The sequence below is a fragment of the Natronomonas amylolytica genome, from assembly GCF_037031205.1.
Taxonomy (GTDB): Archaea; Halobacteriota; Halobacteria; order Halobacteriales; family Haloarculaceae; genus Natronomonas; species Natronomonas amylolytica.
Genome location: NZ_JAYEZM010000003.1, coordinates 1 through 52,742, shown reverse-complemented (window position 1 = coordinate 52,742; position 52,742 = coordinate 1). Strand labels below are relative to the sequence as shown.

At 66.1% G+C, this 52,742-nt stretch carries 67 protein-coding genes and 1 tRNA gene (1 of these 68 running past the window's edge); 25 read left to right on the top strand and 43 right to left on the bottom strand.

All coding sequences use genetic code 11. The features are described from left to right. The 4 genes in view from U5914_RS05355 to U5914_RS05340 are tightly spaced (at most 22 nt apart) and all read left to right on the top strand, a layout consistent with a single transcriptional unit that may run on beyond the window. Positions 1-40, top strand: partial view of an HVO_0476 family zinc finger protein gene (locus tag U5914_RS05355; protein WP_336134729.1) — the final stretch only. Its footprint begins 611 nt before the window's first position; only the last 40 of its 651 coding nucleotides appear in the window; its start codon lies beyond the left edge, outside the window; the stop codon is at positions 38-40. A 4-nt stretch (positions 41-44) separates the two neighbouring features. Beyond that, positions 45-695, top strand: coding sequence for a protein-L-isoaspartate(D-aspartate) O-methyltransferase (locus U5914_RS05350; protein WP_336134728.1), 651 nt, complete (start codon positions 45-47; stop codon positions 693-695). Positions 696-698: 3 nt separating this feature from the next. Then, positions 699-1,613, top strand: coding sequence for a methyltransferase domain-containing protein (locus U5914_RS05345; RefSeq protein ID WP_336134727.1), 915 nt, complete (start codon positions 699-701; stop codon positions 1,611-1,613). Between the two features lie 22 nt (positions 1,614-1,635). Further along, the gene (locus U5914_RS05340) at positions 1,636-2,382 is read left to right on the top strand and encodes a protein-L-isoaspartate O-methyltransferase family protein (protein ID WP_336134726.1); all 747 of its coding nucleotides are present in this window, start codon (positions 1,636-1,638) and stop codon (positions 2,380-2,382) included. 671 nt (positions 2,383-3,053) lie between these two features. Here the strand turns inward: U5914_RS05340 and U5914_RS05335 are convergent. Further along, on the bottom strand, positions 3,054-3,503 hold the full coding sequence (locus U5914_RS05335) for a DUF7382 domain-containing protein (protein ID WP_336134725.1): 450 nt from the start codon (positions 3,501-3,503) through the stop codon (positions 3,054-3,056). Positions 3,504-3,613: 110 nt separating this feature from the next. Here U5914_RS05335 and U5914_RS05330 point away from each other — a divergent pair, with 110 nt between their 5' ends. The 4 genes from U5914_RS05330 to U5914_RS05315 are packed head-to-tail and all read left to right on the top strand — an operon-like array spanning position 3,614 to position 6,118. Beyond that, entirely contained in the window at positions 3,614-3,973 is a 360-nt protein-coding gene (locus tag U5914_RS05330; RefSeq protein ID WP_336134724.1) for a fluoride efflux transporter FluC, read from the top strand. Next, positions 3,961-4,311, top strand: a complete 351-nt coding sequence (locus U5914_RS05325; RefSeq protein ID WP_336134723.1) for a fluoride efflux transporter FluC — start codon at positions 3,961-3,963, stop codon at positions 4,309-4,311. Before U5914_RS05330 ends, U5914_RS05325 begins: the two co-directional genes overlap by 13 nt. A gap of 50 nt (positions 4,312-4,361) precedes the next feature. Further along, the gene (locus U5914_RS05320; protein ID WP_336134722.1) at positions 4,362-5,159 is read left to right on the top strand and encodes a cyclase family protein; all 798 of its coding nucleotides are present in this window, start codon (positions 4,362-4,364) and stop codon (positions 5,157-5,159) included. Further along, positions 5,156-6,118: a fumarylacetoacetate hydrolase family protein gene (locus tag U5914_RS05315; protein ID WP_336134721.1), complete on the top strand. Its 963-nt coding sequence runs from the start codon at positions 5,156-5,158 to the stop codon at positions 6,116-6,118. Before U5914_RS05320 ends, U5914_RS05315 begins: the two co-directional genes overlap by 4 nt. Here the strand turns inward: U5914_RS05315 and U5914_RS05310 are convergent. Further along, positions 6,115-6,690 (bottom strand): HalX domain-containing protein, encoded by a 576-nt coding sequence (locus tag U5914_RS05310; protein WP_336134720.1) that lies wholly within the window; start codon positions 6,688-6,690, stop codon positions 6,115-6,117. The two genes, U5914_RS05315 and U5914_RS05310, sit on opposite strands and share 4 nt — an antisense overlap. 244 nt (positions 6,691-6,934) lie before the next feature. Here U5914_RS05310 and U5914_RS05305 point away from each other — a divergent pair, with 244 nt between their 5' ends. Further along, positions 6,935-7,522: a DUF8121 family protein gene (locus U5914_RS05305; RefSeq protein ID WP_336134719.1), complete on the top strand. Its 588-nt coding sequence runs from the start codon at positions 6,935-6,937 to the stop codon at positions 7,520-7,522. A 93-nt stretch (positions 7,523-7,615) separates the two neighbouring features. On the opposite strand, the gene U5914_RS05300 is transcribed toward U5914_RS05305, so the two are convergent. Continuing rightward, positions 7,616-8,206, bottom strand: coding sequence for a hypothetical protein (locus U5914_RS05300; RefSeq protein WP_336134718.1), 591 nt, complete (start codon positions 8,204-8,206; stop codon positions 7,616-7,618). A gap of 239 nt (positions 8,207-8,445) precedes the next feature. After that, a tRNA-Arg gene (locus U5914_RS05295) sits at positions 8,446-8,518 on the bottom strand. A gap of 84 nt (positions 8,519-8,602) precedes the next feature. On the opposite strand from U5914_RS05295, the gene U5914_RS05290 reads away from it, so the two are divergent. After that, a complete protein-coding gene (locus U5914_RS05290) occupies positions 8,603-8,839 on the top strand; it encodes a DUF8015 family protein (protein ID WP_336134717.1) in 237 nt (78 codons plus the stop codon). Between the two features lie 49 nt (positions 8,840-8,888). On the opposite strand, the gene U5914_RS05285 is transcribed toward U5914_RS05290, so the two are convergent. Together U5914_RS05285 and U5914_RS05280 are read right to left on the bottom strand one after the other, a co-directional pair. Then, positions 8,889-9,470 carry a 2Fe-2S iron-sulfur cluster-binding protein gene (locus U5914_RS05285; RefSeq protein WP_336134716.1) on the bottom strand — a complete coding sequence of 194 codons (582 nt, stop codon included), beginning with the start codon at positions 9,468-9,470 and terminating at the stop codon, positions 8,889-8,891. Positions 9,471-9,542: 72 nt separating this feature from the next. Further along, positions 9,543-10,253: an Sjogren's syndrome/scleroderma autoantigen 1 family protein gene (locus U5914_RS05280; RefSeq protein ID WP_336134715.1), complete on the bottom strand. Its 711-nt coding sequence runs from the start codon at positions 10,251-10,253 to the stop codon at positions 9,543-9,545. A 93-nt stretch (positions 10,254-10,346) separates the two neighbouring features. Here U5914_RS05280 and U5914_RS05275 point away from each other — a divergent pair, with 93 nt between their 5' ends. Beyond that, positions 10,347-11,084, top strand: a complete 738-nt coding sequence (locus U5914_RS05275) for an HpcH/HpaI aldolase family protein (protein ID WP_336134714.1) — start codon at positions 10,347-10,349, stop codon at positions 11,082-11,084. Between the two features lie 3 nt (positions 11,085-11,087). Here the strand turns inward: U5914_RS05275 and U5914_RS05270 are convergent, their stop codons facing one another. Beyond that, on the bottom strand, positions 11,088-11,666 hold the full coding sequence (locus tag U5914_RS05270; protein ID WP_336134712.1) for a DUF7090 family protein: 579 nt from the start codon (positions 11,664-11,666) through the stop codon (positions 11,088-11,090). A 41-nt stretch (positions 11,667-11,707) separates the two neighbouring features. Continuing rightward, entirely contained in the window at positions 11,708-12,142 is a 435-nt protein-coding gene (locus U5914_RS05265; RefSeq protein WP_336134710.1) for a DUF2391 family protein, read from the bottom strand. Positions 12,143-12,252: 110 nt separating this feature from the next. Here U5914_RS05265 and U5914_RS05260 point away from each other — a divergent pair, with 110 nt between their 5' ends. The 7 genes from U5914_RS05260 (at position 12,253) to U5914_RS05230 (ending at position 16,346) form a co-directional block, all read left to right on the top strand. Beyond that, positions 12,253-12,933 (top strand): class I SAM-dependent methyltransferase, encoded by a 681-nt coding sequence (locus U5914_RS05260; RefSeq protein WP_336134709.1) that lies wholly within the window; start codon positions 12,253-12,255, stop codon positions 12,931-12,933. A 76-nt stretch (positions 12,934-13,009) separates the two neighbouring features. After that, the gene (locus tag U5914_RS05255; RefSeq protein ID WP_336134708.1) at positions 13,010-13,609 is read left to right on the top strand and encodes a helix-turn-helix transcriptional regulator; all 600 of its coding nucleotides are present in this window, start codon (positions 13,010-13,012) and stop codon (positions 13,607-13,609) included. A gap of 201 nt (positions 13,610-13,810) precedes the next feature. Next, positions 13,811-14,125: a hypothetical protein gene (locus U5914_RS05250; protein ID WP_336134706.1), complete on the top strand. Its 315-nt coding sequence runs from the start codon at positions 13,811-13,813 to the stop codon at positions 14,123-14,125. Positions 14,126-14,185: 60 nt separating this feature from the next. Beyond that, complete coding sequence (locus U5914_RS05245) at positions 14,186-14,536, top strand: SHOCT domain-containing protein (protein WP_336134705.1); 351 nt, start codon at positions 14,186-14,188, stop codon at positions 14,534-14,536. A gap of 91 nt (positions 14,537-14,627) precedes the next feature. Continuing rightward, positions 14,628-15,044 (top strand): DUF302 domain-containing protein, encoded by a 417-nt coding sequence (locus U5914_RS05240; protein ID WP_336134704.1) that lies wholly within the window; start codon positions 14,628-14,630, stop codon positions 15,042-15,044. A 215-nt stretch (positions 15,045-15,259) separates the two neighbouring features. After that, complete coding sequence (locus U5914_RS05235) at positions 15,260-15,568, top strand: thioredoxin family protein (RefSeq protein WP_336134702.1); 309 nt, start codon at positions 15,260-15,262, stop codon at positions 15,566-15,568. Between the two features lie 25 nt (positions 15,569-15,593). Next, entirely contained in the window at positions 15,594-16,346 is a 753-nt protein-coding gene (locus U5914_RS05230) for a plastocyanin/azurin family copper-binding protein (protein WP_336134700.1), read from the top strand. A 51-nt stretch (positions 16,347-16,397) separates the two neighbouring features. Here U5914_RS05230 and U5914_RS05225 read toward each other — a convergent pair whose 3' ends face one another. The 9 genes from U5914_RS05225 to U5914_RS05185 all read right to left on the bottom strand — a co-directional run bounded on the left by U5914_RS05225 (position 16,398) and on the right by U5914_RS05185 (position 24,990). After that, positions 16,398-17,066 carry a DUF7546 family protein gene (locus U5914_RS05225; RefSeq protein WP_336134698.1) on the bottom strand — a complete coding sequence of 223 codons (669 nt, stop codon included), beginning with the start codon at positions 17,064-17,066 and terminating at the stop codon, positions 16,398-16,400. After that, positions 17,063-18,508 (bottom strand): heme o synthase, encoded by a 1,446-nt coding sequence (locus U5914_RS05220; protein WP_336134696.1) that lies wholly within the window; start codon positions 18,506-18,508, stop codon positions 17,063-17,065. The genes U5914_RS05225 and U5914_RS05220 overlap by 4 nt, the downstream gene beginning before the upstream one ends. Beyond that, positions 18,509-19,339 carry a cytochrome c oxidase subunit 3 gene (locus U5914_RS05215; protein WP_336134695.1) on the bottom strand — a complete coding sequence of 277 codons (831 nt, stop codon included), beginning with the start codon at positions 19,337-19,339 and terminating at the stop codon, positions 18,509-18,511. Positions 19,340-19,417: 78 nt separating this feature from the next. Next, positions 19,418-20,296, bottom strand: a complete 879-nt coding sequence (locus U5914_RS05210) for a cytochrome c oxidase subunit II (protein ID WP_336134693.1) — start codon at positions 20,294-20,296, stop codon at positions 19,418-19,420. Continuing rightward, positions 20,293-22,059: a cytochrome c oxidase subunit I gene (locus tag U5914_RS05205; protein WP_336134692.1), complete on the bottom strand. Its 1,767-nt coding sequence runs from the start codon at positions 22,057-22,059 to the stop codon at positions 20,293-20,295. The genes U5914_RS05210 and U5914_RS05205 overlap by 4 nt, the downstream gene beginning before the upstream one ends. Before the next feature lies 1 nt (position 22,060). Continuing rightward, entirely contained in the window at positions 22,061-22,756 is a 696-nt protein-coding gene (locus U5914_RS05200) for a plastocyanin/azurin family copper-binding protein (protein ID WP_336134691.1), read from the bottom strand. A 220-nt stretch (positions 22,757-22,976) separates the two neighbouring features. Next, complete coding sequence (locus U5914_RS05195) at positions 22,977-23,558, bottom strand: hypothetical protein (protein ID WP_336134690.1); 582 nt, start codon at positions 23,556-23,558, stop codon at positions 22,977-22,979. After that, complete coding sequence (locus tag U5914_RS05190; RefSeq protein ID WP_336134688.1) at positions 23,558-23,869, bottom strand: hypothetical protein; 312 nt, start codon at positions 23,867-23,869, stop codon at positions 23,558-23,560. The genes U5914_RS05195 and U5914_RS05190 overlap by 1 nt, the downstream gene beginning before the upstream one ends. A 461-nt stretch (positions 23,870-24,330) precedes the next feature. Continuing rightward, positions 24,331-24,990, bottom strand: a complete 660-nt coding sequence (locus U5914_RS05185; RefSeq protein WP_336134687.1) for a cupredoxin domain-containing protein — start codon at positions 24,988-24,990, stop codon at positions 24,331-24,333. 128 nt (positions 24,991-25,118) lie between these two features. Between U5914_RS05185 and U5914_RS05180 the strand changes: the two genes are divergently transcribed. From U5914_RS05180 to U5914_RS05165, 4 genes are all read left to right on the top strand, one after another. Continuing rightward, positions 25,119-25,469, top strand: a complete 351-nt coding sequence (locus tag U5914_RS05180; RefSeq protein WP_336134686.1) for an ArsR/SmtB family transcription factor — start codon at positions 25,119-25,121, stop codon at positions 25,467-25,469. Between the two features lie 2 nt (positions 25,470-25,471). Next, positions 25,472-25,771, top strand: a complete 300-nt coding sequence (locus tag U5914_RS05175) for a DUF7521 family protein (protein WP_336134685.1) — start codon at positions 25,472-25,474, stop codon at positions 25,769-25,771. Continuing rightward, complete coding sequence (locus U5914_RS05170; RefSeq protein ID WP_336134684.1) at positions 25,768-26,043, top strand: DUF7521 family protein; 276 nt, start codon at positions 25,768-25,770, stop codon at positions 26,041-26,043. The genes U5914_RS05175 and U5914_RS05170 overlap by 4 nt, the downstream gene beginning before the upstream one ends. A gap of 179 nt (positions 26,044-26,222) precedes the next feature. Then, the gene (locus U5914_RS05165) at positions 26,223-28,226 is read left to right on the top strand and encodes a copper-translocating P-type ATPase (RefSeq protein WP_418766746.1); all 2,004 of its coding nucleotides are present in this window, start codon (positions 26,223-26,225) and stop codon (positions 28,224-28,226) included. Positions 28,227-28,301: 75 nt separating this feature from the next. Here the strand turns inward: U5914_RS05165 and U5914_RS05160 are convergent, their stop codons facing one another. Further along, a complete protein-coding gene (locus tag U5914_RS05160; RefSeq protein WP_336134681.1) occupies positions 28,302-28,733 on the bottom strand; it encodes a DUF6653 family protein in 432 nt (143 codons plus the stop codon). A gap of 29 nt (positions 28,734-28,762) precedes the next feature. Continuing rightward, positions 28,763-29,386: a DUF1684 domain-containing protein gene (locus U5914_RS05155; protein WP_336134680.1), complete on the bottom strand. Its 624-nt coding sequence runs from the start codon at positions 29,384-29,386 to the stop codon at positions 28,763-28,765. Positions 29,387-29,503: 117 nt separating this feature from the next. Here U5914_RS05155 and U5914_RS05150 point away from each other — a divergent pair, with 117 nt between their 5' ends. Continuing rightward, a complete protein-coding gene (locus U5914_RS05150) occupies positions 29,504-31,360 on the top strand; it encodes a DUF2070 family protein (protein WP_336134679.1) in 1,857 nt (618 codons plus the stop codon). Here the strand turns inward: U5914_RS05150 and U5914_RS05145 are convergent. The 24 genes from U5914_RS05145 to U5914_RS05030 form a co-directional block, all read right to left on the bottom strand. Beyond that, positions 31,357-31,893, bottom strand: a complete 537-nt coding sequence (locus U5914_RS05145) for a PIN domain-containing protein (RefSeq protein WP_336134677.1) — start codon at positions 31,891-31,893, stop codon at positions 31,357-31,359. The genes U5914_RS05150 and U5914_RS05145 overlap by 4 nt on opposite strands. Further along, positions 31,894-32,196 (bottom strand): UPF0175 family protein, encoded by a 303-nt coding sequence (locus U5914_RS05140; RefSeq protein ID WP_336134676.1) that lies wholly within the window; start codon positions 32,194-32,196, stop codon positions 31,894-31,896. It abuts the gene before it with no gap. A gap of 101 nt (positions 32,197-32,297) precedes the next feature. Continuing rightward, positions 32,298-32,543, bottom strand: coding sequence for a DUF3194 domain-containing protein (locus U5914_RS05135; RefSeq protein ID WP_336134675.1), 246 nt, complete (start codon positions 32,541-32,543; stop codon positions 32,298-32,300). A gap of 3 nt (positions 32,544-32,546) precedes the next feature. Next, positions 32,547-32,942 (bottom strand): prefoldin subunit beta, encoded by a 396-nt coding sequence (locus U5914_RS05130; protein WP_336134673.1) that lies wholly within the window; start codon positions 32,940-32,942, stop codon positions 32,547-32,549. Between the two features lie 62 nt (positions 32,943-33,004). Beyond that, positions 33,005-33,256 (bottom strand): KEOPS complex subunit Pcc1, encoded by a 252-nt coding sequence (locus tag U5914_RS05125; RefSeq protein ID WP_336134672.1) that lies wholly within the window; start codon positions 33,254-33,256, stop codon positions 33,005-33,007. Between the two features lies 1 nt (position 33,257). After that, positions 33,258-33,392 carry a DNA-directed RNA polymerase subunit P gene (locus U5914_RS05120; RefSeq protein ID WP_015408900.1) on the bottom strand — a complete coding sequence of 45 codons (135 nt, stop codon included), beginning with the start codon at positions 33,390-33,392 and terminating at the stop codon, positions 33,258-33,260. Between the two features lie 9 nt (positions 33,393-33,401). Further along, positions 33,402-33,665, bottom strand: coding sequence for a 50S ribosomal protein L37ae (locus tag U5914_RS05115; RefSeq protein WP_336134671.1), 264 nt, complete (start codon positions 33,663-33,665; stop codon positions 33,402-33,404). 84 nt (positions 33,666-33,749) lie between these two features. Next, complete coding sequence (locus U5914_RS05110) at positions 33,750-34,349, bottom strand: NUDIX hydrolase (RefSeq protein WP_336134669.1); 600 nt, start codon at positions 34,347-34,349, stop codon at positions 33,750-33,752. Between the two features lie 25 nt (positions 34,350-34,374). After that, positions 34,375-34,839 (bottom strand): DUF7109 family protein, encoded by a 465-nt coding sequence (locus tag U5914_RS05105; protein ID WP_336134668.1) that lies wholly within the window; start codon positions 34,837-34,839, stop codon positions 34,375-34,377. 25 nt (positions 34,840-34,864) lie between these two features. Continuing rightward, positions 34,865-36,082, bottom strand: coding sequence for an MFS transporter (locus U5914_RS05100; RefSeq protein WP_418766745.1), 1,218 nt, complete (start codon positions 36,080-36,082; stop codon positions 34,865-34,867). A gap of 99 nt (positions 36,083-36,181) precedes the next feature. Further along, positions 36,182-36,637 (bottom strand): DUF8159 domain-containing protein, encoded by a 456-nt coding sequence (locus U5914_RS05095; protein ID WP_336134667.1) that lies wholly within the window; start codon positions 36,635-36,637, stop codon positions 36,182-36,184. 31 nt (positions 36,638-36,668) lie between these two features. Beyond that, on the bottom strand, positions 36,669-37,760 hold the full coding sequence (locus U5914_RS05090; RefSeq protein ID WP_336134666.1) for an aldo/keto reductase: 1,092 nt from the start codon (positions 37,758-37,760) through the stop codon (positions 36,669-36,671). A gap of 66 nt (positions 37,761-37,826) precedes the next feature. After that, positions 37,827-38,975 carry a DHH family phosphoesterase gene (locus U5914_RS05085; protein WP_336134665.1) on the bottom strand — a complete coding sequence of 383 codons (1,149 nt, stop codon included), beginning with the start codon at positions 38,973-38,975 and terminating at the stop codon, positions 37,827-37,829. 50 nt (positions 38,976-39,025) lie between these two features. Beyond that, positions 39,026-39,907, bottom strand: coding sequence for an SDR family oxidoreductase (locus tag U5914_RS05080; protein WP_336134664.1), 882 nt, complete (start codon positions 39,905-39,907; stop codon positions 39,026-39,028). After that, complete coding sequence (locus U5914_RS05075) at positions 39,904-40,332, bottom strand: DUF5791 family protein (RefSeq protein ID WP_336134662.1); 429 nt, start codon at positions 40,330-40,332, stop codon at positions 39,904-39,906. Before U5914_RS05075 ends, U5914_RS05080 begins: the two co-directional genes overlap by 4 nt. A gap of 45 nt (positions 40,333-40,377) precedes the next feature. Continuing rightward, positions 40,378-41,889: a stage II sporulation protein M gene (locus U5914_RS05070; protein WP_336134661.1), complete on the bottom strand. Its 1,512-nt coding sequence runs from the start codon at positions 41,887-41,889 to the stop codon at positions 40,378-40,380. Positions 41,890-41,928: 39 nt separating this feature from the next. Continuing rightward, on the bottom strand, positions 41,929-44,823 hold the full coding sequence (locus U5914_RS05065) for a DUF7286 family protein (RefSeq protein WP_336134660.1): 2,895 nt from the start codon (positions 44,821-44,823) through the stop codon (positions 41,929-41,931). Beyond that, positions 44,820-45,620 carry a DUF7284 family protein gene (locus U5914_RS05060; RefSeq protein ID WP_336134658.1) on the bottom strand — a complete coding sequence of 267 codons (801 nt, stop codon included), beginning with the start codon at positions 45,618-45,620 and terminating at the stop codon, positions 44,820-44,822. Before U5914_RS05060 ends, U5914_RS05065 begins: the two co-directional genes overlap by 4 nt. Continuing rightward, complete coding sequence (locus U5914_RS05055; RefSeq protein ID WP_336134656.1) at positions 45,605-46,024, bottom strand: DUF7285 family protein; 420 nt, start codon at positions 46,022-46,024, stop codon at positions 45,605-45,607. Before U5914_RS05055 ends, U5914_RS05060 begins: the two co-directional genes overlap by 16 nt. Then, complete coding sequence (locus U5914_RS05050; RefSeq protein WP_336134654.1) at positions 46,005-46,472, bottom strand: DUF7283 family protein; 468 nt, start codon at positions 46,470-46,472, stop codon at positions 46,005-46,007. Before U5914_RS05050 ends, U5914_RS05055 begins: the two co-directional genes overlap by 20 nt. Before the next feature lie 23 nt (positions 46,473-46,495). Next, positions 46,496-48,184, bottom strand: a complete 1,689-nt coding sequence (locus U5914_RS05045; RefSeq protein WP_336134653.1) for a type II secretion system protein — start codon at positions 48,182-48,184, stop codon at positions 46,496-46,498. Then, on the bottom strand, positions 48,175-49,956 hold the full coding sequence (locus U5914_RS05040) for an ATPase, T2SS/T4P/T4SS family (protein WP_336134652.1): 1,782 nt from the start codon (positions 49,954-49,956) through the stop codon (positions 48,175-48,177). The genes U5914_RS05045 and U5914_RS05040 overlap by 10 nt, the downstream gene beginning before the upstream one ends. Beyond that, positions 49,928-50,404 carry a DUF7311 family protein gene (locus U5914_RS05035; protein ID WP_336134650.1) on the bottom strand — a complete coding sequence of 159 codons (477 nt, stop codon included), beginning with the start codon at positions 50,402-50,404 and terminating at the stop codon, positions 49,928-49,930. Before U5914_RS05035 ends, U5914_RS05040 begins: the two co-directional genes overlap by 29 nt. Next, the gene (locus U5914_RS05030) at positions 50,401-50,745 is read right to left on the bottom strand and encodes a DUF7310 family coiled-coil domain-containing protein (protein WP_336134648.1); all 345 of its coding nucleotides are present in this window, start codon (positions 50,743-50,745) and stop codon (positions 50,401-50,403) included. Before U5914_RS05030 ends, U5914_RS05035 begins: the two co-directional genes overlap by 4 nt. Before the next feature lie 136 nt (positions 50,746-50,881). Here U5914_RS05030 and U5914_RS05025 point away from each other — a divergent pair, with 136 nt between their 5' ends. Together U5914_RS05025 and truD are read left to right on the top strand one after the other, a co-directional pair. Next, on the top strand, positions 50,882-51,019 hold the full coding sequence (locus U5914_RS05025) for a hypothetical protein (RefSeq protein ID WP_336134646.1): 138 nt from the start codon (positions 50,882-50,884) through the stop codon (positions 51,017-51,019). Positions 51,020-51,065: 46 nt separating this feature from the next. After that, the gene (gene truD / locus U5914_RS05020) at positions 51,066-52,394 is read left to right on the top strand and encodes a tRNA pseudouridine(13) synthase TruD (protein ID WP_336134644.1); all 1,329 of its coding nucleotides are present in this window, start codon (positions 51,066-51,068) and stop codon (positions 52,392-52,394) included. Positions 52,395-52,742: the final 348 nt, after the last annotated feature.

The following is a 52,742-nucleotide window of genomic DNA, read 5'->3' as shown; positions in this document are numbered from 1 at the left end:
CAACGAGAACTCCCGTCAGCGGGCGTGGTCCGGCTGGTAGGCCCATGTTCCGCGGCACCCCCGACGGCGACGACTTCGACGAACAGCGCAAGAACATGGTCGACGCCCTCGTCGAGACCGGTCGCATCGAGGACGAGACGACCATCGAGGCGCTGAAGGCGGTCCCCCGCCACGAGTTCGTTCCCGAAGCGAACCGCGACCGCGCCTACGTCGACCGCCCCCTTCCCATCGGGTCGGACCAGACCGTCTCGGCGCCCCACATCGTCGGCATCATGTCCGAATTGCTGGAGTTAGAGGAAGGCGACGCCGTCCTCGAAATCGGTACCGGCTGTGGCTATCACGCCGCCGTCACCGCCGAAATCGTCGGCGACGGGAACGTCTACAGCGTTGAATACGTCGACGAGTTGGCCGAGGACGCAAGCGAGACCCTCTCGGACCTCGGCTACGATATCGAGATTCGCGTCGGCGACGGCCACGAGGGCTGGCCCGAACACACCCCCTACGACGCGGCCTATCTCACCTGCGCCGCCGCCGAGATACCCGACCCTCTCGTCGACCAGTTGCGCGAGGGCGGCGTTCTCGTCGCTCCCCTCGGCACGACCGAACAGCGCCTCGTCAAGGCGACCAAGACCGAGGAGGGACTGGACCGCGAGGACCACGGCGGCGTCCGGTTCGTCCGGATGCAGGGGGACTGACCCGTGCCGACAGGGGACCGTGCGGCCGTCGAATGGCGCGAACTCGCCCTGCTGTGGGCGGGCCGTCGCTGTGGCGCCCTCAACGCGCTGGCGACCACGGCTGGAACGGCCGACGCCGTCGCCGACGAGGCCGACATCGACCCCCAATCCGCCGAACGACTCGTCGCTGCACTCGAAGCACGGGGCTTTCTGGCCCACGTCGACGGCGAATACGAACCGACCAACCGTCTGCTCGGCTTCCTCACGAAGACCGACCTCCGGTCTATCGGCCGCCTGCCCGCCGAACTCGACGCATTCGACCGCTGGGTCGCCCTCCCCGAGACACTGGCCGGCGCTGACCCGCCCGAACCCGCCGACGCGCTCCGCAACGAACTCGGCCGCGAGCGCGCCGCCGACGCCGCCCGCGTCCGTTCCGAGGTGACGACGGCCGTCCACGCCGCCCCCGACGGCGACCGCGTCGTCGTACTGGGCGACGGGGGCGGCTCCCGGGCCGTTGAGTTCGCCGACCGCGGCTGGTCCGTCACCCTCTACGACACGTCGGAGCGTATCGAGGCCGTCGAGCCGCTGCTTTCTCACGAATCGGTCGGTCTGCAAGCGGGCGACCCCACGGACGCCGACCTGCCACCGTGTGACCTCGTCGTCGGTATCGGTGTCCTCCAGCGATACGACGACAAGGACGCCCGGGACATCGTCGCCGCCGCAAGCGACGCCGCCCCGGCGGCCGTCTTCATCGACGCCTTCCAAGGCGTGACCGACGACGCGTCGCTGAAGGATATCGACCGCCTCGCCGCGGGCCGCGGTGCCGCCCACGACGCGGGCGCCGTCCGGTCGTGGCTCGCCGACGGCTACGGCGACGTCCGAATCGAGGCCGTCCCGTCGAGTCCCCACGCGGCGGCCGTCGGGCGCGTAGTTGAATAGGCTCCGGCACCGAGGCGTCGATATGGACCCCGCCGTGCTCCGGGACGATATGGTCGACAGCCTCGAACACGAGGCCAAGGCCGTCGTGAGCTCCGAGCACGTCAGCGTTGCAATGCGGGAGGTGCCCCGCGAGCCGTTCGTCGACGACGACTCGGCCGCCTACGCCGACCGCTCCTTCGAGCGATTCGGCACGCGCGTCCTCTCGCCGAGCGCGGCCGGCCGCCTGCTGGAGGCCCTCGACGTCCAACCGGACCACGACGTGCTCGTGGTCGGCTCGGGCGTCGGCTACACCGCGGCAGTCATCGCCGAAATCGTCGGCGAAGCCTCCGTCCACGCCATCGACATCACGCGCCGACTCGTCTACGACGCCCGCTCGAACCTCGCCAGCGCGGGCTATCCCGGCGTCCTCGTCGACTGCCGGGACGGCGCCCGCGGCCTGCCGGATTACGCACCCTACGACCGGATTCTGCTGGAAGCCGCCGCGGCCAACCCACCGCGGGCGCTGCTGGACCAACTGGCCGACGAGGGGCGACTCGTCATGCCGCTCGGCGTCGGCGCACAGGAACTCGTCGCCGTCGAGGGCGACGACGAGGAACCGGCCGCCGAGTTCGGCACCGTCGCCTTCCAGCCGATGCTCGTTGAGGGCGAGCAGGCCGACACCATCGAGCGCAACCGGACCCGCCGCGAGGACCGCGAACACGCCCGTCGCGCCGCCGAGCGCCGGAAGGGCTGGGAGCAGACGTGGATCAACTGGGACGAGCAGTTCTAGGAATCCCTCTGTCTGCTGGTTCTGCTTGTATTCATTTATAAACCGAGCGTGGCGACTTCTTGACCGCTAACCGCCGGAAAGCCCTCGGCCCACTGGCGGTCGCTACGCGGGATATCCTCCCTCCGGTCGGATAGTGCCCGCGTAGCGACTATATAAACGCCAGCGATCCTCGCCCTTTCATTCCACCAAGGACCGCGACCGCACAGCACCGCGCCTGCCCTCCCCCGGGTCGCGCGGCGGCCCGAGGGGCCGCACGCGCTCCCGGCCAGATGACTCTTATAAATGGCGCGCGCTGGCCGACCGCGGTGAGCGAAGCCGAACCGCGGTCCGGCCGGCCAGCGCGCGAGGGACGACCGAGCGCAGCGAGGGAGTTGGTTGGGGAGGTGTGTGGCTGCGGTTCGCGGTGCGGCCCTGGTAGGACTCGAAGGGCGAAGCCGGCTGGCGTTCATTTTAGTCGTCTGAGTGACCGCTATCCGAGCGAGCAGAGCGAGCGAGGATATGTCGCTCAGCGACCGCATGCGAGGGTCGGAGCGACCGCAGGGAGCGAGATCCTCGGAGCGCGAACGGCGACCGAAGGGAGACGTGAGCGCCAGCCGGCTGAGGGCTTCGCAGGCCGCGTGGTTGAGCAAGCCGCCGCGCTCGCCCCATTTATAAGAAGGGTTATGTACACCTCATTCCTCGACCACCAACAGCGCCGTGTTCTCCCGTTCGTCGGCGTACTCGCTTCCAGCCGGCGGCTTGACGTCGAACTCGACGGTTCCGTCGCGCTGGTTCGGCCCGAGTTCGGGCGATAGCTGAAGCTCGGCAGTGCCGTTTTCGTCCGTTTTCGCCGTTTCGACGCCATCCAACCGTGCAGATCCGCCGCGAGCGATGACCGTCGCGTCGCTCACTCCGGTACCGTCGGGGTCGACGACCCGCACCTCGACCGTCTCGTTGCCGGGCACGACCACCTCCGGTTCCGGTTGCGTGTCGAGTTCGGTGACCGAGAGTCCCGAGATGCCCGACAGCATGCTCATCATGACCGAGAGGCTGGCGACGCCGACGACCATCGCGATGACGAGTCGGACGGGCAACCCCTCGATGCCACGTTCGTCGGCGAGAAGTCCGTCGCTGTGTCGCATGGGGTCGGTGGCCGCGGATTCGTATATAAATCCTCGTCGAGGATGGACCCCAAGATGGCCAGGACATCGTTACGACAACCAGTAAGTATCCGCCCCGTGGACTCCTCCGCATGCGACCTCGGGACGCCGCACTCGTCGCGGCCGGCGGCTTCGCTGGCGCCGTGAGCCGTCACGCCGTCGCCGTGGCGTTGCCCGAGGCGTTTCCGTGGGGGACGCTGGCGGCCAACATCGCCGGCGCGTTCCTGCTGGGACTGGTCGTCTACGAGACGGCCAAAAGCGGCCGGATTCCCGACGCCGCGCGACTCCTGCTGTCGACGGGCTTTCTCTCGTCGTTTACCACCTACAGCACCTTCGCCTCCGAGACGGTGGCGCTGGCGCCGCGACTGGCGGCGCTGAACGTCGTCGCCAACTATGCGCTCGGCTTTCTCGCGGTCCTGCTCGCCCGGGAGGTGGTCGGATGGCGCTCGTGAGCGCGCTCGCGGTCGGCCTCGGCGGGGCGGCGGGCGCGCTGGCCCGCTACGCCGTCGGGCAGGCCATCGAGGGCCGGGGAGTCGATACACTCGCGGTCAACGTCCTCGGGAGTTTCGCCATCGGCGTTCTGCTGGCGGCCGGTCTCGGCGAGACAGCGCTGCTGGCCGGTGCCGTCGGCTTCTGTGGGGCCTTCACGACCTTCTCCTCGTTCGCCGTCGAGACGGTTCGGTTGGCCGAGGACGGCGAGACGGGTACCGCGGCGGCCAACGCGGCCGGAACCCTGCTGTTGGCCCTCCTCGCAGTATTGGTCGGGACGGCCGTCGGCGGGTTCCTGTAGCGACTTCCGACGGGCGAAGTTATAGGTCGCTTCCCGTTCCGTAGGATGGTATGTTCACGGATGCCACGCTAATCGACCTCTCGGTCGGCATCGAGGACGGCGCCGCGAGCGAACCGGACCCCGCGGAGATAGACCGGATGGACCACCGCGAGGGCGCCGAATGGCTCGCTCAGAACCTCCAGGCCATGGGCAAGGACGTCGAAGCCGACGACTTCCCCGACGGCACGGCGCTGGCGTGGGAGGAAATAACCGCCATCACCCACACCGCGACCCACATGGACGCGCCGTACCACTACGGCGCCGAAAGCGAGGGCGAGCCGGCCCGCACCATCGACGAGGTGCCGCTGGAGTGGGGCCTCGGCGAGGCCGTCGTCCTCGATATGCGCCATCTCGATTCGGGCGCCGAAATCGGCGTCGACAACCTGCAAGAGGCGCTCAACGAGTTGGACCACGACCTCTCGGCGGGCGAGATCGTCCTCATCCAGACTGGCGCCGACGAGTTGTGGGGCGAGGCGGCGTATCTGACCGATTTCCCCGGGATGGGCGCCGACGCGACCACGTGGCTCGTCGAACAGGGCATCAAGGTCATCGGCACCGACGCCTACGGATTCGACAAGCCGTTCCTCGAGATGGGTTCGCGCTTCGAGGAGACGGGCGACAGCGAGGAACTGTGGCCGTCCCATCTCGCCGGCCGAGAGAAGGAGTACTGCCAGATCGAGAAGATGGCCAATCTCGACGAACTGCCGCGGAAGACGAACGTGCCGCTGGTGGCGTTTCCAATCGTCGTGGAGGACGGCAGCGCCGGGTGGGTTCGACCCGTCGCCGTCATCGAGGAGGACGAAGCATGAAGCTCGCCACCTTCGAGGTCGAGACGCCAGTCGGCCCGAAGCGCCGGGTCGGCGTCGAGGACGAACACGGCGCGTTGGTGGACGTAACGACGGCCTACGCGGCAATGCTGGAGTCGAACGGCGAGGCCGACCCGGTGCCGGTCGCCGAGGCCCACGCCCCGCCCGAGATGAACGCCTTCCTCTCGCGTGGCGAGCGAGCGATGAACGCGGCGAAAGACGCACTGGAGTACGCCCGCCGAAGCGACGCCGAGCGCGGGCCGACCGGCGGCCGTCTCCGCTTCGAGCGCGAGGAGGTCCGTCTGCGAGCGCCGGTGCCGCGGCCCAACTCCCTGCGGGATTTCATGGCCTTCGAGGAACACGTCCGCAACAGCCTCGGCGGCGACCCGCCGGACGTCTGGTACGAGATGCCCGTCTACTACAAGGGCAACGCCGACACCGTCGTCGGCCCCGGTGACGAAGTACCGTGGCCCGACTACTCCGAGCAGGCCGACTACGAACTCGAAATCGCGGCCGTCATCGGCAAGGGCGGCGAGAACATCGACGCCGAGGAGGCCGACGAGTACATCGCCGGCTACACGATACTCGACGATTTCAGCGCCCGCGACATCCAGTTAGAGGAGATGGCAGGCCGCCTCGGCCCCGCCAAGGGCAAGGACTTCGCGTCTGCGTTAGGGCCGTATCTCGTCACGCCCGACGAGTTCGACCCCGAAACCGCCGAGATGACCGCCGAGGTCAACGGCGAGACGTGGTCGGAGGGCGTCGCGGGCGAGATGTACCACTCCTTCGCGGACATCATCGAACACGTCTCGCAGGACGAACCCCTCCATCCGGGCGACGTGCTGGGCAGCGGCACCGTCGGCGAGGGCTGTGGGCTGGAGTTGGGACGGTTCCTCGATGCGGGAGACACCGTCCGTCTGACCGTCGAGGGCCTCGGGACGCTGGAGAATACGATTCGCTAGGAGCTATCGGCGCTCAACCGCCGGAGTTCGACCTCGAAATCCCGCTCGGAGAGCTGTTCGGTCGTTCGGTTCAGTTCCGAACGCAACTCCTCGATTTCCGCCGTGAGTTGGGTGTAGGCATCGTTGGTGGCCAACTCGTGGGCGTTCTTCTGTGTCTGGAGGGCGGCACGCTTCGAGGCCAGCGCGAAGAACTCCTGCAACTGGCGGTCGTACTCGGAGCGGGACAGCAGCGTGTCGACGGCATCGAGCAGTTCGTCCCGTCGAATCGGCTTGACGATGTACTCGTCGAAGCCGAGTTCGATGATGTCGAAATCGGGTTCGACGGCGGTCACCATCGAGACCTGACAGCCGTACCCCTCCGTGCGGATGTGGTCGAGCACCTCGTCCCCCGAAACCCGCGGCATCAGTCGGTCGATGAGGGCGACGTCGACCGCCCCCGAGAGGACGCTGATCGCCTCCTCACCACCGTACGCCGTCCGAACCTCGTACTGTTCGGACAGCCACGCCGAATACAGGTCCGCGAGGTCCCGCTCGTCGTCGACGACCAGCACGGTCGGTGTCTCGTCCGTCATATGCGTCCCCTTGAGTCGTATGGCCGCTGGACTCCAATAGTATTCCGGCCGTTTTCGGAACCTGAAAAAAGCGACTGATATTTGAGGGTAGAGACGGTGACTATCCTCTCGTCCGCCAACTCGAGTGGGTCGGCCACCCCGCCGAAGGTTCGTTGCTCCCCTCTCGGAGCATCGGGCATGGCCAGCGGCCGAGGGCGGTACCAGCACTCAACGTTTTTTGATGCTGCCAGCAAAGTCGACATCTATGCGCCGTCGCGCGTTCCTCGCATCCGCCCTGACTGTCGCCGCCACCACTGCGGGGTGTAGTGCCTTCGAATCACGGACCGAACACACGACCCCGACGGTAAAGACCGACGACGACCCCCGGGATAACGCGAAGTATCTCGAATTTCGCGGGGACGGCACGACTCTCGCTACCGTGGGCGTCGACCCCACGTTTTCCCCCTTGCCGGACCATTTTTTCACGTCGATTTCACACCCCGAGGATACCGAACTGCAGTCGCTCACACAGCGGTTCGTGGCACTGGGTGGCGATGGCACTCCGCCACGGCTCGCGCTCCAAGGCCCGTTTATGGGAGACCACGAACCCCACCCGTCCGTCTCACTGTTCCGAGAGGGAACGGCTGCAGTCGTCGAAGTCCACCGGTTCGGCGAAATCGCCGACGAGACCGCCTTTATCGAACTTCCGGTCACCCGCTGGCCCGAGTCGGCCCGTCGGCTCGTCGTTGAGAACACGGTCGAACTCGTCGAACCGGGGCTAACCGACCAAAGACACGTCCTCGACGGGCAACTCGAATTCGAGTTGTCAACTGGGACCGAGGCCGGCGAATGAACGCCCGACACGCCGGATTCGCGAGACATAGCTATTGAAAAGCAGGGTTTTTCAGGCGGCCCCGATGACTCGGGGGCTGGCGTCGGCCGTCGCTTACTCCCCTGCCGACAGCGGCCCGAATCGAACGAGGCCGACCAGAACAACCACCGAAAGGAGCAGCCCGGCAATCGACTGCAGCCACGTGTGAGCGCCGGCGAGTGGCCGGGCGACCACCATCCCGACCGCGACGACGGCGACCGGCGCGAACCGCGCGTTCACGACCAACAGGTAGCCCGCCGGCACCACCGCGTAGATGACGTGACTCGAGACGTCCCAGACCGGCGTAATCAGGAGATGCGGAACGGTGACAGCCACGAGAAGCAGCGAGAACGCCGGAACGTGGTCCCCCCACTCTCGGCGCCGCCAGACGAACCATATCAGGAGGATGCCGACACCCAAGCCGGCACTCCCCGTGAAATCCGGCCCCCATTCCGGGAGTTCCCCGACCATCCGTGGCACACCCTGATAGATGGCGAACGCGACGACCCACCCGAACCCGAGAACACCCACACGACCACCGAGGCCCGCGAGTGAACGCCCCGACTCCGCTCGCCATTCGTAACTGATGACCAGCAGACTACAGAGGAGGACGAAGAACTCGGGTGCGAACACCTCGGAATACGTCCGTGCAACGTCGGTCAGCATACAGCGAATCGCCCGCACGTCTCCCTTGTCCCGGTTTCGGTTTTTTGCGGGTCGACAGAACACGACCCACAGGAGCCACGAGCAGGGTCATTCCCCGATGTCGAAGACGTCGAACCGCGCGCCGCCGTCGATACCATCCCGTACCCGAATCTACCCCCGTTCTTCGAGAGAATCGTCTATCTCACTGCAACTCATCTTCATCGTCGGTATTGGTCGTTGGTGACAAGTGAGGAACGAAACGAGCCCGACGGGATTTGAACCCGCGACATCTTGGTCCGGAACCAAGCACTCTGTCCACTGAGCTACGGGCTCTTATCAGTCGATAGCTCCGACGGCGGTTTAACCGTTGCGACACGCACCCCCGAATTAATCCGGCCGGGTCACGTAATTGGCGGCATGTATACGGTCCAATATTACGACCTCGTGCTGGCTGGCATCATTCTCTCGCTGGCCACTGGCGGCGCTATCGGCGCGCTGACGAGCGTCTCGATGCCGCTGGCCATCGCTGTACTCGGAGCGGTTTCGATAGCACTCATGGGTCATGCGATGTTCGTCAGAGGTCCGGTCGACGACTTCGAGGACCTGACCGACGAAGTGGATATCGAAGACGCGTCGGTGCCGCTCGTCGACTAAACGTCGAAAAGAAAGCGTAGAACGGCGGGGGGACGAAAGGCGGTGTTCGTTACGGCGATTCGCCGGTTTCCAGCGAGAACTCGGCGGTCGGATAGGCGACGCAGGTCAGCGTGTAGCCCTCGTCGAGTTCGGGTTCGCCGAGCATCTGGTTGGTGTGGTGCTCGACGTAGTCCTCGCTGTTGCCGCCGTCAGCGATGTGACCGGCACAGGAGATACACTGGCCTTCACGACAGGCGTAGGGCAAATCGAAGCCCTCGTCCTCGCCGGCCTCCAGCAGCGTCTCGTTTTCCTGGACCTCGATGGTCTCGCCTTCCTTCACGTACTCGATCTCGTAGGTTTCGGCCTCGTCGTCGGGGATGGCCGCCGGACCGGCATCCTCCTCTTCCTCGCCGAGTTCGCCCTCGGCCTCACCCTCGCCGGCACCGACGGCCGCGGCGGCAGCGCCGCCACCGCCGACGGTGCGGTTGCTGGGTTCGGGGAACTCCGTCTCGGGGACCGTCTCGGCCCGCGTTTCGAGGACCTCCTGTGAGATGTCCTCGCGGGGCTGCCACTCCGAGCCCTTCGAGAAATGCAGGACGACCGCGATGAGCGTCAGCGCCGCCCCGCCAACGATACCCACTGTCGTAACCATATGCGTGCGTTGGTCAAGGCCCTTCAATAGCGTTGTGATTCCGCGCCTTTTCGGCGGGGCGAAGGCCGGCAGTCAGAGCCGACGGACCGTCTGGAGGGTTTCGGCCGCCTCGCGAGCGGCCGCAAAGAGGTCTCGCTTGCGTCCGACATCCCGCGTCTCCTCGGCCTGCCGGGAAAGCGCCGCAATCTCGCGGGCGAGCGCGGCCTCGGCCGCCCCGAGGTCGCCAGCGGCACTCTCGCCGGCGGCCTCACCGTCGGCGTCCGCCTCCCGCCGAGCAGGTGGGTCGACGCGTGCGGGCCGACGCTCGCGGGCGGGCGCCGGACGGGTCTCGGTCGGTACCTCGTCCTGTATCTGCTCGTCGGCCGGTTCCGCGGCCGCTTCGACGGTAGGCTCCGACGGGTCGGCGCGGGACTGCGGTTCGGTCCCCGCGGTCGACTCGCCGGGCGAGGGCTGGCCCTCCGCGGCCGTCGTCTCGGCTGGTTCGGGCTCGGGGGCGGGCTGCTGGCCGTTCGCGGCGGCTTCGGCCGACGCCGCGCCATCTTCCTCTGCTGCCGGGCCGACGAAGTTGCCGTTCTCGTCGACGACCTGCTGGCAGGTGGGACAGAACTCGTCGCCCTCGTAGCGGAACACGGGCGAGTGACACTCCTTGCAGTGGCGGTTGGTCATCGTCGCACCCTGCAGGAGGAGTTCGCTCATCCGCTCGGAGGCCTGTCGCTTCTCCTTGTCTTCCTCGTACTTCTCGCGAAGCTTCTCGCGTTCGGCTTCGCGGTCGAAATCGCTCATACACGAATCCACGCGTTTCCGCGGCAAAAGGACTGCGCTCGGGGGCCCCGCCGATTCCACACGGTTTTGTCGCTGGGCGACGCCGGCCTCGATATGGACGACCTCTTCGGAACCGTCGGAACGTGGACCTCGCTTTCGGACCCCGCCGTCGCGGAAATCGCCGCGGGCGGCGGCTTCGATTTCGTCGTCGTGGACACCGAACACACGCCGCTTGGCCTCGAATCGGTCGCCGACTGCGTCCGGGGCGTCGCGGCCGCCGACGGCACCGCCGTCGTCCGGGTGCCGTCGAACGACCCGGTGCGCATCAAGCGCCTGCTCGATATCGGCGCCGACGGCCTGCTCGTGCCGATGGTCGACACCGCTGAGGAGGCCCGCGCCGCCGTCGATGCGACCCGGTATCCGCCGGCCGGCGTTCGTGGCGTCGCCGCCGCCCGCGCCGCCGACTACGGCCGCACCTTCGAGGACTACGTCCGGGAGGGCCACCGCGACCTCTCGCTTATCGTCCAGATAGAATCGGGCGAGGCCGTCGACAACGCCGCCGACATCGCGGCGGTCGACGGCGTCGACGCCCTCTTCGTCGGGCCGGCGGACCTCTCGGCCTCGCTCGACCGCTTCGCCGAGTGGACCGACGCGGAGTTCCTCGCGGCCGTCGAGAAGACCACCGAGGCCGCCGAGGCGGCGGGCGTTCCCGTCGGCACGCTCGGGACGACGGCCGAGCAGATCGAGGCGCTCGGCTCGCTCGGCTTCGATTACATGGTCGCGGGCGCGGATTTCACACACCTCGTCGAGGGGCAAAAACGGGCGCTCGATGCCGCCGAAGACGTCCTCTGAGAGTTAAAAGTCGGCCTCGACGGTGCCGTCCTCGTCGAGGTAGATGACGGCGTCGAACAGGTCCGTGAACTGCTCGACGACGGCGGCGTCGTGGACCTCCTCCGAGAGGTGGAAGAGGCCGACGGCGTCGTGGCTCTCCAGCAGTTCCAGCAGTTCCGCGACCGCTTCGAGGGCGCGGTCGTCGTCCGCGTAGTAGGCCATCTCGGTCACCGAATCGAGGCTGATGCGGCGCTTGCCCTCGTTTTCGGTGAGGAACTCGCGGGTGATGTCGACGACGCCCGCCAGGTCGTCGGGCGAGGAGACGTAGTGGACGTGGTCCGACGAGCGTCGCGAGTAGCCCCGCTCTACCGAGAGGGTATCGAGGATGTCCGCCTTCGTCTCGTCGACGCCGTAATACTCCAGTTTCTGCTGGACCTCGCGGGCGGTCGTCCGCGTCGAGATGACGAGGAAGCGGTCGGTATCGGTGTTCAGAAACTCCGTATCGATGCGGTCGGTCTCGCCGGTGCTCGGATGAATCAGCAGGATACCGGTGCCGCCGGGAACCGAATCGGGCGCGTTCTCGATGGCGAGTTCGTAGTCCATGCCGGGATACGGGGCCGGGGCCGTCTTAAATTGTGGCGGGGTCAGAACACCGAGTCGGCGGTCGCGGCGCCGACGACGCTGAACACCGCGCCGACGCCGACCGCCCGCGCCGTGACGAAGGCGATCTCGGGCCACGGCGTCCCCTTCAGAAACGTGTCGGGCGCGCCGAACGCGAGCGCGAGGACCAGCACCGACCCGTAGGAGACGACCATCAGCGAGGCAAAGCGCGTCGGAATCCCGACCGCGATATCCGATTCGTCGTCCGGATTCCGGCCGGCCGCCTTATAAAGCGCGGCGTAGCCGATGGCGAAGACGATGCCGGCCGTCGCCAGCGACTGGAGGAGGGTCATGTCCTCGGCGAGGACCCACACCTCCTCGGTGACGACGAACGGGCCCGCAAGCAGGAACCCGCCGACGACCTGCTGTGCGGAGTCGGCCAACCGAAAGTTCGTTTTCGGGCGGCGAAGCCGTGCCATATTCGACCCTGACGCCCGTCGAATATAAACGGCGCCGTCCGAGACGCGACCGCGACGTCCACACGGCCCCAAGCCGTGGCGGTTTTGGTCGGCGCGCTCCCACCCCCGGTATGAGTGTTCGCGCCGAATTCGATTCGTGGGCCGCCGACGGCCGCGACAAGGGAATGGAGGAACGCCACTGGCACACCGCCAAACACGCGCTGGGGCGGATGCCCGTCGAGGAAGGCGACACCGTCCTCGATCTGGGCTGTGGCAGCGGCTACGCCGCCCGTGCGCTCCGGGAGGCCAAGAACGCCGGCCGCGCCTACGGCCTCGACGGCGCCCCCGAGATGGTTCGCAACGCCCGCACCTACACCGACGACCCCAACGTGGGCTACGTCCTCGGCGACTTCCAGTCGCTGCCCTTCGACGACGACAGCATCGACCACGCCTTCTCGATGGAGGCCTTCTACTACGCGCCCGACCCCGTCGGCGCTCTCGAAGAACTGCGACGGGTCCTCCGATCCGGCGGCACCTTCTACTGTGCGGTCAACTTCTTCGAGGAGAACGTCCACACCCACGAGTGGCAGGACACCATCTCCATCGACATGACGCGATGGAGTTACGAACAGTATCGCGAGGCCTTCCGCGAGGCCGGCTTCCACGTCGCCGAACAGGACACCATCCCCGACCGCGAAACCGAGATTCCGCCCGCCGAGGCGTTCCCGACCGAGGATTGGGAGACCCGGGAGGCGATGGTCGAGCGGTATCGGGAATACGGAACGCTGCTGACCGTCGGCGTCGTGCCGTGACGGACCACAATTGGTTCGCCGGTCGCGCTCGAAAGGGACCCATGAGCAGTCAGATCGCTCGATCAGGGACGAGCACATGAATCGACGCCGAGCGGATACCGTCGTTGGATTCCTCGTTGCGTCCGTCCTCTTTGGTGGCGGAATCCTCAGCTGGCAGGCCTATCAGCAGCGCCGTGCCCTCGATCAGTCGATGGGGTCGATGATGGATACATCGATGGGAGCGATGCACGGCCCGAATCCACTGTGGTACGTGTTCGGAACGCTTCTCATCGCGGCTGTTATCGGCGGGGGATATCTCCTGATTCGTGAAGAGATCGCAGTTCCGGACGGGAACAACCATACAGAAAGTATCGACCTCAGTTCGACGTCGGCGGAACAGGCCCAACCGACGGATGATGAGGACCAGATAGCTGGCTCGCCAAATCCAGAGGCACGTCCCAACGCGCGTGTCCTCGATCTGTTACCTGACGACGAGCGACGGATCCTCAGGCCCGTACTCGAATCGCCCGGTATCACGCAGATCGAACTGCGCGATCGATCTGATTTCTCGAAAAGCAAGGTGAGCCAAACGGTGAGTGCTCTCGAGGAGCGCGGCTTGTTGTACCGGGAACGGCAAGGGAGAACCTATCGCGTCTACCCAAGCGAAGACCTTCAGCAGCAACAGTCTAGCTTCTAAAAAGTATCTCAGCACCGAGTACGCGACTCATCGTGCTACGCTAGCAGCAACTGTATCCCCCGAATTCGGAGGGTATGAACGATAATAAGGGAGAGAAACAGTTAGAAGACGTTATAGACGTTCTCGAACGTTCTCCTGTGTGTGTTCACACCCACGGAGATAACCTCTGACCCCCCGTAGGACGACTTGAGGCGACGGATAATGACCAACAGAAAACTCGGAGGTTGGCTGCTCGTGGCGCTCGCGATCGTCGGACTCGCGTTCGCAGCCCCAGTAGTCAGCGCACACGGTGACGAACCGACACAGGGGAACGAAACGGTAGCTGGCGAGATGGCCGAAAGCGACACAGCGGGCTGGGCGGCTTGGATGGAAGGCCGCATGACCGACCACATGGGGCCGGGTGCCGTCGAGGAGATGGAATCGCACACGGGCATGACCGTCGATGAGATGGCCCAAGAGATGGCTGATGACAACCACCCCCACCGCGGGATGAACGGTCAGGCAAACGGCTGCTAAGGCTCTGACCAGTTCCGCTCGTCTGCCAGACTACCACGACTCACCGAACACACGACACAGATGACACAACTCACCAACTCCCTCGGACGTACGACTCGTCGAATAGCGATCCTCGCCATCCCGCTGCTCGTTGCAGCAACAGGCACGGTTGCTGCCCACAGTGGCGAAAGCTACGGCGGCATGATGGGTGGCGGCTGGAGCCTCTTCGGCGGGGCGATGGGCCTCTGGGGGCTCCTCTGGATGGGGCTCCTCATCGCCGCCCCGGTCTACATCGCCTATTCGCTCCTCGACCGAGAATCCAGTGGGGACGATGAGCGGTCGCTGTCGGTTCTCCGTGAGCGCTACGCCCGCGGTGAAATCTCGGACGACGAGTTCGATCGACGGCGAGAACAGCTCGAACGTACCGGATGACCGGAACAACTGTTCCAACCGGTACCACTCCCACCCGATGGCCGCCGTGGCAGCCCCGAACCGTTAACCCCGTGGACGGGGTATGTAATTCATGGACTATACAATACAAACGTCCGTGACCGGCGATTTCGACGACGTCGTCGATACGACGATCACTGCGCTTGAAGACGAGGGATTCGGCGTTCTCTGTGACATCGACATACAGGCGACACTCGACGAAAAACTCGGCGAAGAATTCCGCCAGTACCGTATCCTCGGGGCATGCAATCCCCCTCTGGCATACGAGGGGTTGACCGAAGAGATCGAACTCGGCGCGCTCCTCCCCTGTAACGTCATCGTCTACGAGTCAGATGACGGCGATGTCGTGGTAAGTGCAGTCGATGCACATCGATTGGTCGGCATCACCGACAACGATGCGCTCGATTCCATCGGAACTGAGGTCACTGAACGATTCGAGCGTGTGCTGGCGGCCGTTACAGAGGAACTCGGCTCTGCATCGGAGGCCTGACTTCGAAGTCTTCATCGAAGCCACGACCATACTACCCCTATACTTTGCAGTGCTCGTCTCCCTCCTCGTGCATACGCCTCCTTTAAAATCGGCCTCGCACGTTGCGTTCCCCATCATCGAAGCGGGGACTTGCTTTCGAATCGAAGAGACAGGTCCTCTTCACCTTATGATTATGAGTAGAAATGTGGTTAAGCCACAAGACCGTAGTAACCAACGTGACCAAGGTCATCCTCTTCACCCAAGAAACGTGCGGGGCGTGCGAAACACAGCGGGAGAAAAACGACGGCCTCGAAAACGAGTATCCGGACGTCGAGTTCCGGGAGGTCGACATCCGGGCCGACCTCGAAACGGCCGAGGAGTACGGGGTCCGGAAGACGCCGACGACACTCGTTTACGCGAACGACGAACGCATCGCCGAGTTCATCGGCATCGTCGAGCGGAACGAACTAGAGGCGGCCATCGAGCGCGCGACCCAGCAGTCGTCCGGACTCGCTCAGCGCATCGTCGGTGCCGTTCGCAGATGACGACCAACGGAACGACTCAACTCATATGACACAGTACAATCGACGACAGTTCTTGGGAGTAGTCGGTGCCGGCGCAGTCGCCAGCACGGGCCTCTCCCAGCCAGCGAGCGCACAGGAGACACCCGTCGTGAAGATGGGCAACAACTACTTCGACCCGATCGGCCTGCACATCGAGCCGGGAACGACCGTCCGGTTCGAACTCGCGGCCGGCGCGCACTCGGCGACGGCCTACTCGGACCGGATCCCCGACGATGCCACCGCCTTCGATAGCAGGACCATCTCGGAAGGAAGCTTCGAGCACACCTTCGAGGAGCCGGGAACGTACGATTACTACTGCATCCCCCACAAATCGGTCGGGATGGTCGGTCGGATCGTCGTCGGTAGCCCGAGTGGTCCAGCCGAGGAGAGTTCGATTCCCGACGGCGAGGTCCCGACGAGCGAATCGATCGTCGAGCAGGGGGCAGTCGCCTACGGGTCCGGCAGCGATGATGACGGGAACACCGGTGGGGGAATGATGGGGCGAGGTGGTCCTGGAATGATGAGCGGCCGGAGAGGAGGCTGGACCGGTGGCGTTCCATTCGTTGGGGGAGCACTCGGAATGCTGGGTATTCTTGGTGGGGCGCTCTACTTGCTGGCAAATCAAGACACCGCTCCCCCGAAAAACGACTCGGCGAGAGAGACCCTTCAGAACCGCTATGAACGAGGTGAGATCGACGAGGAGGAGTTCAGAAAACGTCGGAAACGGTTAGCAGATGGCGAGGAGGACTCGTTCGAGTAACGTTCGTCGTCCCTATTTGGACCGGAAGTCTATCGCGGTCCTGACACGGGTTCATCGCCTGTTCCTCCGATGGCTCCAGTAGAGCAATCCTACCGTGAGGAGAAAAACGAGAGTGCCGATATCGTAGGACCATTTGTATGCTGTCGTGGTAAGGCTCGTTGCTGGCCCACCAAGTACACCGATAAGCGGGGCAAGAATCGGGGCCGTACACCCGATACAGGTGACGAGTCCGAACACGCCCGAAAAGACGCCACGAGTCACGTCGAGGACGTTCACATAGAGGAGGTACGCCAAGGACGCATAGCCGACTACCTCGAAGGGGAGGAGGAACAGTCGAAGCCACGGGCTGGTGAACGCGAGCATGGGACCCCAGCCGGGGGCATACATCTCGACGCGGAGATCGACCGGTGCTCCAGCAACCCCGAGGCCAACGTTGCCGGGGAGGTACAGTATCGTGAGGAGGTAGACCCCCGCGATATAGACCGCGACTAATCGATGCGGCCAACTCCCGGGGTTCGCATTCGACCGGAACACGGCCCAAAGACCGGCATTGATCCAGATGAATGGGTAAACCAGATAGCGTATCTCGTCGGTCCGCTGAGCGGACGTGACTGCGAAGTACGCGAACAGCAGGGTTGCTTCGACGAGAACCACAGCTACCCAGACCCGAGTCGTCCGCCCCTCGGTCGACCACAGACGGTCGTACGTATGCAGGTTCATACGAGGAGTGCGTCGACGAATATCGCGAGCAGCAAACAGCCGAGATACGCGTTCGACGCGTGGAACGTCCGGAACGCTGCCTGTTCGGTCTGCTCGCGGAACAGTCGCAGAACCGTCCAGAGGAACATGCCGCCGACCAAGACGATAGTCATGGCGTACAGCCAGTCGAGTTGGGTCGTGATCCCGAGTACGACCGAACTGAGCAACGTCGCCCCGAGGTAGAGCAGGATATGTCGTCGAGTCGTTCCTTCACCGCGCACCACTGGAAGCATCGGAAAGCCGGCCCGTGCGTAGTCGTCCTTGTAAGCGAGCGCGAGGTTATAGAAGTGTGCGGGCGTCCACAGAAAGATCACGCCCCCGAGGAGGACGGCAGGCATACCGACTGTGTTTTCGACGGCAGCCCAGCCGATCAACGCGGGAAACGCGCCGACTGCGCCACCGAGAACGATATTCTGTTGGGTGTGGGGCTTGAGTACGAGCGTGTACACGACACTATAGAACAGGATCGCGAGCAAAGCCAGCAGGGCAGACAGAACGTTTACGAAGGAGACAAACACGCCGACGGACAGCCCAGTTAAAAGAAAGCCGAAGGTGACGGCCCGGTAAACAGGGATTCGTCCCTCTACGAGCGGTCGGTCAGCTGTCCGATCCATCTCTTGGTCGACGTCGCGTTCGAGAACGTTGTTGAACGTCCCGCTCGCACCAACAGCAAGTACACCACCAGTAACAGTCGTGACGGCCGTTTTCACCGGTAAGTCAGGACCAGCGGCCAACGTCATGGCTGCCACAGCGACGAGACAGAGAAGCCACATCAAACGAGGCTTCATTAGCTCGACGTACGCGGAGACCTGATTCCGTAGGATGGAGAACTTCCCAGTCGGCTTCGTGGACGGGTCAGGCCCCGCGATATCGCCAGTTGGGGCTGATTCGGGTTCTTGGTAGGTTATTTCGTTCGCCGAATCGGCCGTGACTGGCGAGTTCGTATTCACGCTCTCTAGGTGTAACAGGAGCGCGAGAATCGTGAGCGCGAAGATGCCCACACCCAAGACGAGGTGAACGTCGGACAGAGCGGCCGTATCCCGTGTGACAGCCAGCGCGCCGACACCAACCTGAAACGGATACAGAAGTACTGCGAGCGAAAGGATGGCGCTGACACGACCGCTCCGGTAACGCCACGCGAGTAGCAGCGTCACCGCGAGCAGCAGGCCGATCATCAGCGCCGCGATTCGGTGCCCGACGGCCACGAGCACGGCCGGATCACTCAGGTTATCGATCGCTCCGGGGCCGCACGTCGGCCACCCTGAGCAGGCTGTACCGCCGTCGAGCAAGGTGGTGACGCCGCCGACCGCCAACAGTAGGTACGTACCCATCGTACTCGCCCAGACGAGTATAGTGAGGCGAGTTTCAGCCGGGGTGACGTGGGGGGAATTGTCGTCGAACATCTAGTTGGTTGGTAGATAGACGAACGCGAAGACGAGAACTGACACCAGCGTGAGGAAGTGCCAGTACACCTCCGTCGTCTTCGGCATCAGGTTCCGGTTGCTGCTGAAGTGGTCACGGATCCACGCTCTGGCGAGGACGATGTCGACCATCACAAGCCCGGCTCCAACGTGAAGCGCGTGTAGTCCCGTCAGCGCGTAATACGTCGCCCCATAGGGCCCGCTTGTCCAGTCGAGGCCGGCCGCGAGCAACGACCCCCATTCGAGTCCCACCAGCGCGAGGAAGATGACGCCGAGAAGGAACGTCAGGGAGAACCCGGTGACGAATCGGCTCCGGTTGTCCCTCTCGATGCTCCGACGACCGAGATGAATCGCCAGACTCCCGAGAACCAGAGAGATCGTCATCGCGGCCCCAAACGCGAGACTCGGCGCCGGAAGATCTGCTATCGGTGGGAAGCTCCCGCCCCGTTCGGCCCCCAGATAGAACCACGAGACGAACAGGGCGAGGAAGATGAGTATCTCGCCAAGGACCACGATGTACATCGATAGGAGCCCCGTCTCGATGCCGAGCCGTTGTCGTTTCTGTTCCGGAACGACGCCCTGCTCGAACTCGTCTATCGTGTATTCCCACGTCCAGCCAGCGATCCCGTAGATCATGACCGGGATACCGACGATGAGGACCGGCACCCACACCAGTCCGAGAGCAGTAAAGAACATCCCCACTCCGACGAAGAAGGGATATTTGCTGCCGTGAGGGAACCCTTCGGCACCTGTCCCCTGACGAACCGGTTCACCTGGACGTTCGTCACCAGTAGTCGCTTCTGTATCGCTCATTGTGTGTTCTTCCTGTCAATTCCGTCAGCCGTCTCGTCACTCCGTTCTTTCGCGCGATTCACGGCGATCTCTCGCACATCAGTGCTCGTCTTCATCGCCGTGCTCACCTCCGTTCTCCTCGGTCTGGAACGATTCCGGAACCTCTCCACCGTTCTCCTCGGCCCAGTGCTCGTAGTCTTCCGGACTGACAACGTATACTGTCGCTAACATTTTTGAATGGCCTTTCCCACACAGCTCCGCACACGTAACGGTGTACGTGTCGGCAGCAAGCTGTTCGTCGCCGGCCTCGATGGTCGTCTCACCGTCCACCTCCTCGACGTAGAACCAGGCATCGTTAACCTGCCCCGGCAAGGCGTCTTTCTTCACGCCGAGTTCCTGAATCGCGAAGCTATGGATGACGTCGGCGGACGTGATTTCCAGATTTACGACCGTCCCAGCCGGCACGACGACCCGTTCACCCTGCGTATCGGACATGCCGTCGACGTCGAACCGCCAGAACCACTGACTCGCCGTGACGCGTACGTCGAGTTGTCGGTCGACGTCGAGTTGCGCCGCAGCCGTGTCAGCGGACGCTTCGTCCGTTTGAACGAGCGTCGACGCTCCGACGAACATCGTCGTCACCATGAGGAACGTCATCCCGATGGCGAACACCGCGAGCATGAACCGGCCCCGCTGTACGTCCGGCATGAACGCACGGCTCCGTCGACCGGCACCGTAGGTGAATATCGCATAGGCGATGAGCGCGACCGTAATCCCACCGCCAAGGATGGCGATCAGGAACATCGTCTGCTGGAAGCTGTGGATGATCTCGATCGGCTGTGCTGCAGGAACGTCGCTCAGTACCACACGGAGGAAGTCGTACAGGAAGGCAGCAAGCCCGACGAGGATCACAACCGACCAGAAGACGGCCTCGCGGGCACTCCCGCTTTCGTCCGGAACCGTGTCGTCGGCGCTCATCGGCTTTCACCTCCGCTTTCATCGCTACGATCACTGTCTGCAGTTGCCTCCTCCGGCTTGCCTCCGTCGGAGGCTGTTTGTACGTCCTCGTCCGTCGTGCCACCGTCAGCGGTCGCATCTCGGTGCGATGTTACGACGGCCGGCGTCGGAGGCCGGTAGGGGAATCCGTCCCACTCCGGCGACGACATACCTCGTTCACCGAACAGTTCCTCCCAGGGGTGTTCGACTCGATCGCCGGCACGGAGACTCCAGAGAAGGTTGATCAGGAACGCCGCCTGACCGATCGCGACGACGAACGCCAAAACGGTAGCGAGGATATGGAGTTGCTGGAGCCCCGGTGCGTAGGTGTAGGTCGCATAGCGGCGCATCATCGGGACTTCCTGCTCGCCGAGGATCCCGATTGCGAAGAACAGCAACGGGACACCTCCAATCGTCGTCGCCGCGTGGAACTTCGCGAGCGTGCTGTTGTACATCCGGCCGGTCATCTTCGGATACCAGTAGTAGATGCCGGCGATGAGCCCGAACACGCCGACCATGAACAGCGTGAAGTGGAAGTGAGCCACGACGAAGTAGGTGCTGTGGAGTTCGAGGTCCATTACCGGTTGGCCGAGCATGATTCCCTCCATTCCGGAGTATACCAACCCGACGAGGACGCCGATGGAGAACAGCATCGGCGTCGTCAGGTGAATCCGGCCGCGCCACATCGTCGCTATCGTCGCGAACAGGTAGATGCCGAAGGCAACGGCGATTCCCATCGAGAACACCATGAACGCGTAGCGGCTGGCCGCGATACCACTAGCGAACATGTGATGGGCCCAGACACCGACGGATAGCACCGTTAGCGCGATGAACGAACCCAGAATGGCCTTGTACCCGAAAATAGGCCGTTCGGAGAATCGTGAGATGACTTCGACGGCGATCCCCATGCCAGGGAGCACGAGAACGTACACTTCTGGGTGACCGAACGTCCAGAAGACCCACTGGTACAACAGCGGGTCACCGCCAGCCCGCGCGGTGAAGAAGACCATCCCGAGGTTGCGTTCGAGGAAGGTCATCCCCCACGCGCTGAGTAGCCACGGGAGCGAGTACAGGGCCAGAATCGAAGTGAACACACCGATCGCCCAGATAAATATCGGGATGTCGAACCAGCCCATATCGTTCCGTCGCTCGTTCAACACGGTCACGAGGAAGTTGATGGCACTTCCCGTCGAAGTAATGCCGAACACGGCGACACCCAGAATAGCGAGGTCAGTCCCGACGGTATTGAGCATCGAATTCAGTGGGGGGTACTGGAACCAGCCTGCATTCGTCGGGAGGCCCGTGAGTCCGAGCGCGTTCGTCAGGAACGGCAACCAGACGAGAAGACCGCCCGCGCCGATACCCCACGCACCGAGCGCGTTCATTCGTGGGTATGCCATCTCGTCGGCCCCCACCATCAGCGGGATGAGGTAATTGGCAAACGCGCCGGAAAGCGGGAGAATGACGAAGAAGATCATCGTGATTGCGTGCACACTAATCAGCGAATTGTAGCCGGCAGGGTTCAGGAAGACGCTGTCCGGACCCATCGCAAGGTCCGTTCGGAATATCAACGCGAGGGTGCCCCCGAGTGCGAAGAAAAACAGAGCGTGCCAGAGATAGATGATTCCGATTACCTTGTGGTCTGTCGTGTAGAGCCAATATCGCCAGCCGGTCGGTCCGTGGTCGTCGTGACCGCTGTCGTTCTCGGCATGTGCATCCTCGACTGAGACGTCGTGTTCTGCCATTTTAGTGCCCTCCCTCTTCCATATCGCCGCCGGAATGGATCATCTCCCGCAGTTCGTGGACCTGGTCGAGAAGTGCCTCACCGTGCAGCGGGTCCAGCTCGGGGATTCGATCCGTATCGGCGGTCATTGCTGGACTCCACCCGCTCGGGTCCGATACCGATTCAGTACCGCCATCGCCCCAGAGTTCTCCGACCACGACCGCACCTGCCATTTTAAATTGGTGGTGCGGTTGGCAGTAGTAGAAGTAGACTCCCTCCTCCTCGAACTGGTGAGAGAAGCCCCCCTCCTGCCCGATCTGCTCGGCCATCTCCCGGTTGTGCCGTTCGTCGATCAATTCGTCCTGATCGATGCCGTGTGTACCTGCACGATACCCGGAATCGAAGGAATGGGCATCGTCCGGAATCAACCGCATGAACAGATCTGCGCTACCGAATGCGGTTACCGAGTGGGTTCGGCGTTCCGAAACGCCCCTCTGGGAAAAGTGCTCCCAGAACACCGTCTGGCCGGGTTCGACCCAAGCGACGTGTGGCATGAAGTGGTAGTTGTTCGAGTCGTCCGTCGCGGCAGTCATCGCGATGGTGACCGCCTCCATCTCCATGTGGCCCTCCGGCATCTCCATCTCAAACTGGGTCGGCTCTGCCGGGTATTCACCGTGAGCGGGGGCGCCTTTGAACATCGACAGCGCGTCGACATCCATTACCGATGCCATCGAGGAATCAAGCGCCCCTGAGGTCATCGTACAGCCGGCAAGAGAAGTGGCACCACCCAGCCCCGCTATCCGTTTGAGGTACCGGCGTCTTGTTGGACGTACCATTTCTACCCGGCTATTATACTACGAGTGCTTAAGTCGTGATTATAGTTAACACCCCTCATAACTAGTGAGGGCGAATATTTGCCCCCACAAACGGCCTCACTGGTTAATGAGAAACCTGCTTGCGTCCGTGGGTTTCACCTTCAACAGGATATGTTCCGGTAAGGTAGTTCTCCCCGATCGTCGTGATGCGATATTTACCTCGTTCGACACGTTCCATGAGACCGTTCTCTGTTAGTTCTCCGAGACGCCGATTTACTTCTTCACGGCTGTAGCCGGTGTTGTATGCGATGATACTCGGTGTCAGTACGAGGCGGGAGGAGTGAAACAGCTCCAGAATGTCGTCGTCCATCGGAGCCATCCATTCGGCGGGTTGGCGCACTTGGCTCGGATCCTCAAGGATAAGGTTGGCCCAAGCCTCACGGCGGAGGTCGTTTCGGATCGGATTGTAGAGTCCATAGATCACGAGAAGAGCGGCCAACGTGTGGATCGCGTGTGACCAAGCGGGGGCCACCAGATCCGCGAGCGGACCGCCGATTGCGAAGACGAGGAGGCCGAGAAAGAGTACCTGAACGAATCGGTAGTAGGAACCGATCGATCGGTTGCGCACAAGCAGATACGTGAAACCAACCATCGATAGACTTCCGACCAGAAGATTGTACCACTGGAACGCATCGATAGTATGCATTATGACTCACCACGAGCGGACGTATCGGGGGCGATTCTGCGTTCGAAGAGGATCGTGAACCCGATAAACAGTAGAACGCCAGTCAATGTCGCACTTTTCAGAATCTGGGCGAGTAGTTCGGACTGTGGAGACATAAATACAATCCCGTGATAAACGCTAAACAGCATCATAACTATCGAGAGGACGACGACAACCCGGCCAATAACCGATTTCCGGAGGATGCTCCACGTGAGAAGAGAGAACGTCATAGCTACCGTCCCCGTAACGAGAGAGGACAGGAGCGTTACATTTCCCCACAGCCCAGCGTCCATGCTAGACTCTATCAATATATATAATATAAGTCTATGGGAGGGGTCGGGAGTTAAGTAGTAAGCCAAGTGAAGTATCAGCAATGACGTGGCGCGCGAAAATAACGGGACGAAGTACGAGGGTGGGTGTTATTCTTATTATAGTCGGGGTCCTGCTGTTGTTGTCACTTCGGTTCTGGGCTAGCCCGATTGCTCGACGGATTATGGGAGAAAATCCCCCGGGGTTCGTTGACTTTATGGGAATTTTCGTCTTCTTCATCGTGGTCGGCATCGGTATTTTCCTCTTTCTCTGGGAACCCGGACAGGAATGAACCTTCGAGCATTTCTCCTTTACCAGTCATGGGGACGCTCGGCTATCTCGTTGTCCGCTATCTGATCCCCGCCGGCATCCATGTCACCTAGACTGCTGCTATTCGAATAGCGATAAGAAGAGTTGAGAGGCCGGAAACCGGGCCGTGACCGCGTCAGTGGGTATGCCCCAGTGCCTCGTTGCACATCTCGTTAAGTTCCCCGATCTTCTCGCGGACACTCTCCGGCTTGTCTTCCGGCGGGTCCTCAAGCGCTCGTTGCTCGTGTGCGTCCGGTTCACCGACGATGACGCTCCCGATCATGCCGACGGTCTCGTGGGGCGCACAGTAGTAGTGGTAGACCCCCTCGGTTTCGAACGTGTGTTCGAACGTCGCCCCGTCGCCCGAAAGGAGACCGCTATCCCACGCTGTGGTACCGTCGGGGACGAGCTGGGGTTGGTCGTTTCCGGGGTGATATGCTGTCGCAGTGTGGCTGCCGCTTTCGTTGACGAAGGTCACCGTCCCACCGACGTTGACACGGGCGACGTGCGGCTCGAAGTGTTCCCCGTCGTCGGTCGTCACCATCGCCACTTCCGCGGTATCGGTCGGTTCACCGACCGCGTCGTCGTGTCCGTGTTCGTCATCGTCGTGACTACCCTCTTCGTCGTCGTGACCACCCTCTTCCTCATCGTGTTGATCCTCCGCGGGCGTCGAGGTCGCTTCCGAACCTCCCGGGTCGTTGGTCTGTGTTCCCGTACATCCCGCAAGCCCGATGACCGCCGCACCACCGGTCAGTCCGAGCATCCGCCGGCGCGTGTATAGTGAATCGTTTGGCATCATCGGTCACCTTACACGTGAGCCTACGAGAAGGGCATAAATAGGCAGTAAACCTGTTTTGCACGCGACGCAAAACGGTCTATTAGTTAAGTATCCTGCTGGAGTACCTGCTATTGCGAGGAACAGCTGTGTCCAAGGACGATAGCTCTGAAGAACTACTAGAGCTACTCGGTGAAGAGCGCGTCCGACAGATTCTAGCTGCGACGAGTCGCGAGCCCCTGTCTGCGAAAGATCTGAGTGACGAATGTGACGTCGCTCCCTCGACCATCTATCGTCGAGTGGAGGAGATGATCGCTCACGATCTACTCGTCGAACAGACACAGGTCGAATCGGACGGGAGCCACCACAGTGTCTACGAGGCGAATATCGACCACCTCGACGTCGACATCGACGACGGGACCATCGACGTCAGCGTCCACGTTCGGGAAGACGCTGCCCAGCGGTTCTCACGCATCTGGAATGACATCCGGGAGACATAACAATGCACATCGAACTCGTCATCGCGAAGCTCGTTACGGTCGGACTGGGATTGTTGATAACGTATCAGGCGTACCGTGGATACAAAGTCCACGGTAGCAAACCGATGCTCTACGTTGCCATCGGCTTCCTGTTCATCAGCATCGGTTCCGTCATCGAAGGGGTGCTCTTCGATGTCGCTGGCCTCTCGATCTTTCTGGCAGGGACCATCCAAACAGCGGTTGTCGCGGTGGGTATGCTCGTCATTCTGTACTCCCTATATGGGCAGATGCCGGAGACCACGAACGGAGAGGATGGTTCATGACGGACGGCTGGGAACTCACATTAATCGGGATTCGAACCTTCCTGCTCCTGCTGGGGCTTGCGACGACAGCTGTCAGTTTTCGAGCGTATCGCCGAGAAGGGACACGATACCTGCGTGACGCGACGGTCGGATTCGGGTTCATCACGCTCGGCGTCCTCATCGAGGGGTTTCTGTATCAGCTCACCGCGCTAACGCTCACCCAAGTCCATATCGCTGAGTCCCTCGCATTGGCATGCGGCTTCGCCGTCCTTCTCCGGTCTTTCCTCCGCTGAACCGTGGCAACACCGCTCCGACCCGAGCGAAGGCGAGGGCTAGTCGCCATCCACGTTGAAGCATCCCCAGAGCGAAGCCCTTGGTAATGACCAATCCACCACACACTTCGAACGACGATTCTGATCATAGCCATCACGGAGATGAGAGCCACGGGAGCGGCCACGATGGGCACGGTGGGATGCACGAGGGCCACGAGCAGATGTTCCGTCGGCGTTTCTTCGTCTCGACCCTCCTGTCGATTCCCGTCCTTCTGTATAGCGAAACACTGCAGGAATGGCTGGGGTTCTCCGTTCCAGCGTTCCCGGGGAGCGAATGGGTCAACCCGGTTTTTGCAGTAATCGTCTTCGCGTACGGTGGGATTCCGTTCCTTCGGATGGCGCGGCCGGAACTGAAAGACCGGTCGCCGGGGATGATGACGCTGATTTCGATGGCGATCACCGTCGCGTTCGTCTACAGCCTCGCGAGCGTGTTCTTCCCGACGGAGTCGGCGTTCTTCTGGGAACTCGTGACGCTTATCGACGTCATGCTGCTCGGCCACTGGATCGAGATGCGGTCGGTACGGCGGGCCTCGAGTGCGGTCGACGAGCTGGCCAAGCTCATGCCCGATACGGCCGAACGGATTACCGACGACGGTGATACCGAAGAAGTTCCGGTAAGCGAGCTTTCGGAGGGAGACCTCGTGCTCGTTCGTCCGGGCGCGAGCGTCCCTGCTGACGGTGTCGTCGAGGATGGAGATTCGGATATCAACGAATCGATGATCACCGGCGAGTCGAAACCGGTCTCGAAAGAACCCGGTGACGAAGTTATTGGTGGAACGATAAACGGTGACGGTAGCCTCCGCGTCCGAGTCGGCGCGACGGGCGAGGAGACGACGCTCGCGGGAATCATGCGGCTGGTCGAAGAGGCCCAGCAGAGTACGTCCCGAACGCAGGTGCTGGCCGACCGCGCGGCCGGCTGGTTGTTCTACGTTGCCGTCGCAGCAGCCGGCGTGACGGCGATCGCGTGGACGATCGCGGTCTCGTTCAACGCAACGGTCATCGAACGCGTCGTCACGGTTCTCGTCATCGCCTGCCCGCACGCCCTCGGGCTCGCTATCCCGCTGGTCGTCGCTATCAACACGTCACTTGCGGCACGAAACGGGATGCTCGTCCGCGATCGAATCGCGATGGAGGAGGCACGGAATTTGGACGCCATCATCTTCGACAAGACGGGGACGCTCACCGAAGGCGAGCACGGTGTCGTCGACATGGCGACCGTCGACGGCGTCACCGAGACCGATGCACTCGCGCTGGCTGCGGCCGTCGAGAGCGATTCGGAACACATGATCGCACGAGCCATCCGCGAGGCCGCCGAGGAACGGACGATTACCGCTCCGGACGCGGACGACTTCGAGGCAATGAAGGGACGCGGTGTCCGAGCGACTGTGGATGGCGACGAGATCTACGTCGGCGGTCCGAATCTGTTGAACCATCTCGACAGCGAGGTGCCCGACCACCTCCAGCGCTTCGCTGACGAAGCCGGCCGGAACGCACAGACGGTGGTGTATCTCGTTCGCGAGGGTGAGTTGCTCGCCGCGTTCGCGATGGCCGACGTGATTCGCACGGAGAGTTACGCAGTCGTCGACGCGCTGCACGACCTCGGAGTCGAGGTGGCGATGCTGACCGGCGACTCACGGGATGTCGCGAACGCTGTGGCCGAGGAACTGGGTATCGATACGGTGTTCGCGGAGGTTCTCCCGGAAGACAAAGACGAGAAAGTACGAGAACTCCAAGAGCAGGGCAAACTCGTTGGGATGGTCGGCGATGGAGTGAACGACGCACCCGCGTTGACCAGAGCCGACGTTGGCATCGCCATCGGGAGCGGCACCGACGTCGCCGTCCAGTCTGCTGATGTCATCCTCGTACAGAACAACCCGATGGATGTCGTTCGGCTCCTGATGCTGAGCAAGGCGAGCTATCGGAAGATGCAGGAGAACATCGTCTGGGCAGCCGGCTACAACGTCTTCGCGATCCCGCTTGCTGCCGGCGTTCTTGCGCCGATTGGAGTTCTCCTGTCGCCGGCAGTGGGCGCACTCTTGATGTCTCTGAGTACGGTCATCGTCGCGATAAACGCACAGTTGCTCCGGCGCACCGATCTTTCTCTCCCAGACGTTCCAGGACGGTCATCACCCACTGACGCTTAGGCAGACCGAGGTCTCTCCCGTCGGGTCGAGACGGGGGTTCGAACCCGTTCGGTGTCGGGGGAAAGCCTTCGGTAGTCAGACCGACTGATTCGATTCGGATGCGTCGTACCGTTTTATCAGTTCGTTCACGAACCAGAGTTTGAGCGCCATCGTCGCCACGGTCGTGACCGCGGTCGCCAGCGGCTTCCGTTTATACGCCGCATAGAGATTGGCGAGGAAGGCGACGCTCTGGGCGAGACTCAGCACCTGCGGGAACCCGAGACCGACGAAGGGCTTGCCGCGCTCGCTCCACTGCCGTTCGGCGAGGACGCCGCGATACATCCAGTCGTCCGGGTCGTCGTCGGGCGCCGAGAACAGAACCGGATTAATCGCGAGAAACAGCAGCGTCGCTCCGAGCACGACCCACTTCCGCGTATAAATACCGAGTATCAGCGCCGGGTACGCGAGCAAGCGCGTCCACCCGCTTTTCGGGTTCGAATGCCGCTCCCACGCCGTTTCGGGTAGCATACACCCACGACGTGGCGCGTGAACTAAAACTAGTCCTCGTAGCGCTCGCCGGCCGGAATCGCGATGTCGAGCCAGTTCTCCTGCGGCGGGAGGGGACACTCGAAGACGTCGCTGTAGGCACAGAACGGGTTGTACGCGAGATTGAAATCCAGCGGCACCGTCTCGCCGTCGGCCAGTTCGCCGTCTCGCGGATCGCTCTGCTCCCCGCTCGACGAATTCGCGTCGCTTCGCGACGCGCCCTCAACGTGCAGTTCCATGTACCGGCCACCGGGGTAGGTCTGCTGGCCGGTCGTCTTGTCGCGGAACGGGACGAACAGGGAGCCACCGTCGTGGTCGACGCGCTGGTAGGCCACGAGCGTGTGTTCGTCGGGCTCGCCGCTGGCGTCTTCCAGTTCGAAATGAAGCCGGGCGGTCCGCTCGTAGAGTTGCTCGCCGTCGGTGGTGGTCTCCATCGTGATGGTCTCGTCGCTCTCGTCGAGTTCGACCGTCGCCTCGACCCGGTAGTCGGGGGCCGGCTCGAAGTACTCGAGGCCGCGGAACACCGCGCGGTCCTCGGGGGCGATGGGCGACTGCGGCGACGAGGCGAACTGTTCGTCCTTCTGGGCGCGGTAGGACTCCAGTTCCTCGCGCCACGAATCGACGTCGAAGTCCATACCGAATCGTGGTGGTTCGGACGGAAATACTGCCCGCCATCGACTCCGATGCGGCCGCGGGGCCGCGGGAATCCGCTCCCGAGTCATTTAACCCCGTTCCCTCCCCTCTATCGCCTAATGACGAAGACGCAAGGCGATCTCGCGGCGCTGTCGCGGTTCGTCTTCCGGGCGCCCGACTGGTCGGCGAGCCTGTTTTTCGCCCTCGTACTCGCCGCTGTCGTCGGCGTCGCCGCCTTCGATTATCAGTTCGTCTTCGACGACGCCTATCAGGGACTGGTGTACGTCGGCATTCCGACCGTCGTCGCGGCGCTGCTCACGCCGTGGGTCGACCAGTTGCTCGGCGGCCGGATGACCCACAACCGCTCGGCGCTTCTGGCACTGCTCTGTGAGGTCATCGTCGTCGTCTTCCTCGTCGCGGCGGCGGTCGTCGCGCTGGGGACCGACCTCGGACAGACGTTCGTCTTCGACGTCCTCCTGGTCGCTCTGGCCTCCATCTTCGCGTTCCGCCTGTTCGTCATCATGGCCATCTCGCGGCGCTCGCTGCTCGTCGCGGCGGTTCCGGCGAGCATCCAGACCGTCGTCGCCGCCGCGTTGCTGTTCGTCTACAGCGGCACGCTCCGGTATCTGGAGGTCGGCGGCCCGCTCGTCCGCGCGTATCTCGCCCAACCGCAGGACGCACCCAGCGAACTGCTCATCATCCGACCGGAGGACTTCCTCGTGCTGGCGGGCATCTGCGGCCTCTATGCGCTGGCGGTCCACGGCTTTCTGGTCACCATCGACCGGCCGTGGCGGCAGAGCCTCGGCGTCTCCGTGCTGGATTTCATCCGCGGCTTCATCGGTCACATCGCCGAGGGGTCGGACGAACTGGAGACGTTCTTCGAGGGGTTGGGTGAGGAGGCGGTCGTCCCCGTGACCGTCATGGGCATCCGCCGCGCGGACGGCACCGAGAAGGCCCGGTTCGTCCTCCCGATGATACACCCCGGCCCGATGGGCGAGATCGGCGGCGGCAACCTCCCCGAACGCATCGCCCGAAGCGCCGAGGGACTGGCCTTCCCGCCGCACGCCACCGCCGGCCACGATTTCAACCTCGTCACCGAACGCGAGGTGGCGACGCTCGTCGACGCCGCCGAGGACGCCTACGGTCACATCGAGTACGCCACCGAAGCGACCCCGGCGCTCCGCGAGCAGGAAGGCGAGTCGAAACTGCTGGGCCAGGCCGTCGGCGAGGACGCGCTGGTCGTCGCCACCCATGCCCCGGGCTTCGCCGACGACGTAGATTTCGGCGTCGGCCTGTCGACGGCCTCCGAGGCCCGCGGGTCGGGCCTCCGGAACGTCATGCTCGTCGACGCCCACAACTGCAACAACGGGCTAGAAGGCGACGACTTGGGCCACATCGTTCCCGGCTCACAGCGCTCCTTCGACATGATGGCCGCCGCCGACCGCCTCGGAAAGCGCCTCGCCGAGGCCGACCGCGGCGACCTCCACGTCGGCGTCGCGTGGGACCCGACCGACTGGGAGCCCGAAGACGGCATCGGCCCCCTCGGCGTCCGGGTCGCCGTCGTCGAGGTCGACGACCAGCAGACCGTCTACGTGCTGGTCGACGGCAACAACATGGAACCCGGCCTTCGCAAGGAACTGCTGGCCACCATCGACGCCGACGAGGCCGAAGTCATGACCACCGACAACCACGTCGTCAACACGATGGAGGCGACCAATCAGGTCGGCGAGGCCATCGGTGCCGACGAACTCGTCGCGCTGGTCGAATCACTCGTCGACGAGGCGAAAGCCGACCTCGAACCCGTCGAGGCGGGGATGGCCGTCGAACACGCCGAGGTGACCGTCTTCGGCAACGACCGCACCGAGACGCTGGCCTCGACGGCCAACGCCATGGTTCAGATCGGCGGCGCCTTCCTGCTCGTCGTCGTCGGCGCCGCGATGGCGATTAGCCTACTCATATTCCTGCTTGCGGGCTAGGCCGCATCATCGATGAGTTCGTACGCCTTCTCGCGGAGCTCGCCCGTCATGTGCAGGCCATTGTCGTCGATTCCCCGGACCAGTGATTTTGCCTCCTCCGCGTCGAGTTCACCGTCCGCGACGTTCCGAACGACGGTGCCCACCGTTCCCGTCACCGTTGCGCCGAGCCCATCGGCGACCCGTCGGACGCGCCTGTCGTCGGAGACGACACCGACCGACATCCCGGTGTCACGGTGTGCGAGAACACCCGCTATGATGGTCGTATCGCCGTTCTGTTCGGCCTCGTCCAGTATCGATGTCGCCCGTTCGTGGTCCGCCTCGTCGACCGTGATACCGGGCGACTCGGCAGATTCCTCGTGGCTACGCTCGTCGTCGGGCTGGAACCGCCGAAGGTTCTCGGCGGCAGGCTGGGTCGTCACCTCTGCCTGAACCCGCTCGGGAACCACGATATCGCCGTCGAAGGCGTGAAGCAGTCCCAATTCGCCGACCGTTCCGAGTGCGATGAGCGTACTCGCGTCGACGTAGACGTTCATCTATAGTTCGCCGGCCGCCTCGGCGTCGGCTTCGAGGTCCTCAGGCGTGATTTGGGTCGTGAGATTCCGCTCACGGGCGATTTCCAGCCATTCACCGAGACTCACGTCCGCTATCCGTGCTGCCTCGTTGACCGATACCTCGCCCGACTGATAGCGTTCGACCGCGAGTCGAATCCGCAGTTCGTCGAGGCCCTCACGGAGCGCCTTCCGTATCGTCGTGCTCCGGTCCTCGTCGAGCAGTTCCGCAACCTCCTCGATGGCTTCCTTCTCGTCGTCCGGGACGCGCGCGCTTATCGAGGGCATGTATACGAAGTAGTACTGTGTATACAAAACGGTATCGCCAGTAACTCGCTCCCGAGAGTGCCGCCGCTACGCGGTCGGCGCCGGATAGAAAGAAAGTCGCCTCAGGCCTCGAAGAGTTCGTCGACCGCGGCTTCGGCGGCTTCGACGGCCTCTTGCGCCACGACGGCGGGGTCGGGCTCTTCGGGGGCGTTGAGGTAGACGTCCACGTCGAGGGTCCCGTCCTCGAATCGGACGGTCACGTCCATGTCCTCGACGTCGGACTGCTTGTATCGGTCGAGGATGACGCCCTCGGCGGCGTCCGAGGCGGCCTCGACGATCTCCTCGTCGGTCGGTTCCGCGTCAGTCACGGCTTAGTCGCCGCCGGCGCCCGGGCCGCCGGGGCCCATCGGGCCGCCGCCCGCGCCGCCCTGCAGCATCTGCTGGAGTTCTTCCTGCAGGCTCTCGAACTGCTCTTGGACGCGCTCTTCCTGCTTTTCGAGGGTCTCGGTGCGGACTTCGAGGCTGTCGACCTTCTCTTCGAGGTCCTCGTAGGCCTCGTCGTAGTCCGTCTCGATGAGGAGTTCGCCGACCTCTTGGTACATCTGGGTGTCGCCCTCGATGTCGTCGAGGGTGTCCAGCGCGTTGCGGGACTCCTGAAGCTGCGTTTCGGCCTGCTGTTTCTGCTGTGCGACCTGCTGTGCCGTCTCCTGAAGGTCCTGGAGCTCTTCGATTTTCTCCTGGGCCTCAGGCGGTAGGTTACCCTGCATATCCTACGCGTCGGGATGAGTACTGAAAAAGCCATGCTTTCGGCCTCAGCAGTCCCGGAGCTTCAGACCGCCACGCCGCCGGCCGACGCGCTCCGTTCGGCCACCTCGACGAGCGTGCTCCACGTGTTCAGACCGGCCCGCAACGCCACGAGGTCGTCGGCCTCGACGTCGACGTACACCGCCTCGCCCTCCCGGCGAACGGTCGCCGACGAGCGGCCGCCGTCGATTTCGCCCGCCTCCTGCTCGATGGCCGCGGCGACCAGCGCGGCCGCTCGGGGCGTATCGTAGCGGAAAACGAACTCGGCGGTGTGCACGCTACTGAACGTCGACTTCCTTGATGTCGCGGCTCCGCTCCTTCAGGAGGACGCGGTGGCCGCAGTACGGACAGCGCACGCCGCCGTACTCGTCGAGTTCGACGTCGCGCTTACAGCGGGAACACTTGTAGCTCATGGGGCGTCGTTATTCCTCGTCGTCGCCGATGGCGGCGCGAATGGAGCGCGTGACGGTCTCGCCCGCGGGCGTCTGGGGCTGGTAGGCACCGCCGGTGAACTTCTCGCCGGTCTCCTCGTTGACCCAGATGCCCGTGCCGACGCGCTTGACGTTGTCGCCGTCGACCGTCGCGTCTTGCATGTCCTCTTCGATCTCGGCGACGCGACGGCGGGCAACACGCCCGTATCGTGCGCCGAATCGGCCGGCGCTCCCGGTCTTTCCTCGTTTGGCCATAGTATCATATATTCCACCAAGCGAACGGATAAACCCCACGTTTTGCGGCCGCCTCGGGTCGACGCCCGCGACACGGTCGCCCCCTCAAACCGGGAACTCGGCGTCGGGGTCGACCACTCGGTCGACCTCCTCGGGCATCTCCCAGTCGGTCGCCAGTTCCAGAAACTGCACCAGCATTCGACCAGTAGCGCCCCAGACGGTGTAGCCGTCGACGTTGAAGAAGTGGATGCGGATGGGGCCGTAGTGCTGGCGGTCGCGGCGCTCGGATTCGTAGTTGTCGAGGTCGGTCAGAGCCTCCAGCGACAGCACCGCAATCTCGGCCACCTCGCGCTCGTCGGGCGTGTACTCGCGGTCCGGAACCCGCGCGACGAAGGGGCGGACCCGGTAGTCGGTCACCGTGGGGATGTCGTCGAGGCGGCCGACGACTTCGACCTCCTCGGGCCGGAGGCCGATCTCCTCGTCGGCCTCGCGTTTGGCGGTCGCTTCGAGGTCCGCGTCGCTCGGCTCGTGGCCGCCGCCGGGAAAGCTCATCTGTCCCGGGTGTTCGCCGAGATGGTCGGCGCGCTTGGTGAACACGAGGTGGTGGCCATCGTCGCGGGTGATAATCGGCACGAGGACGGCGGCGTCTCGCTCCCCGCCGTCGAGGGCGACCGGCTCGTATGCCATCACCCGCTCCCAGTCCATATTCGCCATGTCGGGCCGGGCGCTCTTAGTTTGTCTTGTTGTCGGCGTCGTCGAGTCGGTCGCGGATGCCCGAGAGGTCGACGCCGCCCCACGCCTCGATGTCGTAGCTGATATCGAGCAGTTCGTCGGCCCGCTCGGCGTCGCCGGCGCTGACCGCCCGTGCGGCCTCCGTCCGTAGCCGCTTTTCGGCCGCCCGCGCCACCTCGGCCCGGTCGACCGCCCGCGTCTCGGTATCGAGGATGTGCGGCAGGTCCTCGGCGCCGTCCGGCATCGTCGGGAAGGCCGCCGGCCCCGGCGCTAGCAGTTCCTCCGTCTCGTCGTCGGCCTCGAACGCCACGAGCGCGAAGGCCGAAAGCGCCTCGTCGACGGCCCCTTCCGGCGGCTCCTCGCCGCGCCGGTAGGCCAACTCCGAGCAGGCCGCGTCGAGTTCCTCGCGGGTCAAGGCCCCGAAGAGGTCGACGACGCCGGCCAGCTCGTCGGGGGTGAACATACGGGGAATCGGCCGCCGGGCGCCGTTAACGTTCCGACTGACCGGCCGTCTCGGTGGCGACGTCGGCGTGGGCCGCGCCGCCGGCCGGCAGCCACCCCGCCCGATACAGGACGAAGAGGACCACGACGACGACGGCGAGCAGTCCCACGAGCGTCTGGAAGGCGGCGGTGTAACTGACGCCGCGGGAGACGGCGATGCCGACGCTGCCGGAGCCGAGCGCCTGCACGAACATCATACTCGAGGAGTACAGCGCGTAGGCGCTGGCCCGGTGGCGGTCCGGCAGCGACGCCAGCATGTAGGTGTCGACCGCCGGGAACAGCGAGTGGACGACGTAGCCCAGAACGATGCTGACCGCGGCGACGGCGTAGACGCCCTCCGCCAGCGTCAACGCGAGGACGGAGACCACGAAGCTCCCGACGATGCCCAAAAGCAGCGGGACGTTCGGCAGCCGGTCGGCGAGCCGCCCCGTGATGAGAAACGCCGGCACGCCCGCCGCGAACATCAACGACAGGAGCGTCCGGCCCGTCCCGGGGTCGATACCTTTGACGACGTCCAGATAGTCGCCGTAGAGGTTGAACAGGCCGTTCCACAGGAAGCCGGCGGCGCCGAGGAAGGCGATGCCCGTGAGGATGATGGGCCACTGGGCGCGGCCCGCCTCGACGAGACTCCGGTCGGCCGTCCCCGCCTCGGGCAGGTCCGCCCGCCGGGCGGCGAAGACCAGAAACACCGTCGCCGCGGCCGCAAGCGCCGAAATGAAGAGAAACGCCGTCCGCCAGTCGCCGACCAGCAGGATGCCGCTGACCGCAAGCGGCGCGACGACGGCCGCGAGCTGGCTCGACATGCCGTGAATCCCGATAGCCCGGCCGACCCGGTCGGGAAACAGCTCGCTGACCAGCGGGTTGGCCGCGATGAAGTACATCCCGCTGGACAGCCCCATCAGGAAGGCGCCGACCGTCAGATGCGTCACCGACGGCGACAGCGCGGTGAAGGCGGCGGTCCCGACCAGCAACGTCCCCGTCGCCGCGACGACCCGGTGTCGGGAAACGCGTGTCAGCAGGTAGCCGGTCGGCAGTCGCGGGGCCGCACTCCCCAGCCACGCGGCGCTGGTGACGACCCCCAGCGAGGCCGCCGACACGTCGAAGTCGGCGGCCGCCGGCTGGACGACCGGCGCGAAGACCACCCGTGCGAGGTTGACCAGAAACACCATCGCACAGAGGGACCCGAACAGTTCTCGGCGGGACACAATCGGGGTTCGGTTGGCCACCGTTTGAAAGACTCGGACCGACGACGCTATGGGAGCAACCGCCGTGGGATTCGAGCCCGAACGCCGGTGTCGGTATCGCTACGCGACGGTCACGGTGTTCTGGACGCGCTGGAGGTACTCCGACTCGCTGAGTTCCCGGCTCATCAACCGCTCGACCCAGTCGGCCTCGACGTGGAACTCCCCGAGGACGTCGTCGTTGTAGGCGTAGGCAGTCGTCTCGAACCGGTCGACGTCGACGTTCAGATATTGGCCGTAGGCGCTGGCGGCCGCGGCGGCGACGCGCTGGACCTCCTCGCGGAACGCCGACCTGCTGCCGGCGTCGCTGTAGTAGTCGAGGGTCAGAGTCCGGTCGGCATCCTCGATTCCTCGGACGTCGATGTCCCGCCCGTCCAGTTCCGAGCGATACCGCTCGACGAGGTCCTCGCGGGAGGGCGTCGGCGTGGGCGTCTCGGTTGGCGGTCCGCCGCCGCTGCACCCGGCGACCGCGACGCTGGCGGCAGTTCCAAGCGTGGCGAGATAGCGGCGGCGACGCATATCGCCCCGTATCCGACGGGCGCCTATCAGTCTACTGGAAGACGCTGTCGAAGGCGTCGGCGCCCATCGGCGAGAAGGTGCCGGCGCCGACGTTCTCGGCGACGTGTTCCGGCGACCCCATTCCGACGAGTGCCGAGGTGACGCCGGGGGCGCTCCGGGCGAAGTTGAGCGCACGCTGGGCGGCCGTATCGCCCGCGAGACGGGAATCGACGGCCTCGGGAATCTCCGCCGGGTTCGTCAGGTCGCCCTGCAGCAGCGACGCCGAGGTGAAGACGTCGAGGCCGGCCTCGCTGGCAAACCACAGCGCGCTCTGTTTCCCCTCGGCGCTCTCGTGGGCTTCGAGGGTGAAGGCGTCGGCCATGTGGACGTTGAAGGGCAACTGGACCGCCCGGAAGTGGGTGGCCGTCGTCCCAGCGCGGTCGGAAGCCGTTCGAGCGCGGGAGACGACCTCGGGCAAGGAGAGGTACTTCTCGTGGTCCGGCGGGACGCGGAAGGCCTCCCACGTCGCCACGCCGTAGTGGTCGATATCGCCCGCGTCGGCGCGTTCTTCGAGGCGGACGAAGGCGTCCTCCAGTTTGTCGTAGACGGTCTCGCGGTCGAAGCGGGCGAGTTGGGCCTCCGGATTGTGGACGTAATAGAGGTCGATGGCGTCGAACCCGAGGTTCGAAAGCGAGCGGTCGAGGCTCCAGTCGAGGAACTCCGGCGAGAGGCAGTTGCCCATCACGAGGTCCTCGCGGTCGACGATGCCGGTATCGAGGAACTCCGATTCGACGTACGCGGAGGCGTCGGCCGGCCGCTCGCCATCGAAGGGGACGAAGCCGCCTTTCGTCGAGACCATGACGGCATCGCGGTCGATATCGCTGTCCCGAATCGCCTCGCCGACGACCCGTTCGGAGCGCTGGTGGCGGTAGTTCACCGCGGTATCGACGACGTTGATACCGCTTTCGAGGGCCTCGACGAGCGCGTCGTGGTAGGCCGCGTCGGCGGCGTCGGTCGCGTCGCCGAGATACGTCCCGACGCCGACCGACGAGATGAGACAGTCAGCGAACCGCCGGAAGTAGGTGCGACCGAAGGCCTCGTGGAAGCGGTCACGATAGGCCCACGTCGCCGATTTCGTCGCCATACCCGCGATAGGCGGGTCGGACACAAAAGCACGCTGGCGGTCGGCCGGCCAAGAGCGGCCGCCGGGTTACAGTTCGCCGTTCATCGCCGCGAAGAGCCGCGGTTCGAGGTCGACCGGGTCGCCGGACCCGTCCTCCGAGACCGGGAGGTCGACCCGCCCGCCGCCCATCCGGGCGTGGCCGCCCGCGCTGGCATCCGAAAGCGGCTCCAGCGCCCGCTGGAGGGCCTTGCCCATGTGCACCCGGTCGTCGCGGGACCGCCCCGAGAGGTGGACCGCTCCGTCGGCCTCGCCCATGACGACCGAGACGGTGACGCCCTCCAACCGGACGAGTTCCTCGGCCGCGGTCGGCAGGGCATCGAGGTTCGAGGCCCCGTCGACGTCGCTCACGAGGAACGACCCCTCCTGCTTCCGGTCGTTGATGGCTTTGGCCTTCAGGTCGAGTGTGTCCCCGTCGATTTCGGGGTTCGCGATGCGGTCCAGCGAATCCCCGTCCGCCGCGGGAAAGAGGAAAGCGGCGGCCTCGAACTCCGCGGACGTACAGCCGCGGGTGAAGGCCGTCGTATCCGACTGGATGCCGTACAGCAGGCCGGTCGCCAACCGCGGCGGAATCGCGTTCTCCTGCTGGCCGGTGCCGTTCGTCCAGCCGCGGTCCCGCAGGTACTCGGTGAGGATGCTCGCACACGCACCCCTGTCGGGGCGGACGTCCGTGAAGGCCTCCCCGCTACCGTTTCCGGGGTGGTGGTCGACGACGGCGTACGGTTCGACGAACTCCGCGCCCCCGAAGCCGCGCGGTTCGTTGTGGTCGACGAGGACCACCTCCTCGCCGGCCAGTTCCACCGCCGCCTCGACCCGTTCGAACGAACAGTCCAATACCGTCTCGAAGGCCCGGTTCTCCGGATGGCGTATCTCGCCGGGATACTGTATCGTCGCGGGCGTCCCGACGGAGTCGGCCAGCGCCGCGACGGCCATCGCCGACCCCATCGCGTCCGGGTCGGGGTTCGGGTGCATGAGGATGGCGACGCTTTCGGGGATCGAGATCGCATCGACGAACTCGTCGCCGAGCGTTCGGTCGAATCGGGACCACAGCACGACCACGAAAAGGAGAATTGCGATGAGAACGGAGGCGGCGATAAGCGCCTGCTCGGACGGCCCGCCGAGGGGCTCCAACAACCCTTCGCCGACCGCGAGTAGGTCCTCGGCCGCGGTCTGCTGCATAGCCCGACATAATTCGGCACCGAAGTAAGTACTTCGGCTACCAACCCCGTCTATTGCCGGCCCCGATACGTCTCGATGGCCTCACGGTACCCCTCCCGATAGGTCGGATAGTCGAACTCGTAGCCCGACTCGCGGAGTCGGTCGTTCGAACACCGCTTGCTCGTCAGGATGCGGCGTCGGGCCGCCTCCGAGAGGTCGTCGTCGAGGCGCTCGGCTTTCGTCCGCTTGGGCGGCCGCTCGACGCCGCATTCGTCGGCCAGCCAGTCGGCGAATTCCCACTTGTCGACCGGTTCGTCGTCGACCGCCAACAGGAGGTCGGCGTCGGTCTCGGTCAACATGAACCGGACGACGCCGGCGGCGTCGGCCCGATGAACCATGTTAAGATACCCCTCGGTGACCGGCCCCTCCAGATACCGTTCGAGCCGGTAGCGGTCCGGGCCGTACAGCCCCGCAAAGCGGGCGACTGCACCGTCGATGCCGTGTTCAGGCGCGACCTCGCGGGCGATGCGTTCGGCCTCCGCGAGCACCGTCGTCTTCTCCGTGGTCGGTTCAAGCGGCGTCTTCTCGTCGACCCAGTCGCCGTCGTGGTCGCCGTAGACTCCCGTACTCGACGTGTAGACGAGTCGGTCCGGCGAGTCGTCGCGAGCGCCGAAGGCCTCGATGGCGGTTCGAAGGCCGTCGACGTAGACCCGGCGAGCGGCCTCGGCGCCGCGGCCGCCCGAGGACGCCGCGAACACCAGCGCGTCCACGTCGGGAACCGCATCGAGGGCGTCGGCGTCGGTGACGTCCGCCTGCACGGCCTCGACACCCGTCTCCGCGACGGCTGACAGACCCGCTTCGGAGCGCCGAACGCCGATTACCTCGTGGTCGTCGGCCAACTGGCGGGCGAGCGCGAGGCCGACGTAGCCACAGCCGAGGATTCCGACCCTCATCGTTTCTTGCTCTCGATGAACTGCTGGAGCAAGGCGAGCTCCCGGAGCGTCATCGGGAACCGCCCCTCGAGCTTCGACTGAATCTCCTTTGCTTCGAGTTGGCCGCCGATACCCGATTCGACGGCCTCGACGTCGAGGACCGCCATCGACATCCCCATCATCAGGTCGTCGCGAACGAGCATCGCGATGGTTTCGGCGTCCGGCGATTCCGCCAGCACCGCGAGTACGGCGGCGGCCTCTTCGAGGGTGAATTCGGGCGTCTCGCCGTCCAACAGCGCGCGGAGTCGCGAGACCTCGACGCCGGATTCCTCGGCGACTTCCTCGACGCCGTGGGCTTCGACGGCGCCCCTGAGTTCGGCTTCATAGCGTTCGTGGAGTTCCTCCGGGGTGTGCGAGCCGGGGTCGTCGGCGACTTCGTGGAGCATATGCGTCCTTGGGGTTCCCGCCCTCAAGTACGGTTCGGGGTCGGCTCAGAGGAACGGCTGATAGTAGTACGGGCTGACGAACCCCTCGATGACCGCCGCGATGAACAGCAGGACGCCCAGTCCGACCGCGACCCAGAAGGCCCGTTCGAGGCTGTCGGCGAGCGCGTCGACCGACATGCGCCCCCGGGCGGTCAGCCAGCCGGCGCCGCCGAGCGAGAGCCCCAGCGCGCCGGCGACGACGAACGCCGGAATCTCGATGACGCCGTGCGGGGCAACGAAGGCCAGCAGTTCCGGCAGCGTCTCCTCCGTTCGGGTGACGACACCGAAGACGAACCCGTTGAAGAACAGCGCGACAGCGGCCGGCAACGCCAACACGAGGCCGGCGAAGGCCGTACTCACCGCGACCGTCCAGTTGTTCGCGCCGAACTCGATGGCCGCAAACAGCGGGTCGTGGTCGGCCAACCGCTCGGCGATGGACGTCGATGCGGTTCCGAGGAACGGCTCGACGGCGACCCAGCCGACCGCGAATCCGCCGACTGCGACCGAAAGCGAGACGACCTGCAGTAGCGGATGGCGCCGAACGAAGGCGAACATCTCGCCGACACCGCGGTAGAGACCGGCCTTCAGCCGCTGGCTCGTCGGCGCTTCGGGCACCGACGGCGGGTCGACCGTCCCCCGGTAGTCCCCGTAGAAGCCGGTTTTCACGAGGTCCAGCCCCGGCGACAGCAGGACGAAGCCGAGCACGCCGACGAGGGCGCCGGCGCCGCCGACCGCCAACGCCCCGGCGACCGCACCCAGCGCCAGCAGGCCACCGAGGGCGATGAGGGCGTACGCGCCCGCCGCCATCGGGTTCGTGGTGAGAAACCCGATAGCCCCCCGGACGCCGTCGCCGAACGACGCGTCGTCGACGACGACCGCCACGGTCGCGAAGACGAAGGTGAGACGGATGACGACGAGCAACCCGACGGTCATCGGGATGGCCGCGAGTACGACCAGTGCGGCCACCAGCGTCGAGACCAGCGAGACGACGCCTACCACGAGGCCGACGCCGGCAAGCACCAGCAGCCACAGGGCGGTCTCCAGCACGCGAAGACCGAGTATCGACAGCCAGTGGCGGCGGGCGCCGCGGAGGGCGGCCGTCGTGCCCCGCTCCGAGCGCAGTCGCGCGTGGCTGGCCGAAAGCTGGGCCGCCGCCGCGACCGCCGCGAGGACGACGGAGACGACCACCGTCGCCAGTAGCGTCACCGCGAGGATGGCGACGGTCGTCGGCGTGACGACCGTCTCGACGAGCGGGGTCACCTCCCGGACCCACGCGTCGAAGGCCTCGGGGTCCGTTTCGGCGGCCGGCGGCGGTTCGAGGTCGCGGGCGGCCAGTTCGGCGCGAAAGCGGGCGAGTCGACCCGTCGTTTCGAGATACAGGTACGCGAACGCGAGGCCGAAGAACGCGACGACTCGCGTAATCGCGGGGACGGCCGGCGTCAGGAAGTACGCCGGGAGGATGTCCGCCGGCCGGTGGAGGACCGCGGCGGCCGACTTGAGGGCGGTTGCGGCGTCCATACCCCCAGTTCCGCGCCCGGTTCCAAGAAGCCTCGGCCGTCACGGCGGCCACCCCGAGGAGCGTTCGTCGGCGACGCCGTCGGTATCACCGACCCCGCGCGGCCCCGGCGGAACCACGACCACGACGGCCGTCGAGACCCGAACCGGAACGCGTTCGGCGGTTCCGAGTCGGACGTTCCGTGGGCCGACGCGGACCGTCCGGCCGTCCCGGATGTAGGCGACGGCACCCGCCGGCCCGCCGCGGTCGGCCCGGACGACGAACCGCTCGTACTGGCCGCCCGCCTCGACGTACCAGACGTTGGCGGTCGCATACCAGTAGCCCGGCACCGGCGCGACCGGCAGGCCCGCCGGCAGCGCGCCGAGGCGCTTGCCGAGGACGCGCTCGCGCTGCTCGGCGAGTTCGGCTTCGAGCGCATCCGAGGTCATGGTCTGGAGTTCGTCGCTGTACTCCGCGCGGAGGTCTTCGGGAATCGGCGTCGTCGCGCTCCGCGGCGGGCGGGCGCCCTCCTCTGTGAGCGCCTCGTCGAGCGTCGTTCGCAGGCGGACGCGGAGTCGGTCCCGTTCGGCCTCGCTGTCGGCGACGGTCACCGCTGCGCGGTCGGCGGTCGTTCCGTTGGCCAACGCCAGCGCGGCCTCGGCGGTCCCGGCGTCGGTCTCCAGCGCCTCGCGTGCGGCCGTCTCCGAGACCCCTTCGTCGACCATCGCGGCGACGAGTTCACCACGGACGTAGGCGGTGGCCGATTCGACCTCGCGGTCGAGGGTCGCCGTATCCGTTCCCGGCGTTTCGTCGGCGGCCCGAAGCGCCGAGGCGGCCGTCGAGAGGGCGACCCGGTCGGCCCCGAGATAGGGGATGCGGTCGACGATGGATTGGGCGACGCCGTCGTGTGGCGAGGTGAAGACGTTCACGTTCCGGGTCGCGAGCGGCGTCACCTCGCCGCCGCCACGGGCGCCGATTCGGTCGCGGGCGACCGGCCCCGTCGTGAGATACGAGGGGCCGGTGTCGACAGCAAGCGAGAGGTTCCCTGCCGGGTCCGCAAGATGGGGCGAGTCGGGCCGTCGGGCCGCACGGTGGGCCGCGAGCGCGCCGTCGAGACGGTCGGCCGGCAGGCGCTCGCCGAGGGCGTTCGCGATACCGGCGTTGGTTTCGGCCTGCTCTGCGGCCCGGGCGTCAAGTTCGGTCGCCAGCGCGTCGAGGTACGCGGCCCGAACGGCGCGTCTCGCTCGCGCGACAGCCGACGGCGCCGACGGGCCGAGCAGTTCCTCGCGGCGGTCGGCGAGACTCTCACGCAATCGAGCCGGCGGGTTGGCCCGTCCGGCGCCGACCGCCGGCGCAGGCAGTCGGACGGTGTGGTTGCGCGTCGCCTCGCGGAGTCGACGGAGGTCGCCTCTGGCGTCGGCCAGCGAAACCGTCCGCTCGGCGGTCGCCGTCGCGGTCGTCGGCTCCCACCCGTCGGCGACGGCCGTTCGTGCCGCCGTTCGAAAGCCACCCGATTCCCGAAACGCCTCGTCGGTCGCCCGGTCGGTCGCGACCGCCAGCGCGCCGTCGAGGCGGCCGCTCGAAACGTCGTCGATGGGGACTGTCCGGGCGCGGACCGCGACGGTGACACGGTATCGACGCTCGCTCGTTTCGACGGTCGTCCGCGTTCGGTTCCCCCGGCGCCACGTCCGGGTGACGGTCGTCGTTTCCGTCGCGTCGAAGCCCCGGGTTCGCCGTGTCTTCCAGCCTGCCCTATCGTCCGCCGCCCCACCGGTAGCGACGAGCGAGACGGTCGTTTCGCGCCGTTCGTCGACGGGCGTCCAGCCGCTGCCGGGCGAACGCCTGCCGGACGAGTGCCCTCCTCGCCGGTCGACGGAAACGTCGACGCGTGCCTCGACGGTGTGTGCGCGGTCGATACGGTGGGACAGTCCGTCGCCGCCGTCGATACCGACGACCGCGGCGTAGGCGTGGTCAGCCGAGCGGTTGACGCCGACGGGAACCTCCGCGGCCGGCGGTTCCTCGCGCCACGTCCCGACCGGTCGAGTCGCCGAACCGGCCGGTCGAACCTCGTCGGCCCCGCGCAGTACCGCGTCGACCCATGCCTTGTCGCCGCCCGCTCCGAGCAGCGCGTCGGTCGTCGCGACGCGCCGGCCCGCGGCCGCAACGCCCCGATGGCCGTCGGGGTCCGCGGCGCCGAAGACCGCCCGCTGTTCGGCCACGAGCGCGTCGTTGGTCGCCAGTTCGACGTGGCGCGTGCCGACGACGTTGGCTATCGGCGCGCCGCCGTGCTGGGCGTAGCCCCGGGTCCACGCGATGGGGTAGAGCCGCGCCGTCAGTCGGCGGGCGACGCCGCCGTCGGTCACCGGCGCGGTCGCCCGTCGCTCGAAGCGTTCGGTGCGGTCGTGGAGCAACAGCGCGGGGTTGGCGACGACGAACGTTGGCGACCGCTCCGTTTCCGCGACCTGTCGGCCGTTCCGGGTCGCCGTTAGCGTGACGTTCTCGACGGTCACCCGCAGGGCCGCCTCGTCGGCGCCGGCCCGTTCGACCGTGACGCGCTCGATGGCTTCGCGGTAGCCGCCGGTCGTCGGTTCGACCGGCGGCAACGACGCCGTCGCCGTGACGCCACCGCGTTCGACGGCCACCGGAGCGAGACGCTCGCGAGCGGCCAGATACAACCGCAACCGGAGCGCGTCCCGAAACGGCTGGCTATCGTTCAGCGCCCGGCCGGCCGTCGTGTTCGCCGGCCGCGTGACGGGGGAGGCAGCGGCCTCAGTCGCCGCCTCGTCGGCCGCCCCCCGGAGGGCGGTCACCGATTCGGCCGTCGCACCGTCCATCACCCGGTCGACCGACGGCCGGTCGGTCGGCGCCTCCGTGCCGACGGTGGCGGTTAGCGTCGTACTGGAGACCAGCAGGAGCACCCCCACGAGTGCGAAGGGGACGCGTGCACGGTCGTTCATGCGTCCCACCGCCGAACGACGACGACCGCTCGGTCGGGTGAACTCGCTTCGGCCGCCGCTCTCGGCGTGTCGTACCGCTCCCGAAGGTCGGCTTCGAGGCGCTCGGCCAGCGCGGCCGCCAGTCGGTCGTTCGCTCGCCGCGCGTTCGCGTCGGTCAGCGCCGCCTCGACGTTCACCTCAAGTGTCCTCGCCATCACCCGATACCGGTCGGCCGTCGCTGGCGCGGTCCGACCGTCGACCAGCGCGGCGCGCGTCCGTTCCGGTGGGAAGTGCCACTCGACGTACGCCACTGCGAGGGCTCGCGCCAGTTCCGGGAACGAGCTCGGCGCCGTCTCGGGGGCGTCGATTCCCGTTTCGACGACGTGTCTCGTGACCGCGACGTCCGCGTCGGCCGGCGGTGTCTCGCCCGCGGTCATCGTTCCCCGAAGCGACGCATCGGGGTAGGGCTCCCAGCGCGCCGTGACCGCGACGCGTCGGTCCGTCGTCGCGGTGGTTTCCGCGGCGACCGCGTCGGCGTAGTCATCGTTCGCCAGCGGGTCGCCATCGAGCGACGCGTTCGCCACGGCCGCCTGCGCGAGCTGCTGTGCAAGTGTCCCGTGTACCGTCCGGTTTCGGGAGGCAGGAACGCCCGCCGTCACCATCGCGAGCCTTCGAGCGGAGTCATCCGCCGCATTCGGCGTGCCATCGACCGAGTGACGCCCCTCGGCCGGAATCCCGACGGCCAGCGTCGCCATCGCCGCACCGACCAGCAGGAGACAGACGGAGACGTCAAGGACGGTGCTCACGCCGCGGGCCACACGCACACCTCCAGTCGGCCGGGGCGGACGGTTCCCGGTGCGGTTCTGGCGCTCACCCGGCGTTCGACGCAGTCGGCAGTCCGTGGCCGCGGTGGGCCTGCCTGCCATCGGTGCTCACCGACCGACAGCGTCGCGTTCAGGCGGTAGCCCGTCGGGCGGGCTGCCTCGGCGGCCGTCGATAGCGGCGGGTCGACGACCCCGAACGAAGAGGCCTCTGCGACGAAGGCGTCGGCCGCCGTCGGCGCCATCTCGCGGTCGTCGTCGAGTGCCGCAAGCGCCCCGTCGAGGGCGCCGGCGTAGAGGCTCAACCCGACGCCGACCGCGAAGACGGCCGCCAGCGCCGCCAGCGGTTCGACCTGTGCCCTGTCGGGGGACGGCGACGCCCTATCCGACGAGGACGACATCGGTTCCCTCCCAGACGACGCGTCTGACCAGCAGGCGCTCGGTGCGGTGCCACGTCGGGTCGGCCACCCGCCGCTCGTCGACCGCACGCTCGAAGTGCTCGGGTGAGTCGAAGACCGTCTCGGGCAGTTCGCCACGCAGGACGCGCCCGAGCGGCGTCCCCTCGGGCGCGAACACGACGGGACCGTAGCCGAGGCCCGCGTGGGTCGTCCCGCCCGGTCCACGAAGCGACAGGGTGTCGGCACCGACGCGAACCGCGTCGGCGTCCGTCATCGGATGCCGGCCGACCGAGGCGTGCTGGCTGGCGGCGACGCTATCGACGGTTCGGGCGGCGCCGTTCGCGTCGGGCGGTGCGGCGGCGGGCATCGCGCCGGCGAGTGAGACGGTGGCCCCGCTGACGACCGCGAGGCCGAGATAGACGTACCAGGCGTCGACGGGAACGTCGAACATACGCCCGCTGGCCGCGTTTTCGGTTATAAACCCCCGGCTGTGGCGGCGGTCGCGGCGAAGCCCGCGAGGTAGGTCGCCGTCGCCAGCGGCAGGGCGATGCCGACCCGATAGCCGACCGTCGCGCGGTCGAGTCCCCGGGAGAGGCCCGTCGCTAGCGCCGTCAAGACGATTGCCGTCAGGAGGACGTAGGCGCCGATTGCGGGTCCGAGCGCGGCGGCCGCGGGGGCGCTTCCGTCGACGGCGGTACCGGCGCTGGCAGCATCGACGTCGATACTGTCGGCCAGCGCGACCGTCGCGCCGCCGACCAGCGGGCCGAAGAAGGCCGCGGTGTTGCCGAGCGTCGCGGTGACGCGCCCGAGGTCGCGGCGCGCTTCCGTTTCGACCCGCCCGAGCGCGTCGAGGTGGTCGGCGGTCTCCACGAGCGCGCGACCCGCCGGCGGCCCCTCCCGCGCCGCCAGTCCGAGCAGTCGGGCCGCGCTCTCGCCACGTCTGCTCGGGATGTCGTCGAGCGCGCCTTCGAAGGCGGTTTCGACGCCCACGCGAAGTTGTCGTCCCCGTCTTTCGGCCGCGGTGAACGTCTCGCCGACGACGCCGTCGAGGTCGGCGGCCGCGTCGGCGACCGCGCGCTCGACGGCCACGCCGTCTGCCACCCGCCGGCCGACCAGATACAGGGCGTCCGGCAGGCCGTCGTCGAATCGCGAGGCTCGCCGCCGGACCGCGACGACCGGGCGGAACCGAACGACGAGCACCGTTCCGACGCCGAACCCGGCGGCCGCGAGCGGGCGCGTCCACGACGGCAGGACGGCGCCGACCACGAGCCAGCCGCCGACAGCGACCGTCGCGCCGGCCGCGAAGGGGGGCCACCGACGGTCCGACACCGCGGGATGGTCACGGCCGACCGGAACCAGCGGGAAGGCGACGGGGCGGGCCGCCAGCAGCCATCCCGTCGCACAGCAGAGGCCCGCCGGCAACAGCAGATCGTAGATGGCGACGATGGCGGGGCGGGCGGCATCGACGCCGGCCGCTCCGGCGGCCGGGAGGACGGCCACCAGTGCCAGCGGTAGGAGGACGCCGAACGCGTAGACGGCGGTCGTCGGTCCCTGCAGAGCGTCGGCAGCCTCGGCCGCACGGTCCTCGGCACCGTCGAGGACGGTCTCCATTGCCCGGTCGAGCGCCCGGTCACGCTCGCTGTCGGGCGCGTTCGCGGCCGCCTCCAGCAGCGTCACCGCTCGATAGAGGGCGGGAAACGGCTCGCGCCACGCGTCGGCGAAGGCGCCGAGCCCCGAGCGGGGCGTGCCCCGCGCACGTCGGACGTGTTCGGCGAGTTTGTCGCCGAGCAGGCCGTCGGTTTTCGCGGCGAATTCGGCCGCTCCCTCCGCCGTGGGTGCGATTCGGGTGCGTAGAACCGCCCGCCCGACGAGCGTCGGCGCCGCTCCGAGCGCCCGGCTTGCACGCAGGTTGGCGACCGCGAGGACGCACCCACGAGCGGCGACGACAGCGCCGACGCCGAGACCGGCAGCGACGAGCAGGAGTTCCAGCCGGCCGAACACGAGCGCGACGACGGCGACCGGGACGGCCACGAGGACCCCGACCACGTCGGCCGCGGCCGCCAGTTCCGAGGGGTCGCGGTCGAGGAACGGCGCGACCTCGGCGAGGAATTCGGGCGCCGTCTCCCGCGGCGACGGGCGAGCGAGGCGTGCGACTACGTCCATCCGCCCAGTTGCGCCGCCCGCGCCTCGATGTCCGTCCGTACGTCTTCAGCCGTCTCGTTCGGCGCCGCGAGGTCGTCGATGGCAAAACTGTCAGCGAGACGGAGGCCGCCGTCGTCGGCGACCGTCTCGAAGTCGACCCCGTCGTCGGTCTGCTGGACCGCCTCGACCGCCCGGAGTCGCCGGGTCCGGCCGTCGCCGTCGTCGTAGGCCTCGACCGTGACGACGAAATCCGTATCGGCGAATGCGGTTTCGGGAACTCCGAGGTCGGTGACGACCCGCTCGCGGACGGACTCGCCACCGCCGCCGTGAATCGTGCCGAGAACCGCGCCGTCGGCCGCGCCGACCCGCATCGCCTCGTAGAGGACCTGCGCCTCCTCGCCGCGAACCTCGCCGACGACGAGCGCGCCGTCCCCGAGTCGGAGGGCGGTCCGCAGAGCCTCCGTCGGCGCAATGGAGGCCCCATCGCCGGTCGCGACCCGGAGCGGCTGGACATCCCGGCCCGTCGACTGGAGTTCCTCGACCGGGAGTTCGGGCGTGTCCTCGATGACGACAGTCCGGACCTGCGTCGGCAGTTCCCACAGCAGGGCGCCGAGTAGCGTCGTCTTGCCGGCACCGCGAGCGCCAGCAAGGAGGACCGCGGCGCCACGTTCGACGGCGACCGACAGCAGGGCCGCCGGTTCGGGATCGAGCGTCCCGTTCTCGACGAGGTCGGCCAGTCTGAAGGCCGACTCGTCGTGGGCGCGGAACGTAAACCCGACCCCGTCGCTGACGGGGTCGGTGACGCCCGCGACCCGAATCCGTCTGCCGCCCGCATCGACGGTCGCATCCAGCGTGGGGCTGGCCTTCGAGAAGGCCCGGCCGCTGGCCCGCCGGAAGCGGGAGGCGAGGGCGGCGGCACCGTCGGCAGTCAGCCTGACGTTGGTTCGCATCGTCTCGCCGTCCCGGCGGATTCGGATACGGTTGTCCTCGACCGGCGCGGTGACGAACGCGTCGGTGACCTCGGAATCGGCAAAGCAGTCCTCCAGCGCACCGAGGCCACGCGTGTGCTTTTCGAGGGCCGCTGCCAGCGTTTCGACGGGCTGTCCGGGGTCGGCGACAGCCCTGACGGCGCGCCCGGGCGCTCGCTCGCCACCGCTGACGCGGCCCTCCGCGAGGCGCTCGTAGGCCGCCGAAAGCGTCGCCGTCGCCTCGGCATCGAGTCGGTGTTCGGCGGGCGTGAGGTGGTAGGTCGGCAGGCCTTCGCCGGCGTAGTGGCGGACGACTGCGCCCGTATCGAGTTCGTAGCGTTCGGCCAGCGTCGCGTCGGCCGGCGGCCGGGTCGCCACCCGCGAGCGGGCGACCGTCGGGCCGACGCTCGGCCGAAGCGCCGTCTCGTAGTCGGCGCCGAGAAACGCCGCGAGGCCAGTCTCGGCGGCGATGCGCGCCAGCGGCTCGCCCCGGCCCGAAGCGACTCGGGCCGCACCGAGCGGGTCCTTTCGGCCCCGTGTCGCGAGGTCGGCGTCGTGGAACGCGGCCGACTCGGCAAAGCGGCCGGCGGCCACGAGCAGGGCCGCGGCCTCGTCCTCGTAGGCGCGCTCGAAGCCCGCCGCGCGGGTGCGTACGGCCGTTACGTCCCGGTCTTCCAGCGCCGCGACGACGGTCCCACGGCAGGCCGGTTCCTCGGCAAGGCGGCCCTCCCCGGCGCAGTCGTCGCTGTCGACGTGGAGGCGGTCGTCCTCGACGGCCGGCACACAGCCGCAGTCGTCAGCCGAACCGAGCAGGCTCTCCAGCATGGGGCGGTTGGCCGCGGCCTCCCTTTTCAACCTTCGCGCGCCGAACACGGACGACCGACTCGCCGTCGATTCGGTACAGCGACAGCTGGAGAGTCGTCGACTCCTCGATGCGGAGCGGCGCAGCGACACGTATCGGAATCTCGTTTCGGACCGTGCGGTTCGGCCCCGTTCGTGGCATCCAGACCAGTCGACCGTCGGCGACGTGAATGCGACCGCCGTCGGTGAGGGTCGGATTCGGCGGGCGGAGCGTGACCGTCGTCGTGGCCGGCGAGCGGCCGACCTCGACCGGGTCGTTGCGGGCCGCGAGCAGTTCGGCCTCGGTTGCGAGCGCGTCCAGTTCGTCCGTCGCGAGCGCGGCGTTGCGGTCCCGTTCGGCCCGTTCGGCGGCCGGCAGGCTGGCGCCGAGAAGAGCCGACCCAAGCAGGACCGCCAGCACGACGCGAATCACGGCCGCAGGCGTTCGAGGAGTGGTTTCTCGTCCTCGTCGTCGGAGGGGTCGGCCGCCGTCTCCGACGCCTCGCGCTCCTGCTCGCCGGCAGCAACGGTCCGTTCCAGCGCCTCGGCCTTCCGGAGGGCGCGGTCGGCGCGACGTTCGACGTCCCCGTTGACCGAACGGACCGACCCGACGTAGCCGCGGAGCGCCTCGACGGCCGCTTCCAGTTCCGCGATGCGGGATTCGAGTTCGGCGATTTCGTCGGTTCGGTCGACCGGTTCGTCCTCGGCGAGGGCGCGTTCGACGGCATCGAGGCGGCGACCGAGGGATTCGCGGTCGGCGTCGGGCGGCGACATACCGTCGCTGGTCCCGGCTTCGTTTATAAACCCTCGTCGCGGACCGGGCCTCGATAGCGGCGCGACCGGCAGCACTTGCCGGAACTGCACTAACAATCATGAGGTTTAAGGATGATGAGTTGGTACGGGTGGATAGATGACATCCGACGAAATCGAACCGATGGTGCCGGAGATGCCTCGACAAACGTCCACCGACACGGTCCGCGCCGACGGCGGCCAGCGGAAACGTTACGACGCCGACGAGGTAACGGCACCCCTCGTTCCCTCCTTCTAACGTCCGTCTCGTAAGACGCTTTGCACAGCGGCGCCCAGCCGGTGGTATGCGCGAGTCCCACCCCGTCGAGCGGGCCGTCGGCATCGACTACTACGTCAGCGAGGCCGACGGCACCGGCGGCCGCCTGCGCGCCCGCCCCGAGGACTTCCGGGTCCGCGAGCGGGAATCCTTCGACGTCGATGTCCATCCCGTCGACGCCGATAGCGGGTCGTACCCGCATCTCGTCTTTCGGGCGAGACTCTCCGGGTGGGACACCAACGACTTCGCCTCGACGCTGTCGAACGAACTCGGAATCAGCCGCGAGCGCGTCTCGTGGGCCGGCACGAAGGACAAACACGCGATTACGACACAGCTGTTCTCGGTGAAACTGCCCGACCGTACGGAACTGCCGGACCTCGGCAACGCCGATATCGAGATTCTCGGCCGAGCGGGCCGGCCCGTCCTCTTCGGCGACCTCGCGGGCAACGACTTCGACGTGGTCGTCCGCGACGCCGAACGGCCCGAGAACGCCGAGGTAGTCGCCGACGAACTCCGCGAGTTCGCCGCGGATTTCGACGGCCGCGCCGACGAGGTGGCCGTTCCGAACTACTTCGGCCAGCAGCGCTTCGGGTCGAAACGGCCCATCACCCACCGCGTCGGCCTCGATATCGTCCGCGGCGACTGGGAGTCGGCGGCGGTCCGGTACGTCTGTGAATCCAGCGAGCGCGAACCCGAGAACACCCGCGAGGCCCGGGAGAAAATCGGCGAGACGCGCGACTGGCAGGCCGCCCTCGACGAACTGCCGGGGCGTCTCCGCTTCGAGCGCGCCATCGCCGCCCGCCTCGCGGAGGGCGCCGAAACCGACGAGGACTACCGAGAGGCCTTGGAACGCCTGCCGACGAACCTCCAGCGAATGTTCGTCAACGCCGCCCAGTCCTATGCCTTCAACCGCATCCTCTCGGAGCGACTGGAGCGGGGCCTCCCCTTCGGCCGGCCCGTCGCCGGCGACGTGGTCTGTTTCGCCGACGACGCCGGCCTGCCGGACCCCGACCGCGCCCAGACCGTCGACGAGGGGCGCGTCGACACCGTCGCCCGCCATTGCGAGCGCGGCCGCGCGTTCGTCACCGCGCCGCTCGTCGGCACCGACACCGAGTTCGGCGACGGCGAACCAGCCGACATCGCCCACGGCGTGCTCGACGACCTCGACATCGACCCCGACGACTTCTCGCTGCCCGGCGAGTTCGACTCGACCGGTACCCACCGTGCGATTCGCGTGACGACCGACCTCGATATCGCGCAGGACCCGCTCACGCTCTCGTTTTCCCTTCCCAAGGGAAGCTACGCGACGGTCATCGCCCGCGAGTTCCTGAAGGCCGACCCCGACGACCTGTCCTGAGAGGGGTTTTGGCAACAAGCTTGGAACGGCTGATTCCTTAGGTATGAACTGAAGCGAAGCCGTCTCCCCATGGCGACTAGCATCCGCCGAGTGGGGCCTTCTCCGAAGGCCCCCGAGGCGGTTTGCTCAAAAGAGCGCGGCGCGCTCTTTTGGCATGACGAAAGGCGCTCCGCGCCTTTCGAACCACCCCGGACGCGAGCGAAGCGAGCGTCCGGTAGCGAGCGGGGACTAACGCCGACCGAAGGGAGGCGGCTGGAACCGCTCGCGCATATTTTCCCCATGTTTTTGCCGAGTGGGCCGCGGCTCCGCCGCGGCCTTAAAACGTGGCGGCGAAGCCGCCACGCAACC

What these genes read in the sequence shown, in the direction of transcription:
- U5914_RS05230 (WP_336134700.1), top strand. Translation starts at nt 15,594, where the DNA reads ATGACACAGTACAATCGACGACAGTTCTTGGGAGTAGTCGGTGCCGGC.
- U5914_RS05315 (WP_336134721.1), top strand. Translation starts at nt 5,156, where the DNA reads ATGAAGCTCGCCACCTTCGAGGTCGAGACGCCAGTCGGCCCGAAGCGC.
- U5914_RS05105 (WP_336134668.1), bottom strand. Translation starts at nt 34,839, where the DNA reads ATGTTCACCCCCGACGAGCTGGCCGGCGTCGTCGACCTCTTCGGGGCC.
- U5914_RS05210 (WP_336134693.1), bottom strand. Translation starts at nt 20,296, where the DNA reads ATGAGCGCCGACGACACGGTTCCGGACGAAAGCGGGAGTGCCCGCGAG.
- U5914_RS05185 (WP_336134687.1), bottom strand. Translation starts at nt 24,990, where the DNA reads ATGCCAAACGATTCACTATACACGCGCCGGCGGATGCTCGGACTGACC.
- U5914_RS05195 (WP_336134690.1), bottom strand. Translation starts at nt 23,558, where the DNA reads ATGCATACTATCGATGCGTTCCAGTGGTACAATCTTCTGGTCGGAAGT.
- U5914_RS05215 (WP_336134695.1), bottom strand. Translation starts at nt 19,339, where the DNA reads ATGAGCGATACAGAAGCGACTACTGGTGACGAACGTCCAGGTGAACCG.
- U5914_RS05120 (WP_015408900.1), bottom strand. Translation starts at nt 33,392, where the DNA reads ATGAGCTACAAGTGTTCCCGCTGTAAGCGCGACGTCGAACTCGACGAG.
- U5914_RS05340 (WP_336134726.1), top strand. Translation starts at nt 1,636, where the DNA reads ATGGACCCCGCCGTGCTCCGGGACGATATGGTCGACAGCCTCGAACAC.
- U5914_RS05305 (WP_336134719.1), top strand. Translation starts at nt 6,935, where the DNA reads ATGCGCCGTCGCGCGTTCCTCGCATCCGCCCTGACTGTCGCCGCCACC.
- U5914_RS05090 (WP_336134666.1), bottom strand. Translation starts at nt 37,760, where the DNA reads ATGGCGACGAAATCGGCGACGTGGGCCTATCGTGACCGCTTCCACGAG.
- U5914_RS05150 (WP_336134679.1), top strand. Translation starts at nt 29,504, where the DNA reads ATGACGAAGACGCAAGGCGATCTCGCGGCGCTGTCGCGGTTCGTCTTC.
- U5914_RS05080 (WP_336134664.1), bottom strand. Translation starts at nt 39,907, where the DNA reads ATGAGGGTCGGAATCCTCGGCTGTGGCTACGTCGGCCTCGCGCTCGCC.
- U5914_RS05170 (WP_336134684.1), top strand. Translation starts at nt 25,768, where the DNA reads ATGACGGACGGCTGGGAACTCACATTAATCGGGATTCGAACCTTCCTG.
- U5914_RS05085 (WP_336134665.1), bottom strand. Translation starts at nt 38,975, where the DNA reads ATGCAGCAGACCGCGGCCGAGGACCTACTCGCGGTCGGCGAAGGGTTG.
- U5914_RS05240 (WP_336134704.1), top strand. Translation starts at nt 14,628, where the DNA reads ATGGACTATACAATACAAACGTCCGTGACCGGCGATTTCGACGACGTC.
- U5914_RS05190 (WP_336134688.1), bottom strand. Translation starts at nt 23,869, where the DNA reads ATGGACGCTGGGCTGTGGGGAAATGTAACGCTCCTGTCCTCTCTCGTT.
- U5914_RS05095 (WP_336134667.1), bottom strand. Translation starts at nt 36,637, where the DNA reads ATGCGTCGCCGCCGCTATCTCGCCACGCTTGGAACTGCCGCCAGCGTC.
- U5914_RS05280 (WP_336134715.1), bottom strand. Translation starts at nt 10,253, where the DNA reads ATGAGCGATTTCGACCGCGAAGCCGAACGCGAGAAGCTTCGCGAGAAG.
- U5914_RS05320 (WP_336134722.1), top strand. Translation starts at nt 4,362, where the DNA reads ATGTTCACGGATGCCACGCTAATCGACCTCTCGGTCGGCATCGAGGAC.
- U5914_RS05300 (WP_336134718.1), bottom strand. Translation starts at nt 8,206, where the DNA reads ATGCTGACCGACGTTGCACGGACGTATTCCGAGGTGTTCGCACCCGAG.
- U5914_RS05200 (WP_336134691.1), bottom strand. Translation starts at nt 22,756, where the DNA reads ATGGATGTCGACGCGCTGTCGATGTTCAAAGGCGCCCCCGCTCACGGT.
- U5914_RS05255 (WP_336134708.1), top strand. Translation starts at nt 13,010, where the DNA reads ATGAATCGACGCCGAGCGGATACCGTCGTTGGATTCCTCGTTGCGTCC.
- U5914_RS05040 (WP_336134652.1), bottom strand. Translation starts at nt 49,956, where the DNA reads ATGCTGGAGAGCCTGCTCGGTTCGGCTGACGACTGCGGCTGTGTGCCG.
- U5914_RS05045 (WP_336134653.1), bottom strand. Translation starts at nt 48,184, where the DNA reads ATGGACGTAGTCGCACGCCTCGCTCGCCCGTCGCCGCGGGAGACGGCG.
- truD (WP_336134644.1), top strand. Translation starts at nt 51,066, where the DNA reads ATGCGCGAGTCCCACCCCGTCGAGCGGGCCGTCGGCATCGACTACTAC.
- U5914_RS05330 (WP_336134724.1), top strand. Translation starts at nt 3,614, where the DNA reads ATGCGACCTCGGGACGCCGCACTCGTCGCGGCCGGCGGCTTCGCTGGC.
- U5914_RS05310 (WP_336134720.1), bottom strand. Translation starts at nt 6,690, where the DNA reads ATGACGGACGAGACACCGACCGTGCTGGTCGTCGACGACGAGCGGGAC.
- U5914_RS05025 (WP_336134646.1), top strand. Translation starts at nt 50,882, where the DNA reads ATGACATCCGACGAAATCGAACCGATGGTGCCGGAGATGCCTCGACAA.
- U5914_RS05130 (WP_336134673.1), bottom strand. Translation starts at nt 32,942, where the DNA reads ATGCAGGGTAACCTACCGCCTGAGGCCCAGGAGAAAATCGAAGAGCTC.
- U5914_RS05175 (WP_336134685.1), top strand. Translation starts at nt 25,472, where the DNA reads ATGCACATCGAACTCGTCATCGCGAAGCTCGTTACGGTCGGACTGGGA.
- U5914_RS05325 (WP_336134723.1), top strand. Translation starts at nt 3,961, where the DNA reads ATGGCGCTCGTGAGCGCGCTCGCGGTCGGCCTCGGCGGGGCGGCGGGC.
- U5914_RS05160 (WP_336134681.1), bottom strand. Translation starts at nt 28,733, where the DNA reads ATGCTACCCGAAACGGCGTGGGAGCGGCATTCGAACCCGAAAAGCGGG.
- U5914_RS05245 (WP_336134705.1), top strand. Translation starts at nt 14,186, where the DNA reads ATGACACAACTCACCAACTCCCTCGGACGTACGACTCGTCGAATAGCG.
- U5914_RS05155 (WP_336134680.1), bottom strand. Translation starts at nt 29,386, where the DNA reads ATGGACTTCGACGTCGATTCGTGGCGCGAGGAACTGGAGTCCTACCGC.
- U5914_RS05205 (WP_336134692.1), bottom strand. Translation starts at nt 22,059, where the DNA reads ATGGCAGAACACGACGTCTCAGTCGAGGATGCACATGCCGAGAACGAC.
- U5914_RS05115 (WP_336134671.1), bottom strand. Translation starts at nt 33,665, where the DNA reads ATGGCCAAACGAGGAAAGACCGGGAGCGCCGGCCGATTCGGCGCACGA.
- U5914_RS05250 (WP_336134706.1), top strand. Translation starts at nt 13,811, where the DNA reads ATGACCAACAGAAAACTCGGAGGTTGGCTGCTCGTGGCGCTCGCGATC.
- U5914_RS05070 (WP_336134661.1), bottom strand. Translation starts at nt 41,889, where the DNA reads ATGGACGCCGCAACCGCCCTCAAGTCGGCCGCCGCGGTCCTCCACCGG.
- U5914_RS05140 (WP_336134676.1), bottom strand. Translation starts at nt 32,196, where the DNA reads ATGCCCTCGATAAGCGCGCGCGTCCCGGACGACGAGAAGGAAGCCATC.
- U5914_RS05075 (WP_336134662.1), bottom strand. Translation starts at nt 40,332, where the DNA reads ATGCTCCACGAAGTCGCCGACGACCCCGGCTCGCACACCCCGGAGGAA.
- U5914_RS05275 (WP_336134714.1), top strand. Translation starts at nt 10,347, where the DNA reads ATGGACGACCTCTTCGGAACCGTCGGAACGTGGACCTCGCTTTCGGAC.
- U5914_RS05055 (WP_336134656.1), bottom strand. Translation starts at nt 46,024, where the DNA reads ATGTCGTCCTCGTCGGATAGGGCGTCGCCGTCCCCCGACAGGGCACAG.
- U5914_RS05030 (WP_336134648.1), bottom strand. Translation starts at nt 50,745, where the DNA reads ATGTCGCCGCCCGACGCCGACCGCGAATCCCTCGGTCGCCGCCTCGAT.
- U5914_RS05270 (WP_336134712.1), bottom strand. Translation starts at nt 11,666, where the DNA reads ATGGACTACGAACTCGCCATCGAGAACGCGCCCGATTCGGTTCCCGGC.
- U5914_RS05260 (WP_336134709.1), top strand. Translation starts at nt 12,253, where the DNA reads ATGAGTGTTCGCGCCGAATTCGATTCGTGGGCCGCCGACGGCCGCGAC.
- U5914_RS05350 (WP_336134728.1), top strand. Translation starts at nt 45, where the DNA reads ATGTTCCGCGGCACCCCCGACGGCGACGACTTCGACGAACAGCGCAAG.
- U5914_RS05165 (WP_418766746.1), top strand. Translation starts at nt 26,223, where the DNA reads ATGCACGAGGGCCACGAGCAGATGTTCCGTCGGCGTTTCTTCGTCTCG.
- U5914_RS05065 (WP_336134660.1), bottom strand. Translation starts at nt 44,823, where the DNA reads ATGAACGACCGTGCACGCGTCCCCTTCGCACTCGTGGGGGTGCTCCTG.
- U5914_RS05050 (WP_336134654.1), bottom strand. Translation starts at nt 46,472, where the DNA reads ATGTTCGACGTTCCCGTCGACGCCTGGTACGTCTATCTCGGCCTCGCG.
- U5914_RS05145 (WP_336134677.1), bottom strand. Translation starts at nt 31,893, where the DNA reads ATGAACGTCTACGTCGACGCGAGTACGCTCATCGCACTCGGAACGGTC.
- U5914_RS05110 (WP_336134669.1), bottom strand. Translation starts at nt 34,349, where the DNA reads ATGGACTGGGAGCGGGTGATGGCATACGAGCCGGTCGCCCTCGACGGC.
- U5914_RS05265 (WP_336134710.1), bottom strand. Translation starts at nt 12,142, where the DNA reads ATGGCACGGCTTCGCCGCCCGAAAACGAACTTTCGGTTGGCCGACTCC.
- U5914_RS05335 (WP_336134725.1), bottom strand. Translation starts at nt 3,503, where the DNA reads ATGCGACACAGCGACGGACTTCTCGCCGACGAACGTGGCATCGAGGGG.
- U5914_RS05290 (WP_336134717.1), top strand. Translation starts at nt 8,603, where the DNA reads ATGTATACGGTCCAATATTACGACCTCGTGCTGGCTGGCATCATTCTC.
- U5914_RS05220 (WP_336134696.1), bottom strand. Translation starts at nt 18,508, where the DNA reads ATGTTCGACGACAATTCCCCCCACGTCACCCCGGCTGAAACTCGCCTC.
- U5914_RS05285 (WP_336134716.1), bottom strand. Translation starts at nt 9,470, where the DNA reads ATGGTTACGACAGTGGGTATCGTTGGCGGGGCGGCGCTGACGCTCATC.
- U5914_RS05225 (WP_336134698.1), bottom strand. Translation starts at nt 17,066, where the DNA reads ATGAACCTGCATACGTACGACCGTCTGTGGTCGACCGAGGGGCGGACG.